We start from the raw sequence: 57671 nt of genomic DNA, 5'->3' as shown, positions 1-57671 counted from the left end.
ATCCTCTTTAAGGTCAAGGGCCATGCAGCATTTATTCATAAATGGAAAAAGATGGTCTAACAATCTTTTCGCAACAATACTAAACAAATATTTATGATCATTCCAGTCAAACGTTTGGCCATATCATCATTTATCTTTTATAAAAACAATTTTCATCCCAAAAAATAATACCATTAAAACCATAAAACGCTCCCCAATCAATATGTTCTCTCTATTTCACATGTATAATCCTATTTTATACTCCTTGTAGAATCCCTTATAACTAACTTGGTTTTCAAACAGGAAGTCATAATTTCATCGGAAGGCTGGTTGATTTTTTGTAACAAATACCCCGCGGAAATTCGCCCGATTTCAAAAGGGGACTGCTCCACAGTAGTCAGTTTAGGGGAAACATAAGTGGATAGGGGTTCATTGGCATATCCGATAATACCTATATCATCAGGGATTTTCTTCCCCGTTTTTCCAATAATATCGTAAGCCCCAAAAGCATCATAATCACTAAAGGCAAAAATTCCGTCTATGTCCTCCTTGAGGATCAAATGTTCGAGTTTTTGGGCAAAATCCTTTTCAGTTGGTGAAATTACCCAATCCCGTCTATATGGTATTCCATGCCTTTTAAGGCCTTCCTTGTATCCCATGTGTCTGTTAAAAGCCGTGAAAATATAATCAGGGCCTTTTAAATGGATGATACGTGAACAGCCTGTTTGAACTAGGTGATTTACCGCATTAAATGCTCCCTCATAATCGTCTGTAACCACATAGGTAGCTTGGATATCCTCACACAACCTGTCCATTAACACCAAAGGTATCCCGGCATCAATCACTTCCTGAATATGACCAAACTCATCTCCTTCATTTCCAATAATCGCCAAAACCCCATCAACTTGGGAATCGATAAAGGTCTGACAGGATTTTATTTCTTTGTCCTGCAGTTGATCAGATACACAGATCACCAAATGGTATCCCGCCTCATAGGTGACACTTTCAATTCCTGAAAGCACTTTGTTGAAAAAATGATGGGTGAACTCAGGAAGTAAGAGTCCCAAGTTGTAGGTCTTGTTTTCAATCAGACTTTTCGCAAATCGGTTGGGACGATACCCCCACTTATTGGCCAATTCAATGATTTCCTTCCTTTTTTGCTCTCCCACCTTCTTACCGCTATTTAATGCCCTGGATACTGTGGACGGGGTCACATCCAATTCTTCGGCAATATCCCTAATGTTTATCCTCTTCTTTTTCACCCTATTTTTTTGATCATTATCTTGATTTCACCAGCTGCCTTATCCATTTCAGGAAGTCTCTTACTTAAGCTTGTGAAACAGAGATGCCAGCAAAAGTGAAGAGTAAAAATCAAATTCAAAACCTACATTTTAAATACTTTTCGTTTTGAATAAAAATTTTCCTTTTTCATTTGATTCTTGTTAATCTATAAGTTTTGTTCTTGGAAGTCATAATTTTCACTGATTCATCACCCATTTGAGCATTTTTGGCTAGGATCTCCCCTGATTCATAAATCAACTTCGTATTTGCCGGAAGGCTTAATGACAGCTCCCTTCTTATTGGGAAAGTTATATTGGCTTCCCTCAATGACGCTTTCTGTCTATTAAAATCCACCACAAAACCACCTCTAGCGCGCATCCCCTTTATCTCTCCGGCTTTCCAAGTGGGGGCTTTTGGTAGCGCAGGTAATAAACGTATCGATTCATAAAATTATTGGTGCTTTAAACGTATTGCCAAAAAGCTCTCTGCCAATCTGCATATCTATCGTGGGCCCCATCCAGGTATGACCAATATTTCCATTGGGTTTCACGTAGGAATTTTCCGGGAAACTGGATGGAGCGATAACTAAAAAGCCATGCTCAGGCTCTTCAATCAGCACAGAAGAAAGAAATTCCGCTGCTTCTTTTAACACAGGATAATATTTCTTCAAATACCATTCTCCCTAATTGTCCATTACCAACAGGAAGAGCCTCAATATGATTTTCGGCAGGCTTTAAAAAAAATAAATCCAAACCCGATTTCACTTTTTGTCCAGCTGATTGACAATCTTATAAAGTAATTTAACCAAATCCATTTACCTCTAAAATTTTGTCCTCTTTTTTTACAAGTTCCTCTTGTAACTCTTCCAATGATTTACCCTTAGTTTCAGGCAGCATTTTAATGGCAAAAACCAAATGAAGCCCCATGGCGAGGGCAAAAAAGCCAAAAGCCAAAGTCCCACCAATTTCCAGTTCAGCCACCATCGGAAAGGTCCAGGTCATCACTGCCGCCCAAAACCAATGGACAAAAGTCCCAAAAGCCTGTCCACTTGCTCGAACTGCATTGGGGAAAATCTCTGAAATAAACACCCAAATCACTGCACCTTGTGAGAAGGCAAAGCTGGCGATAAAACCAATCAGATAAACCAGCACGCCATATCCGGAAAAGTTCTGCACATGAAAGGACCATGCTGTAAGGCTTAAGAAAATAATCATCCCCACAGAACCCACAATAAGAAGTTTCTTCCTGCCAAATTTATCGATAATGCTCATTGCAATAACGGTAAATACCATATTGGTAAGACCAATAGCAATAGCTTGCAGAAACGCAGTATCTTCTGCTAATCCCGTCATTCCAAAAATCCTTGGGGCATAATACATGATCGCATTAATCCCGGAAAATTGATTAAAAGTGGCAAGCAAAAAGGCAAGTAATAATGGGTAGCTATATTTTTTGGAGAACAATTTCACATGGCCCAATTGCCTATCCTCCCTAAGGGAATCCTTTATGGATTGCAGTGTTTTTTGAGGAAGTTTGTTTCCAAGTTTTTCCAATACAAAAAAAGCTTCTGCATTCCTGTCCATTTTCACCAACCACCTTGGACTTTTTGGAATTAGAAAGAGTAGACCCAAGAACAACACAGCGGGAACAGCTTCTACTCCCAGCATCCACCGCCAGGCATCAACTTCAATATTTAGGTTAATCACAAAGTTGGACAAAAATGCCAGCAGGATGCCGAAAACTATATTGAATTGGAAAAGGCCCACCAACCTGCCCCGGAAAGCTGCTGGGGCAATTTCTGAAATATACATAGGCCCAAGCACGGAAGAAGCTCCAACCCCGAGACCACCCAAGAAACGGTAAAATATAAAGGCTTCCCAAGAAACAGTCAAAGCACAACCTATGGCTGAAACAGCATAAAATATGGCCAGGACGATCAGTGAATTTCTCCTTCCAAAACGGTCACCAGGTTTTCCGGCAAACATTGCCCCGATAATGGTTCCAATCAAGGCAATGGCATTGGTAAAGCCATGTTGAAAACTGTCCAGGCCAAATACCTCCTTAATGGATTGTTCAGCACCTGAAATCACCGCGGTATCAAATCCAAATAGCAATCCGCCCAAGGCCGCCACAATGGCCCCCAGAAATAATTTTTTCGACATAATATTAATAGGTATTATTGGTCAATTAAATAGATTTTAGATATTAGACTCGTGCACTTTGTACTTCTCTAAATTGCGTTGAAGGATTTCTTAAACATCCTTTTTCCTATTGGAGGAGGGAGAGTCTGATGGTCAATTTTTATTTTCCCAAAGTCCTACTGACTGAATTAATAAAGGGTATTCAGACCACAAGGAATTTAATCTTTGTACTTGATACTTAATACTTCTAGTGACCTAACAAATGGCTCAATACATTTTCCCCTTCCATTAACTTTTTAAGGCGGATCAATCCCTCTACATAATAATAATCTGCATAATTAATGGAGGCATCAATCTCAGAACCTGCAGGATGATGGCCAGTGGAATGCAAAAGGAAGGCTGGGTTTTCTTCCCCACTTTGATACTTGTCAGTGGAAAGTTCTTCCAACATTTTTTTGGCCAATTCCCTGTACTTTTCTCCTTTTTCACCTTCTACATATCCTCCCAACTCCAATAATGCGGAGGAAGTCACTGCTGCTGCAGAAGCATCTTTGGGAACATCAGGAATTCCAGGGGCATCAAAATCCCAATAAGGAATCAAATCTTCTGGCAGTCTTTCCAGATAAATATCTGTCACTTGCTGTGCGAAATCCAAAAATTCGGGATCCTTGGTCTCACGGTAAACCATGGTATAACCATAAATCGCCCAGGATTGCCCCCTAGCCCACATAGTGGAGTCTGCATATCCTTGGTGAGTGACACCTTTGATTTTCTCACCTGTTTCGCGATCATACACTACCACATGGTAGGAAGAATGATCTTCCCTAAAGTGGTTTTTCATGGTCGTTTCTGCATGCTCTATAGCAATCTCCCTATAGGTACTGTCACCACCATGGTTTGCACTCCACAGTAAAAGTTCCAGGTTCATCATATTGTCCATGATGGTATTGTGCTGAGGCCATTCCATATTAGGTACATCCCTTGGCCAGGAAAGAATGGTACCCACCTTAGGGTTGTAAAGGGTAGTCAATTGTTGGGCAGCATCATTGATGATGGCTTTATATTCTGGATTTTGGGTCAAACGGTAACCATTTCCAAAACTGCAGAAAATCTGAAATCCAATATCATGGTCCAAAGGTGGCTGCTGGGATAATGGGGTCAAAAAACGGGTATATTTGTCCGCTGCATTTTTCCATTTATCGGTCTGAGCATACTCATAGAGATACCAAAGTGTCCCGGGCCAAAAGCCACTGGTCCAATCCTCTACAGGAACATACCGCCATTCTTTTTTACCCTGATTAATGGTCCTTGGGAAAATAGAACACTCAGGTAACATCCTCATCGTTTTTTCCGCCTGTCCCAAACAATAATCCAGCTGGGCATTGACATCAAAGTGATTAGTTTCTTCGGTTACTTCTTTTTGGGTTTTGCCTTCACAGGAACATAGCAAGATTGTTGCTCCCAGGATAAGCCCACCTAGGTTTATCTTTTTCATTCTGCTTGATTATTCTTTTTAAATTTGAAGAAATGGCCTCCCAGTGCTTTATCTTGGGTGACATCAACTTTCTGTTGGTTTACCTTTATTTGATTGGATGGGGTTCGAATAAAAACTTTGGTTCCCTCCTGCCCATCAAAGCTGAGGGATGTTACTTTTCCAAAATCCACCCCTGCAAAGAATTTCGATAAAGAATGCATCAATACTTGGCCATCCCTTCTCAAATAACTTCCATGGCCTATAAAGAGGTTTTGAATATTTTCCAGTTTGGATCGGTCGGCACCTTCCTCGAAAGTTAAGGCGGTTAAATAGGCATCGGTTTTCCAACCGTTCATATCATTTACGCTATTTCGGTGCTTTAATCTGCCATCAGCCAACAAATTAAAATACACCTCCGTTATTTTTCCATTTTGGATAATCCTTAATCCTAAAAAGTCCTTCCCCTCAAATCTTTCTACTATAGGTATATCTTTACCATCCTCTTTTAACAAAATAGCATTGACAAATTTGGTCCGTGATGTTTCTTCAAAATGGCTGATGGACCAGTAAGGCTCTTGTTTTTCGTGGTGATGATCATTATAGCCCATTTTTTTTTCCAAGTTCATCTGTTCAGGAAAATCATGAGGCAAGCCACCATCAGGGAATTCTTCCGGGAATAGTGGGTGAACCAAAACCTCTGCACTGCCATCTTTTATAGAAAGATCTTTTCCATTCCTTCCGGACTCTCCATTATAATGGAGCAACCATTCAAAATTACCTGGCTCATGGGCAAGGAGATCATCGATTACCAAAATCACATCTCCAATCCAAAGGAAATTTCGATAGTTCCTTCTCAACAAATGGGCATAGGGTCCGGATGCATCTGCCAATAGATACTTAAAATCTTCTCCTTCTATCAGGTGATGTAAATTGCCATGATTGACGGTACCAAAATAAGGATCCTTTCTGTCCTGGCCTTTTCCATCAAAAAGAATCACATTATGGGCTTCACTTTGACAGTAATATTGAGTATATAAGGGATTTGCATAAGATGAATTACCAGAATCAATAATCAGGTTTTTTCCCTTATGAAACAGGATATAAGACCCTGCATCGGCATGGGAATGGTTCCAGCTAAACCCGGATTTTACAGCCAGCATGGTAGCATCTTTTTTCCATGAATTTCTCATGGTAGCCCAATCCATATCTGCATATAACTTTGAAAGCGGAAGGTCTGGAGAGTAATCATTTTTCAATTCCGGCAACTCAGGATACAGCATCAGCCCATTTGGTGAGTATAACTGAAATCCTTCCCTATCAGCACCTTGACTGGATTGCTTTAGGTACCAGGAATAGCGTTCCTTTTGATATCCCATATTGTATAAAAGCACTACGCAGGCATTTCCTGTTTTGTCAATCCTACTATCCCCAAAGTTGACCGAAAGTGGCTTTCCATCCTTGACATAATAGGTGGTGTAAATAAAAAAGTCAGCCATTTTTTCCAACACTGATAGTTCAGGCTGTGGTATTTCTGGCATGACATGTTCTATACTATAGCGAAAAAGTAAGTATTGGGATACGCCAAAAGCGGCATAATTGATGCTTTCATAAAAGCCACCATCCTTATCAAAATTTGGTATTTTGTTTTGAAGCACACTACCGGAATAATTGACCCATTCAGGGCCAGTGGCTGAGATTTGCTCCACCCATTCCTTAGCTTCGGGGATTTCATTGCGGATGGCCATGGCCGCATATCCAGCCATATACACACAGGCGCTCCACCAGTTATGGCCCATGGTATCAAATGTATGAAAGTTTGTTTCAGGGTTTATCCAATCCCCCATTTGAGGTTGGATGCCCAATCGCACCATTCCTTCTGCAATGATTTTTCTATCTCCTTTTGACAGGTAATTATAGGCTGCATCATAACCCAAGGAAAGGAAAAAACAGGTATGGGCCGTTCCCAAACCGCCTTTCCAGGAAGGGGCTCGATTTAGGAGTTCCCGACCTTCCCAGGTTTCCTTACCAACATAATACAAAAGGGTTTGGCGAATGGCCTCGGCGAAGCGTCCGTCTCCGGTCATGCGATAAACAGTGGCCAAAACCTGGCAATCTGCTGCCGACCACCTATCTCGTTCCATCAATTTTTCCGCTTGTTCCAGCTTCTCTTTCCAAGCATTGGCCACTTCATCGTTTTGCTCAATATTTCTTTTAAGGCGGGCAATATTCTGGTCGGTATGCAGTAAATATTCCCGCTTTTGAGCCCAAACAGTATTTAAACAGAAAATTGTAATTAGAATTAAAACAACAAATGTTTTCAAGTAGTTAATCATGGGTTATTGATTGATATAAAAACTTCTTTTTTTCCGCAAATGAGAATAGGAAGAACGCCGGGCTAGTTAGTTTTTTCATTGCGTACATTGCAAAACCAATGTGCACCTTGCGGTTAACCTTAGTCATCAGTTTTAATAAAAGAAACACCTTCCACATGCTCGCCAACATAAATATTAGCCAAGTCGGAAGTCTTATACCAGGAAGGCTTTCCTTCCATATGGTCATGGATGATTTCTCCATTAACACTCAGATTTTCAAACCGAATATTCTTTATTCCCCTTTCCTCGTTATAGCCTGAAATAATAGACAATTCAGCATTATTACCGATATAGGAAATGTTTTTAAACAATACATTTTCAATTCCCTTTCCAGGAGCTTTACAATATTTTTTGTTGTAGAAGATCCTCAAGTTAATCAATTGGCCTTGCCTAAAATCCTCTATTCGAATATCTTCAAACCGCACATTTCGAATAAGGTTGTTATCCCCACCATTGATAGCCAAACAGCCCTGATAATCAATTTGGGTCTCCTTATGATCAAGGATATCAATATTCTTAAAAGTAAGATCTTCAATCACATCGGGATTTTCTGCATTTCCATGTATCCCAATAAAAATAGGATGGGCCACATCTGCCCAAAGGGTTGAATTCTGCATGGTGATGTTTTTCGCTCCTCCTATAAAGTCCTTTCTTGTGGCATAAACGGTGGTGCAATCATCTGAATTTCTACAAAACACCCCATCATAAAGCACATTGTTACTGGCAAATACATTCATGCCATCCCCCCATCCATAATAACTGATGCTTTTTACATTTCGGATGGTCATATCTTTGGATCCTCCTGTAGCGCATTGGGTTGTAAAAATTCCTTCCACTAATACATTATTGGAATTCGAGATATGCACTCCCATTTTAACCGTATGCTCCACCATTCCTCTGCCAATAACTTTGACATTTTCGGCATCATGGATCAATAGCTGTCCCCGTAATATTGCATCTCCAGAGATGTAAACCGTTTTATTAGAGGGAACCAAAAATTTATTATCCTCAAATTCATGAATACCAGCTCCAAAATAAATCACATTTGGATCATCTTTATCAGGAATTGAATCCAAAACCGGATTGGCAAACAAATGCAGGTTATGGAAAATATCCCCATTTACCTCAACAGAAAGATTCCTTGGTTCACTAAGTTTAAAAGTCATGACATCCCCTTTGACATAAGGCATGATTTCATAGGACAAAGGCCGAACCTTTGCCGTTTCAATCCTGCCTTTTTTGGACTTTACCATCACTTCAACTTCTCCCGAAAAGTCAAAATAGGACATTGAAGATTCCTTTACGGTGTGCTTTCCTCCAACTACCTCATCGACTTTAATCAGGTATTCCGGCAGATTTTTCCACTCCTTACCGGGTATCCTAACTTTTACAGTAAAATCTTCATTTAACAAGGCTCCTTCTGGAGCTTGATAGGTTACCAATTCCTGGGCTTTTAGGGACAAAGGGAAAACAGTTACCAAAAAGGCAACCATTTTCACCAGTCCCTTAACACAGGTCAAATAGGTAGGTTTGTATTGAGTAATACTTAACATTATCTTGAGTTTTTCTTTTTTCAGTTTAAAGACCAGATGAAGGTAATTTTTTATACCCACTAATGCTTTCCACTGCTTCCAAGTGGAGGGCAGCTCCTCCACTTGCTTTAAGAACCAACTTAAGATTATCTCCCTTTTTCACTGCATATTTATGGATGGCCACTTGGGTACGTGTATCCACTGTTTCATCATCCAGATATAAATGGGCAATATAGTTTTGGCCATCTTCTAAAAAGTCCAAAGGAACTGATAAGTCCCTGGCATCCGTATTGGTAATTGAACCTATAAACCAATCCTTATTGTCCCTTCGGGCAACAGTAATGTATTTTCCAATTTCACCATTAATCACCTTTGTATCATCCCAAACCGTTTTCACTTTATCAAAAAATTCAATTTCTGGTTCCCCTTGGTAAAAATTAGGTTTGTCATACCAGAACATATATTGCAAAGGACTATAATAAACCACAGAAAGTGCCAGTTGATGGGCATGAGTGGTTTTTATACGGTTATTGTAATAACAAATGGTGTAGTCCCCAGCCCCAGCCAAATACCGGGTGAATGGCAATATAGTATTATGGTCTGCATCGGGCATTTCCTCATTGCCCCGGATGCCTTCTTGGGTCATCAAATTGGGATAGGTTCGGCTAAATCCTGTTGGTCTATATTCATCATGAACATTGACCATCAAGTGATGATAGGCAGCTTTCGTTATGGCTTCATGCATCCAACTGGTCCATTTGTCAGAACCAATTTGAACAAATCCAAACTTAAGGCCCCTTAGCCCCCAACTTTGGTACAAAGGTAATAGCTCGTCCAACTGCCACGAAAGCGGTCTTTGATTGACATAGACGAAAATTCCAATATCCTTGGTAGCCCCATAATTGATCACTTCCTGCAAATCCAGATCGCGATCAGGATCAATAGTACTTGCATCCGTGGAAAATTTCACTTCTGGACCGTACCAACCCGCATCCAAATGAACATACTGAATGTTTCTCTCTGAAGCAAAATCCACAGCTTCCTTGGCCGCTTCCGTGGTCAAATCTGAACGGAAAACTTTCCCGGGTTTTATCCAGGAAGTATTGGCAATTTGATTTTTGGGATTCAGGTTGAGGATCAAATCATTATTTTCCAAAAGCTGTCCTGGTTGCTCTGCTGCCATGATCACTCTCCAGGGAGTACTGTAAGGGCTGATCACATCGACCTCATTATAAAGAGAGGTTTCCAGGGTATTGGGCTTATCTTCACTTAACCTGAACTTTGTTCGGGCAAAATTTACCAATCGGGCTTCTGTCAATGCCAAGGTCAGGCCGTTTTCCAAAGTCAAAGTCAAAGGCCTCTCACTTTCCTCAGGCCAATTTTTCAAAGGCTTCAATTCATACGGCCCCTGCGCCCAACCTTCATAATAGGCCATGGTTCCTTCCGGGAGTGTAAATGAAGTTTGTTCACCTGTAATATGGAGAAAAAGGCCATTGCTGGTTTCTGGAAAATGATAACTGAAAGCAATACCTTCATCATAGGCCCTGATCACCAAATCCATATTATATTGCTGACGCTTGTCGTAAAATTTCCCGGAATGGCCTTTTACCAACCCCTCTTCCGGGTTTCCATATTTCTGAAAATGTAAAGTAAGCTCATTATAATGGTTACGGATTTCATTTCGTTCACCATACAATGGCTTCCATGTTTCATCTTGAACATCTTTGGTAGTAGCGATCAAATCCAGATTTTCACCCCAAACAGTAGTCGTATCATTGGGTACAGCTAAGGCAGATTCGAAAAGTTGGTTTTCAATCAATACTCCAAGCTCAGATTCTAAAATAATAGATTGCCCATTAAAATCTACGGTATAGTAAAGTTGCTTTTTCCCTTTTTCCAATTCTTTCTGATAAACCTCAAATTTGAAATTCCCATCAGGGGAATGGAGGGTATTTTTGGTGTCTTCAAGGATCCTTTGGGCAAATCCTATAGTAAAGGAAAAAACAGCACAAACAAGAAGAGTAGCTCTTTTAAAGTTCATTTAATTTTATTTTGGGTTAAAGGTTAATTACTGGATAGGGTTTACCCTAAACCAATCGAAATCTGCATAGCTGCCCATTCTAACATCGGATTCACTTACACAGAACAATCCCATTTTGGCCGATATCCAAAGGTCCTTTTTAGCTTCAAATGCTTCACCTATGGGTTTATAATTTTCTCCATCCTCACTGTAACTGTAATAGCAAGTGGCCAATGGAGCACTCACTTCCATTTTGAGGAAAACCTCATTGGAGTTCAACTTAAATTCTTCCACCACCTTTTCCGGACTCCCATCAATAGCATCCGCACAAGTAACTTGCCGCACATAATAATCCCCGTCTTCATAAATAATCCCTACATAGCCATAGGATTGTCCCATCATAATCAAACCTGCAATCTTCCCAGGGGTATCCCACTCAATGCCTAACTTTACTTTTGTGATTGCAGAAAAATCAGGAGCAGGGAGCTTCTGCATTAATAGGTTGGGCTGATCCCAAAGGTTAGGGAGGTCTTTTTTACTCATGGCAAAAAGACGGAGGTAATCTGTTCCCGGAATTTGGGCACTCCACTTCACTGAAGGGTTTGCATACCATTGCCATTGTAATCCAGGGCTTCCGTTCTCAAAGTCATCCGATTCCTGAGGGGTAGCCATAGGATAGCTTCCTCCCACATTAGGCTTGGTATACTTTTTCAAAGGTTCCCCTATGCCGTTGCCATCCAAATCTTTGCCCATTAATGGCCAACCTTCAGCCCAATTAATTTGATTGAGGTGCAATACACGTCCGTATACCCCTTGATCCTGGAAATGGACAAACCAGGATTCCCCTTTTTGAGTATCCACCCAGGCCCCTTGGTGAGGACCGTTGATATCGGTGCTTCCCTGCTCCATCACGATCTTCTCCTCATAGGGGCCATATATATTTTTTGACCTTAGGACCAGTTGCCAGCCCTGTTCTACACCGCCAGCAGGAGCACACATATAATAATAGCCATCCTTTTTGTACAATTTTGGCCCTTCCACTGTATGGTGTTTTTCGTGCCCGTCAAAAACATGCTTGCCTTCGTCCAAAACCATAGTCCCTTCCCAATTCATTTTTCTGATAGTCAAAAGGCTATTGACGCCAGCCCGGCTTCCCGCCCAAGCATGCACCAAATAAGCCTGATCACCATCCCATAGCGGACTTGGATCTATGATTCCTTTTCCTTCCAATACCAGTAATGGTTCCGACCACTTCCCATAGGGATCATCTGTTTTGACCATATATACTCCAAAATCAGGATCCCCCCAATAGATATAGTACATGTCCTCATGGTATCTAATGGTTGGTGCCCATACTCCTTTACTATGTTGTGGAACTGCAAAAACTTCCTCCGGAATTTGTTTATCCAAAGCATAATTGACAATCTGCCAATTAACCAGGTCATTGGAATGCAAGATGGGCAAGCCTGGGGTACAGTTAAAACTGGAAACGGTCATAAAATAATCGTCCCCAATCCGAATCACATCTGGATCGGAATAATCAGCATATAACACGGGATTGGTAAAAGTGCCATCGCCTTGATCGCTCACCCAAACATTAGAAACATAGGGCTGATCATTGAATTCAAATCCGGCAATATTTTCTTTTGACATTTCCTGTTGGGACACACCTTCAAAGGACCATAAAAGCCCACAGAAACCCATCAACAATAATGAATTAACTTTGTTCATAATAAGACTTTTCCTTGGCGCAAAGCAAGGCAGCTCCATAAACACCAGCACTGTCCCCTAGTTTGGCTTTGATAATTGGGGCTTCAAACCCATGGTTGAACATCATCTCATTTAAGGTGTCAAAACTATCTGTATATACATTTTCAATATTGCTTACCCCTCCTCCAATAACAATAACATCAGGATCAACAATATTGACCACCACACTAAGTGCTTTACCAAAGCCTTCTGTCAACCTTTTCATGGTCTTTTCTGCTGCTTTGTCTGCTCCTGCATCAAACAATGATTTTATTTCCCTGAGACTTTTTTGTTCACCAGTTAAAGAAGTGTAATACCTTTCCAAGGCGGGGCCTGAAATAATCTGTTCATTGCATCCAGTCTTTCCACAATAGCAAGTTGGGCCCTCCCCGGGATAAAGTATATTATGCCCCCATTCTCCTCCTATTCCATGATGACCATTGAGTAATTCTCCCCGAACGACCAATCCCCCGCCAACACCGGTTCCTAAAATCACCCCAAAAACTACTTTTGCTTTAGGATAAAGCGATTTAACAACCCCCAATTTTGTTTCAGCCAAGGCAAAACAGTTGGCATCATTGGCCAATTTCACCTCCATACCCAATAGTTCTTCCAGATCTTCCTTTAACGGATTTCCATTTACCACCGTGGCATTGCAATTTTTCATGATTTTTTGGTGGGGAACATATGTCCCTGGACTTCCCACCCCAATAATTGATGGTTTATAACCAGCCACTCCAATCATTGCATCAACCAACTCCTTAAATTGCTGAAGAATAAACTGGTATCCATTGGAAGATCCTGTGGGAACCCTATGCCTAAATATCACTTCTGGCTCCACTACGGATTTAAGAATCACTCCTTCGATCTTGGTTCCTCCAAAATCAACCCCCCACAAATTGCCCTGATTATAATCCACTTTCATTTATTTCTATTGTTTTTTTTATATAAAACGAAACCTAAAAATAAAAGGTTTTACTTATTCAAAAAAACAATTTAGCAAGAGTTTTTCCTTATTTTTTATTCCCTGCCATTTTATTCTTTTCCAATAATCATCAAAGTTGGATTACCTCTTTATGCACCTTATCAATGATAACCTAAAACAGTGAAATTAAACTCACTTAGCCCTTCCATATTGTTCATATGCCCAGCATCTTTCAGGTAGCCCTTTTCATTCCATCGAATTAATTCTGCCAATTTCTGAGAAGACTTGTGACTTCCAGCAGAATCTTCCTCTCCTATTAAAACCAATAGCGGGACTTTTACTTCCAACTCTTTAATTTTGCCCTAATTGAACTGCCCAACAAATGCCTTGGCTCAATATGCAGTACTTCCCACTCCTTCCAATCTCTGAGAATCCTTCTTAAATCCAGTTCTGTTTCCGGAGCCTTAGACCCCAAAGAATTCATTATGGCCCTTATCCACTGTTACTTGTATGCATCAAGTCCTCTTTCCCTGATCTTTCCTATTTCTGCTCGTTTACTTAATTCCTCTTTGTTGGAAACAGGTTCATCTGGTCCAGGAACCTCTTGAATGGCTCCACCCATAACCGTTACGCTTAATCCCTTTCTGGATAAAGCGCCATAAAATCAGTGGCAACAATTGCTCCAAGGGAAAGTCCAACAATATGGGGCTTTTCAATTCTTAATGAATCCAACAATTTATTAAGGTCCGTAGCGTGAAGAAAGTGGCTTCCTTCTTCTGCCATTTCGGATTTTCCATATCCCCGCATATCATTGCGAATAACCCTATGGTTTTGGGGTAACTCTTCAATATTTTTATCCCATTGTTGGGTATCAAAGGTATGACCATGGAATAATACAATTGGGGCTCCATTACCCCAATCTTCAAAGTAAAGTTAAGCACTACCATTTTCAATGGAGACAACCCCTTTTCGAATCTCAGCTTTATCCCCGCTTTGATCCTTTCCATGGCATGATAATAGAAACAGGCATAACACCAATTTCCCAATAATTGCCTTCAGATTTTGTTGAATATTCCATTTGTTCATTAAAACATTAATTATTTACCCCATAAACAACAATCAATATTTATTTAGTACCAAGACCACATATCCTTCTTTTATACAATTGATTATTTTTTTTATTTCACTAAACAGCATTCTCCCTGTGTAATAGGGCAATGGTGCCTCCCTATTATATCCCTCAGGGCAGTATTCCTCCAAAATCACTTCATCTCCAATATTGAGCACCACATCGGCCCTTACAACTTCGTACCAATTCTTTTTCATTTTCGCCTTCTCGAAATCTCCAGGGTGTTTTCTAAATTTATGTGTCATTACTATAAAGGTTTACTTTTGGGTGATCATTGCTTAATTTCAAATTATCTATTTTTTACTTTTTTTAATGCCGGAAAGCTGACTTTGTGGTTATTACCCTCTTAAGGCTTTCTCAGGGATTCCCTTTTCCTCCCTAATAATCATTAAGACCTTGATTTTTATACTATAAATAAAAAATTAAATCCTTTTATTTATAAGTTTTAATAATCCTAGAGGGGGAAATCATGGCTTCCAAACCTTCGGAAACCATGATTGACATTAATAAACCCCAAATAAATCCTACAAACAAGGATTTATAACTATTAGGTGGTGATTTTATTCTATAGTATACAGTAAAGTTCCAAAACCCAGATTGTCAAATCCTCCGCTGTTGGGTCCGTAGTCTCCACCACCACCTTCAACTCGGTGGAATCGGGCAGCCATCGTTACATAGCGAGCCTTAATCCCTTTCTTCACTACATAATGATTGTATAGTCTTTCCCAAATGGGCCTTTTTCCTCCTTTACCATGGGCACTCACTTGAGTGTGGGTTTCCACCCCGCCACATTTGCTCCATGGATCCTTATATCTTCTGGTATATTCCGAAAAGGGAACGTCCAGATTTGCAAAATTATATTTTGCCGCATATTCTGCTGCTTTCAGCACCCGGTTGTCATCATAGGCATACAGGTCCTCGCCCTGATTATAGGCGGATTGACATACCACCCCCAACAAGCCGACAACTAAGAGCGTGTGTCCTTGATCCCTACCCATTTCCTGTAACTGTCCCAAGTCCATGTCGTCGTTACTTGATTTGGGATGAATGAAATTGATTGCATTTTGCAGGTTACCGTTTCCGACACCCTCCATCAAATAATCTATCGCATATTTATAAATGTCCACTCGGTCACATAATACGCCTATTGACATCACGTTAGCAATGTTGGCCAGGTCCCAATTGGCCCAGTAGTGCGAATCGCATGTTCCCCAATGGGTTTCGAGGAATGCATGGCTCACCGGATAAAACACATCCAACAACCATTGCTTAAAAGCGTCAAAGTCAACCTCTTCCCAGCCCTCATAATCACGCATGATTTCGGCTGCATTGGCAAACTGGTATCCATAAATACCCGCCGCAAGGGCTGTATTGGAGTTGCCGCTAATCCTTTTGCACGTAGCTGCCCAGGCATTAAGGATTTCCACTGCCTTATCGGCATAAGCATTATCTCCCGTAACCTTCCAACGTACAGCACATTGGTAGGCAGCAGCGACATCATTCATCGCCCGGCTATAATTATCCGGATCCGGCTCTTCTCTGGAATTCCCGCCCCTGACTAGTTTTTCGACAGGGTTTGGTGTATAAGAAAGACTGGCATGTGAGTTTGAAATAAGGACTTCCCAGCCTTCTTTCCATGGAGACTTACCCGCATCCACCTTTGATTTAATCCGGTCAAAGTCAGCCTGAGTATGAAGCAAGCCCGGGTGAACAAAAGTTTTGTTCTCATTTACGGTGATTTTTTCAGGTTCAACTTCCTCTTTCGGATCTTCTACCTTCGGATCTGTCTCTTCCCTCCCATCCACTTGACAACTAAAGCTGATAGTTGTCAAAGCAAAAAACAGGAAAAGGTATAATATCTTTTTATACATAATAAATTGAATTAAAGTAGGGATAAGGGATTTCCTTATCCCCTAGGAATTAATTATTTATAAATGATTCCAATTCCTCCTTGCTTTTAAAGGTCCTGATCCAGTCAATTTCATAACCGGTTTCATCAGAAGTAATGTCCGCTATTTTTACCTGAACGAGATCAAGTTCCTTCCTGTCCTCGGTATATTTCTCTGAAAGGTCCCAATAGATTACGTCTTGACTTTCAAAGTCCTTTTTATAGTCATTATTGCCAAAAGAGGCATCTCTAATATCAGGTCTGATATTGCCTTCTGCAGGTCTATTATGCATTTTGAAAGCCAATATTGGATAATCCTTTGTATAAACCCAAGGATCTTTCGCTTCTCCATTCAAAGCCCCATTGATGATATACTGGATATCGGCTCTTCTCTTAGAGCCATCAAACTGAGAAGGATCAAAGGTAACTCTCAGCATACCATCTTTAACTTCATAAGAGGCATTCTGGGAAGGAAGCCATGATTTATCATCAGGACTGATAAATTCAAAGGTATACTTTCCTTCAGGTACTTCTTCAATTTCAAGATTTCCATAAAATTCTATTTCAGAAATATTGCAGTAGCCATCTGGAGAATAATAATAGATATACCTAAAAGTTTCTTCTTCACCTATTTGCACCTCACTGAATTCACCAACAGTTGGCGTTTCAGAAATAGTATGCAATACAACAAAATCAGAAAAACTAGGATCATTAGCACCTCGTATTTCCCCTCCTACCATTCGTTGAGGATGAGAAGCCCTTGGGGCATATCTAACGGAGGTCACCTTGGCCACTTTTCCTTCTCCTAAATCATAGCCAACATATCCTGTCGCAGATGGTGCATCAACAAATGTTTCGAAATCACCATCTACTGCTGCAGGTACCATGGTAGCTGTATTGTTTCCCCATGAACCAGTATGTCCTATCAATGTCCCTGTAAGTTTTTCCCCTCCTACCAAAAAGAATGGGCCGGTCAATGTCTGAGGGCCAATCATTATAGATAACTGGCCTGAGCCAGTATCAGGAATCACAAATACGATTTGATCGTTAGATACTGACACAACTTCTGCCTCTACATCTCCTATTGTCACTGAAACAATTCCGGGGTCATCCCCAAAATTGGTTCCGGTAACTGTTACCATTTCACCAGGTTGGCCTTTTCCTGCAGAAAGGGAGCCTAATTTTGCCCCTGGAATAAATTCAAAATTTTCGGAGGTGGTTTTTACATGCATCCAAACTTTTAATTCAATAGGTCCTTCCCCTGCATCATCAGGGACTGCGACCACGATCGCATTATTACTATAGCTAATAATATTATCTGCTATAACACCATTGAACTTTATTTCTGAAGCAGGCTGCAATTCACCGAAATTACTTCCAGAAATGGTGACCTCAGTTCCAGGCCTGCCACTTTTGGGACTAAAATCTTCCACAACAGGAGCTGGATATTCAAACTCCCTGAAATTCGGTCCTTCTTCACATGCCGATACGATGGCAACAATTACCATCAGGCCAAAGAAAGCTATTCTATTTATTTTATATAATTTCATAATCGTCGATAACATTAAAACATATTATTCATTAATAGACACTTTGTAATTTGATTATTGCCGTTCCCCTTATCTATTAGAATCCCACTAATAACCGGGATTCTGAAGTAAGTTTTCGTTCAAAATAATCTGGCTTAAAGGAATAGGGAATAGATAATGTTTATTCTCCACGGTATGATTTAGATGGCTGTCGACCACCACGCAGTTAAGTACCCCCTCTGGAGTTTCCACTGCTTCTTCACCCCACACATAAGAGTTGTCCACATAGGCTGCGGTAGGATTACCAGATGCATCTTTAAAATCTGTTGGATAGGAAGCACCTCCCACTACTTTTCCAAGTCGGGAAGGATTAAGTGATTCTTCCAAAATTCCCCAGCGCTTTAAATCGTCAAACCTCTTTCCTTCTCTGTACAGTTCAACGGCCCTTTCCCTTCTGATCTCTTCCAGCATATCCAAGCCATTAGCAGCTACCAATGAATTGGTGAGGTGCGCCACATCAGCCCGGTCTCTCAATTTATTGATCGATACATCCAATTGCCCATCGGTAATGCTTCCGTTTAATTCGTATAATGCTTCAGCGTAGGTTAAGTAAACCTCTGCCAAACGGATGATAGGCCAGTTAGCCGATTCGGTATTGTCTTTTCTCCGACTGCCAAAACCATAAACAGCATACTTACTGTTGCCGTATCCACTAAAACCCAAACCTCCATAATCCAAAGTAACTGACTCAGGTGCCGAGGTAGAAGCATAAAGGTAGTTCAACAATCGTAGATCCCTGTCTTCGAATTCAGCGTCGGCTGTATGGTAACCTTGAAACAATGGAGATTTAGATGGTGGCAATCCATCCTTGCAAACCGCCATATCTACAAATTTACGGCTCGGATAGAGCTGCCAGGATGTCCAGGAAATATTCTTACGGGACTGCTTAAGGGTATAGTCATATACATTATATAAGATAAATTCTTTGTTCGTAGATTTGTCATAACCACCTGGATTTGAACCTGGATCCTCCAGGTTGAATAAATACCAATGGCTCAATTTTTCCATGCTGGGATCGGAATTCTGGTTCCATAATTCATAGCCACCATTATTCATTACTTCCTCACACATGGCCACCGCATCCGATAAATACTTGTTTACATTGGCAGGATCATATCCAGCCGTACCGGCTCCTACCGAAGTACCATCCCCATCAGGTCCTTGCCCTACATATTTTTCCCAGGTGGCTTCATATAACTCCACTTGTGCTTTAAAAGCCATGGCAGCCCACTTACTGATCCGGCCCTTATCACTTCCAGTTAAATTTTGTTCTTTCGGTAATTTGGAAATGGCTTCATCGAGATCCGCTAAAATCTGGGCAACAACCTCGTACCGACTATTCCGGGGGCCAAACAGCTCTGGGGAATCTGTATCCAATACCGTTGTCACCAAAGGTACTCCCCCAAAGGTTTTCAATAAGTCAAAATAGGTATAGGCACGGAAGAAATGGGCTTCTCCCACGTATTGGTCAATACTTCCTTCACCAGAATATTCAGCTGCTTTTTCCAATAGAATATTACAACTGCGGATACCTGAATAATCCCAACCGGTACTCCCCACTGCAATGGTTCCATGTCCTAGGGACATACCATTACCGTTAGCATTAGCGGACAAATCGGAGCCATTGTCCATATTGCCAAAATCCCAACCTTGTAACTGATCATAAAAACTGGTAGCATAATTTTTAAAATCACTTGGCTGTTTGAAATAAACTGCATCTGTAAATTGCGCAGGTGGGTTTAAATCTATAAAATCACTTTGGCATCCAGGCGCGCTTAATAAAAAGCCACCTAACACTATATAATTGAGTATCTTTTTCATTATTTTAATCATTTCAGGTTATTAGAATCCAATATTTACGCCGAAAGACCAGGTACGGGCAAAAGGATATCCCGCATTATCTCCATCTGTAGCATTTTCTCCTGTTTCCGGATCAAATCCATCTTTGATGGCAGTTGCTTCCCATAGGTCATTCCCGGAAAAATACACCCTTACCTTGCTCAAGCTCAGCTTCTCAATCATTGTTTGTGGCAGTGTATAGCCCACGATTAATGATTTCAACCGGATATATCGGCTGTTCTGCAACATAAAATCGTTATTGGCATAATTCCAGCCTGCCCGGTTGTGGTTAACGGTCAAACGAGGGTATTTGGCATCAGGATTCTCTTCCGTCCAGGTCTTTCCCAAAAAAGTAGGGTTTTGGTTCGTCCAAACTCTGCTGAAAGGGTAAGCCATATATCCTGTACGCAGGATATTTTGCTCTAGGTGCCCTTGCAAAAAGGCATTAAAATCCAAGCCTTTCCATGCGCCTCCCAGGTTGAATCCGAAGGTATAGTGTGGTGCACCATCACCGGCATAAACCAGTGAACTTTCTTCATTTCCGATGTCGGTAATATTTCCAGTTCCTGCTACATCCACTTTCTTGGTATCCCCTGGACGTAGCGCCACAGCTTGATTATTTTGAGGGAAAGCTGACAGATCCTCACTATCTCCATAGGCTTGATAATAGGCATCTACCTCTTCTTGGTTTCTAAAATAACCATCAGTCTTATACACGAACCATGGTCTCCAGGGGTAACCATTTACGATTCCATTACGACCAGCCTTATAGTTATCAGCTCCTTCCACATTGCTCACCAAAGTCTTGGCATCGCCTATATTGAAGGAGACATTGTACCTAAAATCCTTTTTATTGTCTTTCCAGCCAATTACAAATTCCCAACCCTTGGTATTGAAGTTACCGTTATTGGTCTTAGGCGCTCTGCCACCCAAAACAGACGGATAAGTCACATCAATTAGCATCCCGATATTGTCTTTCTCGTAAAGGTCAAAAGAAGTGGTCAATCGGTTATTGAAGAATCCCAGGTCGATACCGATATTTTTTTGGGTTACCCTCTCCCAAGTACGGGTATAACTTATCAGACCATTGTTCTTCAGACTCGTCGCAGTCTGTTGTGCAGTTGGTTGTCCCAGGACACCTGTACCAATGTTGACAAGGGAAAGATAGTCGAACGTCCCCAAGCCGTTAGCCTCATTACCTGTAGTTGCGTAACTTCCCCTGACCTTACCGAAATTAAGAATGTGGTCGATTGGGCTAAGGAAATCCTCACTGCTAAACACCCACCCCAACTGAGCCGAACCGAAGTTTTTGAATTTGTATCCCCTTGCAAAGCGCGAGTTGCCATCCCTTCTTCCGGTAAATTCGACGATGTATTTTTCATCGTAGTTATAGTTCAATCTCGTTAGATAAGAATAGCGACCATTTTGGTTTTTGAAGCCGTCATTTGTTTGTGTATCTGTAGAGGCTGCGCTAATATCATAAACGCCTAAATCTTCGAATCCTAGACGTCCAACAGAAATCCATTGAGAACTTGTTTTCTCCGCATTGATACCGGCCATAACGGAAATATTGTGCATCTCCTTTAAGGTTTTATCGTAGCGTAATAATGCCTGGTAGTAATTATAATAGCTCGAATAGGCTTTGGCACCATAGCCATTATGTGTTCCATCGGTTTTATAGGCATTGTTTGTAGGATTGCCATACCAATCATAAAGTTGTACTGGTACCACATAGGATTCATCAGTGTAGCGCTCGTTTTGAACTGAAGCCAATCCCTCCAAGGAAAACCCATTGCCTATCTCATAGGTAGCTTTCAGATCCAATCTTCCAGTGAGGGATTTTTTATCGTACCTCCCTGCATCCGAAGTGGTAGCTGCCGAATTTTTGATTGCTCCCCCATCAATGCCGTTAAAAGGTGCAAACCATTGGCCATAAGGATTCTTTGCCGGGAAGAAAGGCATATCATAAGAATAAAGTATATTTCCTAATCCCCTTGAAGGCTGACTGGTATTGGCATTGATAACACTGATGCTTGATTCCATTTTCAACCGATCCGAAAGGTGATAATCATAATTAAAACGGGCATTAAACTGTTTCTGACCATCGTAAGCCGTTGCCAGGTTGCCTTGGTTATCTGCAAACCCTAAGGATAAACGGTAACTGGATTTCTCCCCCCCGTTGGAAATACTAAAATTGTGCTGATGGGAATAACGGGTAGCAAACATCTCTTCAATACGGTTGGCATTGAAAATAAAGAAGTCCCTGTTAAAAAGATCAAATTTCCCTTCCACACCTTGCTGCATTTGTTTCAGGTTCTCTTCCCCCCAAATCCACCAATTGGGTGTTGTTTCTTCATTGTTGGCCTCTATCCACATTGTAGCATATTCCTGCATGTTGGGAGCATAACCTACCAAGCCATTGGTATTGAAACGGAAATTGCCGTTGTAATCCACTTTAACTTTCCCCTTTCCTCTTTTGGTGGTTACCAGGATAACCCCATTAGATGCTCGGGATCCATAAATAGCAGCAGCACCATCTTTCAGCACCGAAATGCTTTCAATATCGTTGGAATTTAAATTCTGGAAAGAATAGTGATTAAGTACAGGTACTCCATCAACAATAATCAATGGATCGGACCCATTGACGGAAGACGCTCCACGAATGTTGAAATTTAAATCTTCATTACCGGGTCGCGAGGATTTCCTTGTCACCACCAATCCTGGGGTTTGCCCTTGAAGGGCCAGCCCCACATTGGTCACTGCGCGATCTTCAAACACCTTGGCGTCAACCGTTTCCACAGCCCCGGTAAGTGTTGCTTTTTTCTGTTCACCATAGCCCACAACCACTACTTCACCTAATTCGGCCAAGTCTTCCTCCATTACAAGGTCAACTACTGACCGTCCATTAACCGGAACTTCCTGGGTTTTAAATCCAATAAAAGAAAAAACCAAAATAGCATCTTCCCCTTCTACATTAATAGAAAATTTCCCATCTATATCTGTAGCAGTACCTTTGGTGGTACCCTTCACATAAATGGTTACACCTGGAAGAGGCTGATTATCTCCACCTGAAACAACGGTTCCGGTCACTTCGACAAACATTTCTTGATGTTCTGGCCCTGTTGAGGAATTTGAATACCCAGCAGCCAAAACGGACTGACACATTAAACTGCTTAAAAGGAACAAGGCTAAAATCCCCCTCCAATGAAGCCGTTTCCTTTCTGTAAAATTTACTGTTTTCATAAAAATTGGGTTTAATTGTATTAACTATTACCTGATGATTAAATTAATTTTAGCAAAACATAAAAGGTTTTACTAAAAGGTTTTACTTACTTTTCAAATAAAATTAGCGTAATTTTATTTGAAAAAAGGGATGGTTTTAAACATTATTCTATTTTTATGGTGATTTTTACTAAATAATTTATTTCAGTCTAATACCCTTTAACAACTTTTACTATTGTTTTTGTGATTATTTAAAAACTTAACACACAGTATTTTACCTTTTCAAGAATTTTATTTCAACTCCTAATGTAGTTGGTCCTTATTTCAAATACAAATAATCTTATAGAAAAAAACCCAATACTACATATTAATTCAGTTCAAATTATTTAATAAATATTTATATAAAATTTATTTTTAATAAACAAACCCCACTTATAATTAAATTAAATCAACAAAAATACTTATTCTTTGAATTATTTTTAATTTTTTTTACCCAAAACTTTGGGTAAAACACACTATTAAATGGTTTTATTAAACTTATTAATACAATAAAATTATTTTTAAGGAGGACATAAAAATGGTTTCAATCAAGAAAAAAAAGTAAAAATCATCAAAATCCACCCACATTTCCACCCTTTAATTTCAATTTCTCAGTCAACCATAATTAATTGGTTAAAAAAACAATCTGAATATTGCGAACACTTTAATAGGTAAAAAAAGCAACTTCCCAAATAAGAACGTCAACAACTTTTCCCAAAAAATTTTGTATGACCATACCTTAACTCTCGATCTAATCCCCTTTTATTTAATTTATAAAAAGGTAGTTTTTAAAATAATTCCAATTTCAACAGGTATAGGTTGTGGCTATTTATTGGAGGAATAATTGTTTCAATTTAAGGGATCCGTATTCAACAAATATACTTTCTTCAAGCTTTAAAATATCAAACCGGCTTCAATACCTCCTCCACATTGGTATTGACCCTTGGATTGGTTACTCCATCCATAACACGGTAACCTTCCAATCTTTCATCATGGGCATAAGGGGCCATTAAACCAGACATTTCTTCTTTTTTGAGGTCGGAAAGCAACCAGGCCTCTGCTTCGTCCCCATCCAATATCAATGGCATCCTTTTTTGTTGATTATGGATTTCTTCCAATAAGGGGGAGGCAGCTACGGTGATGATGCTGAAGGTTGGAATATTATCCCACCAGGAAAAAATTCCTCCCAAGGTTAAAAAATCCCCTTCCCGGGGTTTGATAAAATAGGATTGAGCCTGCTTTTGCCCTTTAATATGATGGGGCTCAAAAAACCCGGTGCATATCACCAAACACCTGTTTTTCCAATAGGCTTTATAGGTGTTCTTTTCAAAAAGCTCCTCCCCTTTGGCATTTAAGGTATTGGCTTTCCAATCGGCTTCCTTCTTTACCCAGTGGGGAATTAATTTCCATCGATACATCCCTATTTCCTCCTTATTGTCCGTACTGATCACCGGCATATAGGGTTTAGCAAATCCATTAAGGTGATATCCTTTTTCAAAAAGCTCAAGATCTGTTACAGGTTTTTTAAATTTATCCCGGATGGTCTCCAGGCCTTTATGTTGGGATACATGATAGCACATCGTCGTATTATTTGTTTTAATTTAAATAACCAGTGTTCTCCAATAATGAACTAAATCATCTTTTTAACCTCTTTACAACCCTTTGCTCCCCAAGGAAAGAAAAAGAGCGAGTCAGGCCTTTTCCCATGCTAAAAAGGAAAACCTCCCCTCTCTTAAATTAGAACACCACACATTTTATCCCTGACAATCAAACTCCAAGATTAGGTTTTTGGACTTTTTTCCAAATTAAGGTTAAGATATAATTTTCAATTAAAAACCTTCAATATTATCGAATAGTATTGCTCCTTAAATCCAAAACAAACTGATATATTTTACTGATTCAAAGTATTTTATCCCAGAAATATCATGCCTTTTAATGACATTCATCATAACAATCTTTTATCATTTCACTTATCTTAAAACAAAAAGCCATGGATTACACATATGTTCATTTACTCGCCAACACCGTTCCTGTACTGGGCAGCGTAATTGGTATGATAGTATTGGGTATCGGAATCTATAATGAGTCAAAAGCCACCATCAATGCCTCGTATATCATTTTTATTTTCGGAGCCCTTGGTGCTGGCATAACATATTACACAGGAAAATGGGCAGAAGAAAGCATCAAAAATTATAGCGATATTTCTCTTGCTACTATTGAGCAACATAAATTCATTGCAGAGGGGGCCCTGGTCACCCTGATCATATTAGCGCTTGTTTCGGCCTATGCTTTATGGTACTCCGTAAAAAAATACCCGCTTTCACGGAATTTCAATTATGTGGTCTTAGCTGTTGCCTTTGTTTCTTTTGCTATCAGTGCAGCTACAGCTGGACTAGGATTCAGTATCAGACACCCAGAGGTCTCCCCCCAACAAGAATCCAATGAATCTCCTATGGAAGAGGTTCAATATGAAGAAATGAAAGAATAACCAAATAGTATTGAGTTCCAAATTCCAGATACCACCTACTTCAAATACAAAATACATATTCGGTACATGAAAAAAGCCAGGGAAAATAGATTTCCCTGGCTTTTTTACTTTCTTAAAAAACCATACCTATGAAATAGAAATGGTTTTTACTGGTTTTTTCTTGGCTTCGGCTTTTTTAGGAATAACCAAGCTTAACAACCCATCTTTATAATGGGCTTTAATTTTGTCCGCTTCTACGGTATTTGGCAAGTAGAAGGAACGTTGAAATGCCTGATAACTGAACTCTTTTCTCAGATACCTTTCATCATCTTTGTCTTCTCCTTCGTTGTATACTTCGGAGTGAATGGTCAAGGTATCATTGTCAAGCTCCACATGGAAATCATCTTTTTTCATTCCTGGAGCCGCCATTACAACTTTAAAATCATCACCGGTTTCCACAATGTTTACACTGGGAACCGTACCTCCTTGATTTGAAAGGCTTGACCAATCAAATAAATCTCTGGTAAAGTCTTCCAAGAAATTTGATGGAATTAATCCGTTTCGTTTCATTAAGGTATTCATAGCTCTAATAATTTTAAGGTTCAACATTTTAACTTCTTTGTTAAAATCCATTCACTTTCTGAATGGGAACTAAATCATAAGCCATAAATTTCAATTAACTACCTAACCTACAACAATTTACATACCAATCCTATTTAAGGACAAAAACCCCATATTATCAGGAAAAAATGTCATTTGATCCTGTCAAAATTTCATTTTTATTAACAAAATTAAGGGTCAAAACTCTTTCTTAATTTTTCCAATAAATCCTTCTGGTGTGTGGTTAACTTTTCAGGCAATTTAACCTGTAATTTCACAAACAAATCACCATGACCTCCCCCTCCATATACAGGCATACCCTTGCCTTTGAGACGAAATTGTTTACCATTTTGGGTTCCTTCAGGAATTTTGATATTTACTTTGCCTGAAAGGGTTACAATTTCCAACTTCCCCCCCAAAAGAGCAGTAAATAAGTCTACATCAATATTCATATAAAGGTCATTGCCTTTTCTTTCATATACGGAATGGGGTTCTACCTTGATAGTCAAATACAGGTTTCCCGGTTCACCATGGGGGATATGCTGACCTTTTCCTTTTATCCGGAGTTTTAATCCATCATAGGCACCGGGACGGATTTTGACTTTAATTTTTTCATGCCCCAGGTCAACGATTCTTTCTGTTCCATTATAAGCTTCCTGCAATTTGATTAATACTTCTCCGGAAATGTCCTGTCCTTTTTGTCCGGAGCCAAAATCAGAAAACCCTTCCCTGAAACTGCTTTTTCGCTTGCTTTGTCCAGCTCTTCCAAATCCACCACCAAAAAAGGATTCGAAGAATTCCGAAAATCCGCTTCCTCCAAAAAAATCGGATGGACCGCCCCTGAATTCATAATGGAAACTTCCACCAGGCCTGCCACCACCCCTGGCATGAGAATCAAAACCGGCATGCTCATATTGCTTCCAATTGGCTCCCAACTGGTCGTATTTTTTTCGCTTTTCGGGATCTTTTAAAACTTCATATGCCTCGCTGATTTCTTTAAATCTCTCTTCAGCATCCTGGTTTTCAGGGTTCTTGTCAGGGTGGTATTTTAAGGCCAACTTCCTATATGCCTTTTTCACCTCATCCTGAGAGGCATTTTTTCCCACTCCCAATACCTTGTAATAATCCTTAAAATCCATATCAAGCAATAGATAATTTTAAAAGAATTACAGGGTGAATGAAATGCAGACATTTACCCTGATATAAATGTTTTTTCCCTTTGGAATTTACTAAAAATATGATCAAAATGTTGCTTCCAAAAATGGTTATTTCTTGAATGGGCTGGATTTTTCAGGTTAGTTTCAGTGGTTGGTAGGATCACCAACTACGGTTTTAAAGTCAATTTTCTCACCTAATAATATCCTCACTAACCACCGTCACGATTGAACGCGATGGTATTTCAATCAATCCCTTATCATTTGATTTCATTGGAGTCAAATCATAATCTTTAGAAGTAATGTACACTTTTTTGTTTTGAATTTCCTTTCCGTTTAATTCCAATGAAACTTCTTTTGATTTTATCCCAGAATTGACCAAAACATAAATAATCTTATGGCTCCCGGGGCCCAAATAGGCCGACACCAAAAGACCTGGAGTTTCCCTTGTCTCCTCCATGATGTTTACAGCTATCCTTTGAAATCCTGGACGGATAAAGCGACTATAATTTCCCAATGCCCATAGCATTTTACTTTCATAAAAGTTGCCGTCCTCTTTTTGATAATCGATATACACCAAACCATCTTTATAGTCATAAGGGGATACACCTAACCACCAATGCCAGGCTGATGCATTGGCCACGGTAAGATCATTATGAATGACCCTGGCCATATATAAAGCAGGGTCGATACCCAAGTCTCTACCATTGCCATTGATTTCACCAGCATTATCCCCCAAGATGCAATATTCACTCATCCAGAACTTTAACCCAGAATAGGGCATAATGCTCTCGGCAACCTTTTCCCGGGTTTTAACGGCTTCATTAAAGGGAGATGTGGTAAAATAACTATGCCCGGATATTGCATTCCCCATATGTTTCAGGTCACCCAGATAATTGGGAGACCCTTTGGAAAAGAAACCTTCCACCTGATTTCCTCTTCCCTGCTTATTTCCCTGTTCATATAGATAATTGAGCTGACCCGCTTCTGCTATATCAATCTTGGCCTCCAGGCCTTTTTCTTCTAATGCTTTGTCCAATTCCCGGACTATACCAACAATTTCATCATTCCAAAATGGCGTACCTTCCTGGCCACCATCCGACCAATCCCACTGGGGTTCATTAACCGGGCTGATATAATCCACATCCAGACCTTTGGCTTCCAGTCCTTCAATCACATTGGCCAAGTAATTTCCGAAATCATCATAGTTAGCTTGGTCCAGGTTGGAATTCCCACTTTGACCAAAAGCCTTTCCTGTTTTGGTCATATGAACTGGTGGACTATTGGGAAAAACCAATAAATTTTCAACCCCCATTTCTTTAGCTTTTTGTGCAAACCAAACTTGTCCCGCCTGCTTGGACCAATCATAGCTTCCATCTGCATTCATAAAAGATTCTGCCCTACGCCACTCATCTCCTATGCCACTTTGGGTCCCTTGCTCAGCACTCCCCGCTCCAATATTAAACCTCCAAAGTGACAAGCCAATGCCTTTGGGATTGCCTTTTCCATCCATTTCCTGGCTAAATAGCAATTCTGCAATGGCAAATTTCTTTTGCTCCGGCCAAAGCCCTACAAACTGACAGGACCAGGCATCCGAAGCTCCAAAGTGTTCAATGGTTTGATAGGTTCTCTGTTGGATTGCATTGATATGAACAATGGGATTTCCTCTATTGCTTGAAGTCGCCCCAATTTTATTTTTTGGTTGGCAAGCGTTAATAATTAAACACCCTAAAATCAAATAAGATAAAATGCCAATAAATTTTCTTATATAATTCATAGAATTAAATTTCTTTTATTGCTTCTTTAGAAGGATACAAAGCATCGAATTTAAATTAAATCCTTAAAATCAGGTCAAATTCCAAAAGAACAAAACAAATTTATTGGCAAGAGGTGTTTTTCTTATTTCTATGGCATTAAAATAGCCCCAAAAAACACAAGGGCTGCAAAAAAAAACAGGATTTCAAGAAAATAAAACTTCAAGACTTAGAGATTCGCAACAGAGAGACCTGTTGTAATATTGGACATTTTTTATTCCAAAATTTCCTTCATCCTAATTTGAAATTTATCACTTTGGGAAATATTATTATGTTCAAATCCTTTCAAAACATAGAGGTTTATTTTGGGAAATTTTTCTTTTAGATATAAAGAATGATTAACTGGTACCACCCTATCATTATCCCCATGAAAAATAATGATGGGGCAATCTATCTTTTCAAGATATTTTTCTGTTTCCAATTTATATTTAATAATTCTCCTTGGAACAAAAATTACTTTTTCTTGGATTAGCTTCACCAAACTTGAAAAAGGTGAATTCAGTATTAATTTTTTTGGATTGTTATTAGACGCTAATTTTGAGGCAATTCCACTTCCTAGGGAGGTTCCGGAAATTATGATGTCATATTCATCGTAATGATTTTTCAAATAATCATAAGCAATTTGGGCATCGTTTATTAATTGCTTTTCACTATTGATTTCACCTTCGCTTTTGCCATATCCCCTATAATCTAAATACAAGACATCATACCCATTTTTTGTATATAGTTCTGCTCCTTTTCCCCATCCATTAATTGCTCCTCCATTACCATGCAGGAATAATACAACCCCTATACTTATTTCAGATTTAAAAAGAACTGCATTTAACTTATATCCATCATTGGTTACTAAGAAAATTTCTTCAAATGCCTCGTCAAAATTATAAACATAGCTTTTAGATAATTTGGTTGGAAAAAACAATAATTTCTCTTGAAACATAATGATCACAAGATATAAAAACAGGTAAAACCCTAATAGAACTAACAATCCATATGTAATTACTTTCAGCAAATTACTCCAATTTTCATATTATAATTCAATGACCCGTATCAAATTAGGTTTATTCGAAAGGGCGCAGGTACCCTTAAAAATCAGAAAATTTACATGAATAACAATAATCTACTGGTTCGGAACAATTTTCATGAAATTTTAAGGATTTATTTCCTACAAGGACTTCCGCCTAATGAAGCGAAAATCATTTTTGATCCTTATTGTCTTTTTTTCTGCCACACATTTGGCAGCATAGGTGCCCATCTGTTTAAAATTGGTAGACAATACAGTAACGTTAAAAAGTTTTTTGAGGGGAGTATCATTATAGCTGATCAAGCCAATATCATTTCCTAACTGCAACTTGTGTGACTTTATTTTTTTCATCAATTCCAAAAAATCATCTTCACTAATAACAATATAAGCTTGATTCCTATTGAACGTTTTATCGAGCTGACTGATATTAATGACCTCATAGGGAAAACCGAAATCAGCGCAAAATTTCTTAAACCCCTGTTTGATCTCAGGAGGGTAGAAAGAATACCTGCTATCAGGATAGATCAAATTGACTTTTTCATACTTTTTGATCAGGTCAAAAGCAGAACTAAGGGCTGTAAAAACATCCTTTTTGAAATCCTGGTATATACAGGTATACTTACCCGATATTTTGGGGAAATTTTTCTCCAGAACTATCAATTTTTCTTTAGGAATCCTTTCGATGTACTGGAGAACTGCTTGATTAAGGCTTATATTCCTTTCGATGTCATGGTTAAAAATTGGGACAATGACAACATAATCATAATCATCAAAAGATTGGCCCAACTTATTCATAAAAAGCTGAGGCTCAAAAAAGAAAGGTTTTAATTCAATTTCATAATCCAAGCTCAAAGCTTCTTGGAAGGTTCTAAACACCTCAAGTTTATAAGGACTGAGCTTATTGACCATATAAAGAATTTTCCCACCCTGCTTTTGAAACTTTTTTTCATTGACAAAAAAACCTCGGGCAGGAATGGCAATTATCCATCCCTCTTTTTTCATCAAATTATAGGCCTTTTCCACCGTGTCCCGGGAAAGGATAAGTTGTTCACTTATTTCGTTGATCGAGGGTAATTTTGCACCTTTTGAAATGGTTCCGGTCTGAATCAATGAGGAAATTCTATTGACCAATTGTTGGTATTTTGGCACCCTTGATGCCTCATCAATTTCAATATCAAATTTCCTCACGAAATCCATCATTAGTTTTCCCTTTATTCCTGAGGGGTTTCTCCTTTAACCTACAAGTTTTAATTAAACTCAAATATATAGATTTTAGGGTATTTTATTATCCTAAAATGAACTTCATTGATTAATAATAATTGAGGATAACAACTAGAATAGTTGGATCTTCATCGAAAAAAGTATTCAAGCTTTTAGTTCTCCCTACCTATTTGTCATTCGCAAGCTGAAGGTAAAAAAGAAAAAAATATTGAACCACAATTGATGATCAATTGAAAAAATAAAAATTTCCGAGCTATTAATTCTTGAAAAATCCTTTCCGTTCAGTTCAGGCTGAAAAAACAACAAACATTAATGGGCATTTTGAACCCCATCTTTTTTGGGCTTCTCTGCTAAGACCTTTCCCTGAAGTATAATCAGTTGAGGAAATTTACATTAAAATGATAATCAATGATACTGGCCAAACATTAAAAAATCTCAAGTGGAATGCCTGCCAATAGAGAAAACGACGATTCAACAGAGGGAAAAATAAAAACTGCGGCCAGAAAAGTATTCCAACAAAAAGGGTTTGCTGCCGCCCGAACCAGGGACATTGCAGAGGAACCAGGAATTAATTTAGCCTTATTGAACTACTATTTCCGGAGTAAAGGAAAGCTTTTTGATCTGATAATGATGGAGGAAAATAAGGCTGATCTGATCCTGGAGATCCCCTCCAACTTTGAACGAGACTTGGTCAGAGAAAAAAAAGAAGATCTATTTCTGGCCATCAATGCCATCAACGGTACAAAAGCCAGTGTGGGCAGCGTCTACCTCAGCCTAATAATCAACACCTTTAATCAGGATATCCGGCAAGAATGGATTCCCGCTAATCAGGCCTCTACACCTCAAATCGAGGTCGCCAGCATTAACTGGTTCAATCCCTATTTAGACTATCAACTCTTCATGGTTCCCTGAATTCTCGCCTTTCTGGTGACCATGATCCGGGCTTATATGTGCTCTTTAAACCTGGTTAAGGAGAAAGAAATTGGCAACATCGAACAGTTCAACGTTACCCCCATCAAAAAAAATAGTATTTTATTTTGGGTAAGCTGATTCCATTTTGGTTAATTGCCATGTTTGTTTTCAGCTTAGGTTTGTTGGTGGTTGCCCGTTTGGTATACGGTATTTTCCCTGCGGGCAGCATTTTGGCACTTTATGCTTTTTGGCGTTTTACCTTATTGCGGTTTTGTGGGTAGGGCTTATGATTTCCACTTATTCCCACAACCAGCAACAAGCCATGTCCCTGGCATTTTTCTTTATCATGATCTTTTTGCTGATGAGTGGGCTTTTCAACCCAATTGAGAGCATGCCCAGTTGGGCAAAATGGATTGCAGAGGTTAATCCGGTAACCTATTTCATTGAGGTCATGCGGATGGTAGTAAAGAAAGGAAGCGGTTTAGCAGACCTAGAAAATCACTTTTTGATCATGTTTGGATTTGCCATTTTCTTTTACCCCTGGGCCATTTGGAACTACAGAAAAACCAGTTAATATTTCACTAATTTCACTGCCAAGAAGGGAATTTATAATCAAATGTATTCACTCCAGCATTCTAAAAAACTTTATTGCTTTTTAACTTGAAAAACAAACACCTTAACTAAAAAAGTCATATAGAACATGTTTTATAATTTTTCATAATTTATCTGCCAGTTAATTTTCTCCCTTCATTAAACTATTAAAGCACATTTAATAATTTAAATTACTAAAAAACTCTTATTAACAATATAATTTTCTGTACTAATAGATATTAACTTATTTTTATCAGATTAATCATTCACCCCTTATCAAAACTCCCCTATCAGAATATTATCCATCAAAACCCAACTAATGTCCAGTAAGATTGGACTTTAGTTTACTAAATTTGCTTTTACGATAACCTGAAATACCTATGGATCAAGATAAATTTAACACCTCCTATGTAATCCGCATATCCATGGTTTCTGCATTGGGTGGTTTATTATTTGGCTACGATTGGGTGGTCATTGGTGGCGCCAAGCCATTTTATGAGCTATTTTTTGGTATTGCCGACTCAGCAGCATTAAAAGGCTGGGCGATGAGTTCTGCCCTTGTGGGCTGTCTATTGGGAGCAATAACTTCAGGATTCCTGAGTGATAGGTGGGGAAGAAAAAAATTATTGATCATGGCGGCCCTATTATTTATTGTTTCAGCAGTAGGAACAGGAGCTGCCAACTCTTTTAATGGATTTATTTTTTACAGAATTTTAGGAGGCATAAGTATTGGTTTGGCTTCCAACCTATCTCCAATGTATATCGCAGAGGTCACCCCGGCCAGGTTTCGGGGAGGTTTTGTATCCATCAACCAATTGACCATAGTAATCGGAATCTTGATGGCCCAAATTGCCAATTACCTTATTGCCAACCCTGTTGGGGAAACAGATACAAGTGCCCAAATTTTGGATTCCTGGAATGGCCAATGGGGCTGGCGATGGATGTTTTGGGCGGAAAATGTACCTGCATTGATCTTTTTCATTTTGATGTGGACGGTTCCCAGAAGCCCAAGGTGGCTGGTCACCAAAGGTAAAATTGAAGAGGCAAAAAACATATTGAAAAAAATCGGGGGATCAGGATATGCATCAGGTTCATTGTCTGACATCCAATATTCAATTAAAATGGATGCGGAACATACCCCCGCCGGCTCCAAGGATATCTTCCAAAAGAAATACATAAAAATAGTAGTAATCGGCATTGTCCTAGCCGCTTTCCAACAATGGTCTGGCATCAACATCATCTTCAACTATGCTGAAGAAATTTTCACGGCAGCAGGTTATGGGGTAAATGACATCTTATTCAATATTGTTATCACAGGATTGATCAATTTGATATTTACGGTAATTGCAATGTTTACCGTGGATAAATGGGGCAGGAAACCGCTATTAACCTTCGGAGCCCTCTCCTTAGCCATAACTTATATCATTATGGGCAGCCTTTATTTCCTTGAATTCCAAGGCCTACCCTTGTTGATTTTGGTACTCGTGGGCATTGCATGCTATGCCATGTCATTGGCACCTGTCACATGGGTTGTACTTTCTGAAATATTCCCGACCAGGATCAGGGGTAAAGCCATGTCATTTGCTACCGTCTCCTTATGGAGTGCGAGCTTTTTACTTACCTACTCCTTCCCCATCCTCAATGATTTCATTGGGGCTTCAGGAACATTTTGGCTATATGCCCTGATATGCATTTCCGGTTGGTTTTATATCAAAAGGAATTTGGTGGAAACCAAAGGCAAATCCCTCGAGGCCATTGAATTGGAGCTATTAGGAGAAGTGGTCGAAGAAGACGATAAAAACAAGGAGTTGATTAAAGATAAACTAGAAGTCTAACTGATTAAAATTTAGTAAAATGATGGACAGGGTAAAAGTGTGGGCGGAAGATGTAATCATCCCTACTTACGAAATAGGCGAGGCAGAAAAGAATCCCATTTTTCTGGAAAAAAGAGTTTACCAGGGAAGTAGCGGCGTGGTTTACCCTCACCCGGTGGTGGAAAAGATTTCTGATGTCAAAGTGGACAAAATTTGGCAGGCGGTTTATCTTGAAAACCAATACCTCAAAATCATGATCCTTCCTGAGCTTGGAGGAAGGGTCCAAATGGCCTATGACAAGGTTAAGGAACGCCATTTTGTGTACTACAACCAGGTCATCAAGCCTGCCTTGGTGGGATTGACAGGTCCCTGGATTTCCGGTGGTATTGAATTTAACTGGCCACAACACCACCGGCCAAGCACCTATCAAAAGGTGGAATATGACATTGAAGAAAATGAAGATGGGAGCAAAACAATTTGGTGCAATGAGGTGGAAAGGATGTTTAGAACCAAGGGCATGGCTGGCTTCACCCTACATCCCGATAAAGCCTATTTGGAAATCAAGGGAAAACTATACAATCGCACCCCATTTCCCCAAACCTTTTTATGGTGGGCCAACCCGGCGGTAGCGGTTAATGACCATTACCAATCTGTATTTCCACCAGATGTCCATGCCGTATTTGACCATGGAAAAAGGGATGTATCCGAATTCCCCATTGCCAAAGGGACCTATTATAAAGTGGACTACTCCAAAGGAGTAGATATTTCCAAATACAAAAATATTCCTGTTCCAACCTCTTATATGGCTATCGTTTCGGAATACGACTTCGTAGGAGGTTATGAAAATGATTCCAAAGGAGGTTTGCTCCATGTAGCCGACCACCATATTTCCCCTGGTAAAAAGCAATGGACCTGGGGAAATGGAGAATTTGGCCAAGCCTGGGACCGGAACCTTACCGATGAAGATGGTCCCTACATTGAATTGATGTGCGGGGTTTTTACTGATAACCAACCTGATTTCAGTTGGTTGATGCCTAACGAGGAAAAATCCTTTACCCAATATTTCATGCCTTACCAGGAATTAGGCATGGTCAAAAAAGCCACAAAAAATGCATTGCTAAATTTTGAAGTGGCCGAAGGAAAGGCCCAATTAAAGGTTTATGCTACCTCAAAATATAAAAATGCAAAGATTAGGGTTATAAAAGGTCAGGAAGTCATTTTTGAAAAGACCTTTTCACTTTCTCCTCAAAATGTGTTCAATGAAAACCTAAACTTAGGAGATTTACCAGCCCATGCGTTTAAAGTGGAAGTAAAAGATGCTATGGGAAAAATCCTGGTAGCTTGGCAGGCACCAAAATCGGACGGTAAAAAAATTCCAAACCCTGCAAAAGCAGCATTGCCTCCACAAGAAGTGGAAAGCAATGAACAATTATTTCTTACGGGCCAGCATATCGAACAGTACAGGCACGCAACTTTCGACCCTGCAGATTATTATTTGGAGGCATTGAAAAGGGATCCCAAAGATTATCGCTGCAATAATGCCTTGGGCCTTCTGATGATGAAAAAGGGAAGGTTCGAAAAAGCCCTTTCCTATCTAAAAGCCGCAGTGGACACCCAACTGGAAAGAAACCCCAACCCTTATGATGGTGAACCATTGTTTAATTTAGGGCTGGTTTATAGGTTCATTGGCCAGGAAAAAGGGGCATTTGATGCTTTTTATAAATCCATCTGGAATGCGGCCTGGAAAGATGCAGGCTATTTGCAGATCACCCAATTACACCTGGCGAATGGCGAATATGAAGAAGCCCTGGAAACTATTAATCAATCCTTGATCAGGAATTCCAACAGCCCCAAAGCACAGCACCTCAAAGTGCTTATTCTTAGAAAAATGGGTAAACAAAATGCTGCTCAAGTACTTGCTCAAGAGGGGTTGGAATTTGACCGATTTAATTATGGTCTTCATTTTGAAAAGTACCTTTTGACGCAAGATGAATCTTCCCTTGATAAAATCCATGAAATAATAGGCGGGGATATTCACCCTTACCTGGAATATGCACTGGATTATTTTTGGGCCGGACAATTTCAGGAAGCCATTTTAATGATTGATTCAGCCAAAAAAGGGGTGGGTCAGGATTACCCTATTTCTTATTATTTGACGGGCTGGTTCAAAGAAAAAATTGGGAAATCTGGTAAACAGGATTTCCAAAAAGCCCAGGAAGCCCCAACCGACTATTGCTTTCCTAACAGGATTGAAGAGCTTTTGGCTTTGCAAGCTGCCAAAAACATTTGCCCTCAATACAGCAACACCCATTATTACCTTGGTAATTTCTGGTATCATAACAGGCAATACGATTTGGCCAGGGAAGCTTGGGAAACTTCAGTTAAATTAAATCCGAATTTCTCCATAGCCTTAAGGAACCTTGCGTTGGCCAAATACAATAAATTCAAGGAAGCCAATACAGCTCTTGATTTGATGGAAAAGGCTTTCAATGCCGCCCCTGAGGATTCAAGAATATTGATGGAGCTGGATCAATTGTATAAGAAAGAAAATTATTCACTGGAATTTAGGCTTGAATTGCTTGAAAAATATTCAGGACTGGTTGAGCAAAGGGATGACCTTTACCTTGAAAGGGCAACACTTCTTAACCTTACAGGTAACTATGAACAGGCTTATGAATCCTTAATGAATAGAAAATTCCATCCCTGGGAAGGTGGTGAAGGGAAAGTAACCGAGCAATATAAAGTCTCCCTGATGGAAATGGCAAAAAAAGCCCTCTTGGAAAGTCAATTTGATGCTGCCATTGATTGTCTTGAAAGATCATTCCATTACCCCCATAACCTGGGTGAAGGGAAACTATATGGGACTTTAGAGCCGGAAATTTATTTTTGGTTAGGATATGCTCATGCTCAAAATGGCCTTAAGGAATTGGCCAATGAAAATTGGTTAAAAGCTACAGAAGGAGATATCGTTCCCTCCATAGCCTGGTATTATAATGATCAAAAATCGGATCGCATTTTTTATCAGGGGATGGCCTTAAGAATGCTTGGCAAGGACAAAGAAGCGGCTAATAAATTTGAAATGCTGGTCAACTATGGTAAACAACATATCCATGATAAAATCACTTTCGATTATTTTGCCGTATCTATGCCTGATTTATTGATTTGGGAAGAAAACTTAAATGATAAAAACATCCTCCATTGCCAATTTTTAATGGGCTTAGGTTTTCTGGGATTGGGAGAAAAAGCTAAAGCTGAACAAGCCTTTACCGCCGTTCTTGACAAGCAATGCAGTCATATAGAAGCCAATATTCACCGGCAGTTAATACAAAATTTTCAATTGATGGGTTTATCATTAATCAAATAGTAACAACCAGTGCTGAAGAAAAAGGAAGGTTTTCAGGGACAAAAAGCGATTGTATTACCGCCCTCAGTAATTGAGGTGTGTAAGGCCCATCCACTATTGGCAGGGTTTTACTTCACTGATATAGGCTTTTACCCTGAAGCAGAATTTCATTACCGGGTGAGACCAGAAGGTATTCCTCAGCATATTTTGATTTATTGTATCAAAGGAAAAGGTTGGGTAGAGGTGGATGGCAAAAAATGGGAAGTCAAGCCCAATGAATATGTTATCCTTCCCTCCAATGAACCCCACAAATACGGGGCATTACAGGAAAATCCCTGGTCTATTTTTTGGGTGCATTTTAACGGAAATGAAGCAAAGGAAATAAGCAATGTTCTTAAAAGAAACGGACAACTATTTGTGCACCATGCTCCATTTACTTTAAAATTGGAAAAATCATGGCAGGAAATTTACCAAACTCTGGAATCCGGATACATGACAGAAAACTTGCTAATTTCCAATTCCAGCCTTCGGTCTTTCTTTTTAATCCTCGCCTTTGGAGCCAGCATGGGCCAAAATGCACCTGTCAAAGACCTGAAAGCCATAGACCAATCCATTGCATTCATGAGAGCAAACCTTGACCATTGTTGGCCACTGAAAGATCTTGCCAAGAAGGTCAACCTTTCCAAGTCCCATTATGCCAATGAATTCAAAAACCACACAGGCTATTCACCGATTGTCTATTTCAACCACTTAAAAATCCAAAAAGCCTGCCAGTACCTTCAATTCACCAATTTAAACATCAATGAAGTGGCAAATGCTTTGGGATTTGGAGACCCTTATTATTTTTCCAGGTTGTTCAGCAAGTCCATGGGAATTTCCCCAAGTGGATATAGAAAAAGAAAATTATAATAAAATTAGACCCGAAAGTAAAATAAAAAACACCTCAAATAACCCAAAATTATGTTTTTAAACCGGCCTTTTCTATCCAGAAAGAAAATTTGCTATTCCTCTTTTTGGGGAAGCATTTTTTCATTGATCATACCTTTCCTACTCCTTTCTTGTGGGCAGGAAACTTCCCGCACAGTCTCATTAAATGGCACCTGGTCCATGCAGCTGGACAGTGCCGATGTGGGACTTCAAGAACAATGGTTTAACAAAGACTTGAATGAACAAGTAAAACTTCCTGGTTCCCTAAAAGAAAATGACAAAGGATATGAAGTTACTGCTGATGTGAAATGGACCGGATCCATTTATGACAGCTCCTGGTACTTTAACCCCAAAATGGAAAAATACCGCCAACCAGGCAATGTCAAATTTCCTTTTTGGCTAACCCCCAACAAGTACTACGTTGGGCCAGCATGGTACAGCAAGGAAATCGAAGTACCCAATTCCTGGGAAAACAAGCGAATGGTTCTTTTTCTGGAAAGGGCACATTATGAAACCATTGTTTGGGTAGATGGAGAGGAAATAGGAAAGCAAAATTCCCTGGTTGCTCCCCATGAATATGAACTTCCATCCCTAAAACCTGGGCAACACCAATTGACCATCCGGGTGGATAACAGAATAAAAGATATCAATGTGGGCCCTGACTCCCACAGCATAAGTGACCATACCCAGGGCAACTGGAATGGAATTACCGGTAAAATGGAGCTTAGGGCTACTGATCAGGTTTGGATGCAAGAGGTCCAGGTATTTCCTGACCTTGCCGGAAACAATGTCAGGGTGGAGCTAAAGGTCAAAAATCAACAAGCAAATAATCGACAAGCCAAAATCCAGATTAAGGCCGATGCTTTTAATACCGCAAGCACTCATGAGGTAGCTCAAAAAGAGGAAACTCTGACCATTGAACCTGGAGAAAACACCTTTTCTATTGAATATCCTATGGGAGAAAATTTTCTTACCTGGGGTGAGTTTGATCCAGCATTATACCGTATGGAAATCTTATTGGAAACCCAGAAAGGGGAATCTGATCAAAAAGAGGTTGAGTTTGGAATGCGGGATTTTGGGATAGAAGGCACCCGGTTTACCATTAATGACAGGGAGACCTTTTTGAGGGGAAATGTAGATTGTGCCGCCTTCCCTTTAACGGGCTACGCACCAATGGATTTGGATTTTTGGATGGATAATATGAAAACCCTCCAAAAATACCGGATCAACCATGTTCGGTTCCATTCCTGGTGTCCCCCGGAAGCCGCCTTTAAAGCAGCAGACCGGGTGGGAATTTACTTACAACCAGAAGGCCCAAGCTGGGCAAACCATGGAACCTCACTTGGTGATGGCCGTCCCATTGACCAATATATTTATGATGAAACTGAGCGCATGAGGGAGTATTATGGAAACTATGCTTCTTTTGTAATGATGGCCTATGGAAATGAACCTGCCGGTAGAAACCAAGCCCGTTATTTAGGAGACTTTGTAGAATACTGGCAAAAGCGCGATGAGCGAAGGGTTTATACCGGGGCTTCTGTGGGAATGAGCTGGCCATGGGTTCCTGAGAGTGAATTTGTTGTTAAATCAGGCCCAAGGAATATCCCCTGGAACAGAAAACCACAAACCGATTGGGACCATTATGCAAAAATCAAAGATGTAGAAGCCCCCTATTTGGCCCATGAAAATGGCCAATACTGTGTTTACCCAAATTTTGATGAAATCGATAAATATACCGGGGTTTATCAAGCCAAGAATTTTGAGATATTCCAGGAGACCCTGGAGGAAAACCATATGGGAGACCAGGCTAAGGATTTTCTGATGGCCTCTGGAAAACTTCAGGCTTTAGCTTATAAACATGAAATAGAGGGAGCCCTAAGAACTCCAGGTTTTGCTGGATATCAATTGCTTTCCATCAATGATTTTCCCGGACAGGGAACTGCCCTGGTGGGATTCCTGGATGCCTTTTATGATGAAAAAGGATATCTAACTGCCGAAGAATTCAGGCGTTTCCATAATACCACAGTACCTTTGGCTAGATTTCCAAAATTCGTTTTCAAACAGGATGAAACTCCGGAAATCTCCCTTGAAATGTTCCATTTTGGACAAGCTCCACTTGATAATGCCATTATTTCCTGGAACATAAAAGATCAGGAAGGTGAAACCATTAAGTCTGGTGAATTTACCGGGTTGGATATACCTATAGGAAATAACACTCCTATTGGTGACCTAACATTGAATTTTAACGAATTCCCTAATGAAGCTGCAAAATACACTTTGGAGGCAGGTATCGAAGGAACTGAATTTTTCAACGATTGGGACTTTTGGTTGTATCCAAGTTCCTTGCCCCAAGTGAAAACAAAAAATATTTATATCACAGATCAATTAGACAGCAAAGCAAAAGCCATTTTGGATGAAGGGGGCAAAGTATTGATGAAAGCTGCCGGAAAGGTGGAATATGGCAAGGATGTGGCCATGTATTTCAAACCCGTATTTTGGAATACCAGCTGGTTCCAGATGCGTCCGCCACATACCCTGGGTATTTTGTGTCAATCTGAACACCCTGTTTTTGATGATTTCCCAACTGATTATTACAGCGATTTACAATGGTGGGAATTGTTGCATCGTCAACAAGTAATGATCATGGACAATTTCCCACCACAGGTAAAACCACTGATCCAGCCCATTGACACCTGGTTCCTCAACAGGAGACTTGGAGTCCTCTATGAAGCGAAAGTGGGCAATGGAAACCTGATGGTTTGCAGCTTGGATATTGACAGTGATTTGGAAGAAAGACCAGTGGCAAGACAATTAAAACACAGTATTGAAAAATACTTATCAGCAGATGACTTCCAACCAAATCAAAAGGTAGAATGGGATATTGTGAAAGATGTATTTGAGGACAAGGAAAGAAATGAGTTTGGCCTTGTCAACAAGTCCGGCCCGGATGAGTTGATGCCTACTAATCAAAATAAGGACTAGCCCATTCATGGATGTTCTATCATTTGCATAATTGATAGAGCATCCTTTTTTAATATTACTTTGGTTATAATTCCCTTAACTCTCTATAAATCAAACAGAAATTTCAAGCACCTGTGAAAAAATGAGTGGTTCAAAATATCTTTTCCTTCTGGCCTTTCTGATAAGCTATAAAATTACCATGGGCCAACAAAATTATGAATTGCAATTACCAAAAGACCAGGAAGACCTAATCACAGGCCACTTGGATTTGGGAGACAAAAATCCCAATGGAGACAGCATTTCAGTAAACAGCCAATATATCAAATTTAATGACCAGCCCTTTTTCCCGGTCATCGGAGAATTTCATTATTCAAGGTATCCTGAAAAATACTGGGAAGAATCCATCCTAAAAATGAAATCAGGAGGCATTAATGTGATTGGTTCCTATGTTTTTTGGAACAATCATGAAAGAAAGGAAGGCGTTTTTGATTGGAGTGAAAACTTAAACCTAAAAAAGTTTATTCAGCTTTGTAAGGAGCATGATATGTATGTCATAGTCCGGTTGGGGCCATTTTGCCATGGGGAAATGAGAAATGGCGGCCTTCCTGATTGGTTGTACGGAAAACCATTCGAGGTAAGATCCAATAATATTCAATACCTGGATCATGTCAATAGGCTTTATGGAGAAATTTCCGATCAATTGAGTGGTATGCTTTATAAGGATGGCGGCCCGGTTATCGGGGTTCAACTTGAAAATGAATTTCAACATTCCGCAGCCCCTTGGGAAATCACTTATCCTGGTGCTAAAAAGGAAAGAACTGTGTCTGCAAGGGATGCCGGAGTAACCCATGAACAAATCGCCGTCACCGATGGCCATAACCCTTATGCAGAAGAGGGAGAACAACATATGGAAATTTTGAAAAATATTGCCAAAAAAAATGGGTTGGAGGTTCCCTTATATACTGCAACGGGCTGGGGAAATGCCGCCATTGTAGAAAAAGGAAGCATCCCTGTTACGGCTGGCTATGTTTACCCCTTTTGGTCTGATCCACATCCCTCCCCCTTTTATTTGTTTAAAGATATCCGCCAACACCCTGATTATATGCCAGTAAGCTATGATACTAAATTATACCCCTCCATTGCAGCGGAAATTGGGCCAGGCATCCAGGTAAAATTCAGTAGAAGGCCTTTTGTTCATTATGAAAGTGTAGAGCCCCTTATGGTCAGGACAGTGGGCAGTGGCTCCAATGGAATTGGTTATTATATGTACCATGGAGGTTCTACTCCGGTATTTGAGAGTAAATTTTATAATGAGGATGTCAGTGGTATGCCCAAAATCAACTATGATTTCCAGGCACCCATTGGGCAATATGGACAGTTAAGACCACAGTACCATACCCAAAAATTGTTACATATGTTTTTGGAAAGCTATGGAAATGAATTGGCACCAATGCAAACTGTTTTGCCCCTTTCCAATGAAAAAATTACTCCCCAGGACACCAAAACTTTACGTTTTGCTGCCAGGTCAAAAGGTGACCAGGGCTTTTTGTTTATGATCAATTTTCAGGATCATATGGATTTTTCAACTTTGCATGATTTGCAGGTAAAAATTAAAACTTCAAATGAAGAGATAAGCTTCCCTTCCTCTGGCACGTTTGATTTATTAAAAGCAAGCACTTGCATTTTACCTTTTAATGTCCAATTTGGGGATGCTAATTTCAAATCAGCCACGGTACAGCCATTGACAAAATTGGATGAGGCTGGTGGCCAAAAACATTTTGTATTCTACTCCATTGAAGGTTTAGCTCCTGAAATTGTTTTATCCGGAAAATCTAAAATCAAAAAATTGAACCGGGGTCAATCTAATTCTTTTAAGGGTGACACAAGAATTACTGGAAGACAAGGAGAAATATTTTCTTTTGAAATTGGGAAAAACACCTATACTATAATCCCTAAAGAGCTGGCCTTGCAGTCTTACAAAATCAAAGACAGATTATTTTTCACCAACGGTCTCCTTCTTGATGGCCAGGAAAATATCAGCATTGTCAGCCGAGAAGAAGACAATGACCTTCATATTTACCCATCTATAGATCAACCAGTATCCATTTCTGGTGCAAGCCTAAAAGGTCGAAAATCAATTTCCCAAGGATTTAGCACATATACTGTCCAATTTGAAAAGGTAAACCCAGAAATAGACATCAAAAAGCTAAATAACATGACTTGGATGGCAACTTTATCGGATAATTGGGAGGGATTAAATGATGTGTTCCTCCATATCAATTACACCGGAGACCGGGGGATGGCTTTTATTGATGGGCTTTTGGTGACAGATCATTTCTATAATGGAAGGCTTTGGGAAATCGGCTTGAAGTCATTCAAGGAAAAACTAAATAATGAGAATATGATCTTTAAATTTCATCCTATTTACAAGGATTATCCCTATTTAGGCGATTTGCCTGAACAGGATAAAGAAAAGGTCAATTCAGTGGGTACTTATTTTGAAATAGGTGAGATGAAAGTCATCCCCGAATACAAAGCCAATATCCAATTTTGAATAGTTGACAGGTAAGAGAAAAAAGGTAAGGGCATTATTCCAGAGGCCAGGTTATATATAAAATAAATCCAACACCAGGAAAATTAATTATTTCTATTCCCCTAGTGTTGGATAATAAATTTATTCATTACAAACTAAATGAGGATATTCATTAAAGTCAGGATAATCATCGAAAATTCACTGATGAACTATTGGAAATAATTTTCATAAAATTCAGGGTAAATCTCCAGGTTTTCATTAGCAGCACCGTCCCTATCAAATAAGTTGCCCCATCGTGAAGATGTAGCTTCCCAGATAAAGGTACCTAATCCCAAACCATTGGGTAGATTTTTTACGATCTCATTGACCTCCTTTTTATGTTCCTTATACTCGACAATAATAATTGGTTTATTGTATCGGTTGGCCAGTTCCTTCATATTGGCTTCCATATTGTCAAGCTCACCATGCCATTCAGGATAATAAGATTGGCCAATGATATCAAATTTCACATCCCTGCTGATGATCTTGTCGAAAAACCGGGTGGAATTCTTTAAATCATGGGCTTTTGCGATGTGAACCATTATATTGATATTAGGATCAACTGCTCTTACAGCTGCGCTGGCACACCTGAGCAAAACACAAAAAGATTCAGCGGAATCTCCTTCTATTTTTCCTTCAGGCCAAAGCATTCCATTATGGATTTCATTGCCTATTTGCACCATATCTGGAGCCACGCCTTCAGCTATAAAGCGTTTAACCACTTCGTTCGTATAACTGTATATCTTTCCTTCAAGTGCTGAACCTTTTAAATCTGACCAAGATTCAGGCATGAATTGTTTACCAGGATCTGCCCAGGTATCGCTGTAATGAAAATCCAGAAGAAATTTCATCCCTGCGGCTTTAACCCTTTTTGCCATTTCCAGCGTCTTTTCCAATCCACAATAGCCCTCTTTGGAATAACCGTTTTCTGTAGTGGGATCAACAAACAACCGAAGTCTGATCCAGTTGAACCGGTGATCTTTTAATATTTCCACAACATCTTTTTCATTACCATTGTCAGAAAAGGTAGCTCCACGGGCTTCCATTTGGGGAACAAATGAAATATCTGCTCCAATTACCGGTCTCTCTACAGTCTGGGTTCTGGTATAAGGTTCATCAATTTCCGGTTTTGATTTTGGATCAGCATATTGATCATGGATTTGATCATAAATCACCAATATTTCTTCTGAGGGTTTTCCTTCTTTGTCGAAAAGAACACGAATAGGTTCCCAAGCCATTGTCCCATAGCCCAAATTATCAGGTATGGACCGGACAATATCATTGATGCGTTTAATGTTTCCCTGATTTGCTGCATATTCACAAATAGCGATTGGTTTTTTATAAGTAGCTGCAAGATCATATACATTGGTTTTTAGGTCATTATAGGTTCCGTGCCATTTCTCATAATAGGATAAACCCACAATATCATATTCAGCACCATATTCATTCATTTTATCCAAGAACTCACGGCACAACCGGTTTTGTCCACCCAGGGCCAGGTGAACCATAATTTTTGAATTAGGAAGTACTTCACGTACAGCTTTCTGACCTGATTTATACAATCCCATCAATTCTTTCCAATCTTCCTCTGAGGCATTGTCCATTACCTTACCGTCCGGCCATATCATACCGTGGTTGATTTCATTACCAATTTGAACTACTTCTGGTGCCACTCCTTCCTTATCAAGTGTTGCCAATACTTTTTTCGTATAATGGTAAACACTGTCCTCAAGCTTATTTCCTGAAACACCTTCCCATGCAGACGGTTTATATTGTTTGTCGGGGTCCGCCCAAGTATCGCTATAGTGAAAATCAAGGGTAAACTCCATTCCCTCCTTTTTTATTCGCTTGGCCATGGCCAAAGAATGCTCAAGGTCGCAAAATCCTTCTTTGGAATACCCCCTTTCTGCTTTGGGATCGACAAAAATCCGTAAGCGGATATTGTTAAAATGGTGATCCGACATTATTTCAACAATATCACTTTCTACATTGTTTTCATTAAAAAAGGACATTCCTCTCTCTTCAAGTTGGGGAACAAATGAAATATCTGCTCCAATTCGATAATCTTTTTCTTCTTTGCAGCTAAGGCAGAATATGGTTAAAGCCATAAAAAAGAAGATTTTAAGTAATGTTGGGTTATTTTGGTTCATATTATATATACTATTGGGTTATTTTATACAAAATATGTGGTTTATTCGGTTAAAATCATCCATGCTGTTTTATAGGCAATTCCTGTTTAGCCCCCTAATAAATACAATGTAGGAGAATCCAATTTCTTAAGCTGGTCTTTACTAAGGGATAGCATGCCGGGCATTCCATCACATGGCTTTGCCAGAATACCGCTATTACAAACCACCACAGTAGTAACTCTTGGGTCTGGAGCAATCTCCAGGGATTGTAAACCTCCACACGACCTGCTAAAGACAGCAATATTTAGGTTATCCACTTTTCCAAAGTATTGGTTGTCCTTATCCTTATTACTGGCAATGGTCCAATTGATGGCATCTATCAACTGAGAATATAAAAACTTCCTTTCCTGTGCCCGAGTCGGATTGAAAAGAGCATATCCGGACAACATGAGGATCAGCAAAACCTAGTTTGGTATTTTTCTAAAGCCATTCGACCAATATAAAAATCCGGGATTGTTACTTTCCATGTTTTCTAAATTGTAATTTTAATCAAAAACCAATAATATGAAGAAAGATAAGTATATTTTTTTCTGGAAACTCCACCATCTTCCAGCTTTTGCCCATGAAACCCAACCTCCTCATTTCAGTCCAAAATAAACCGATAAATGAGGGTGAGGACTTTTCCACCTTGGTCATGGTGGCTTAAAACCAGTATTCGTATATCAGCCTGAAAAAATTCCTTCAGTATTCGGAAATCTATTGGAACAAAAAATTTCTAAATGAAAACAGTATTATGCAATACCTATTGGAATTCTCCGGTTATTCAGCACTTTTTAAAAAGTTTAAAAATAAGCCCCATCTGTTTAATGAGAGCTTTTTATTGGAATTTTTATTTTAACCGGACGACAGTAAAAGTATTCTTAAAATTTAATCATTTTTTTATACTACATATTAAAAGTCTTTTGCAGTATAAAATGAACAAATAATTTCACAGACTATTCAACAATTGATGTCTCCGAGCCAATACCATACGACTCTTTCATCAATAGATAACCGCTCCACCGTCAGGCAGTATTGTCAGTTTTACTTTTCCTTTTTTATCTACTTTTAATTTTTTAAAACCTGCAGTTCGGTCTTCCTTGTCAAAAATTAAGTTAACTTCCCGATTGGCTAGCATTGGTAGGTCTACCAACAATTCCTTTGTCTTCTTTTCCCCATTCACAGCCACTACATACCACTGTTCACCCTTTCTTCTCGCCATCACGACATGCTTGCCGGGGTAACCCTCGACTAATACGGTTTCGTCCCATGTAGTAGGTACCTTTCGGATAAAATCAAGAACATTTTCCGGTTGCTCCTCAAGGTTGTTGGGGGTGATACCAAAATGCTGCACTGGTGAGAGGTACAATACGGAAGTGGCTACCTCAAAAGCATCGGTCGTTCGTCGAACGGACCCCCGGATTTGGTCCCGGGACAGTTTTTTATTGAAGAAGACAGGTCCAAAATCCATAGCGGCAACCGAATTCCTGGTAAAGGGAAGGATGGTGGCGGTATAAGCATATGCATCAGAATTTCCCTGACTAAAAACCAGGTTTTCAGAAGCCAGTACAGCTTCAGAGGTTACAAAATTAGGGTACATTCTCTCCCAGCCTCGAGGAAGTGTGCACCCATGAAAGGTAACGACAATACCATACTCATTGGCATCCGAAAGGATATCTTCATATAGTTTCATGGTTGCCTGTTTATCACCGCCAAAGAAATCAACCTTTATTCCTTTTACCCCAATTCGCTGCATCCAGGCCATTTCTCTTTTGCGAGCTGGGGCAGTATCCATACCATTTTTTGGAGTCTGAGGAGCATTATTCCAGTAACCATTGGAATTGTACCAAAGTAGGACTCCTACTTTTTTTGATGCTGCATATTTCACCAGTTCTTCCATGCGTTCCCGACCGATATTCTTGTCCCACAATGCATCAATAAGAATGAATTCAAATTCTAATGCAGCCGCCAAATCAATGAACTTTACTTGGTCATCATAATTCATACTGGGATCCTGCCAGACTATCCAGCTCCAGGTGGCCTTACCCATCTCGTATTCCTGTGAGGGTTCGTAAAGGGGCTTTACTACATCAAAAGCCACAGTGGACTCTACAATCGGTTTGAGTGTTTCACCTACAGTGATGGTACGCCATGGCGTTTGTGCCGGAAGTGCCATTGCTGCGTAGGTTCCTCCGAGGGAATTGTTTTCTCCTTCCTGTGGAAATTCCAACGGGTAAAATCCTGCTTTAGTCCCTTCTCCAAGTCTGGCACCTACATACCGGCTATCCACACCCGTTTCTGATATCAATGCCCAACCTTTTTCTCCTATTTTAAAGAGTGCCGGAAATGTGTAACCTACTCCGTTGCTTGAAGGTGTGCCCACTGGTTCATCATAAGTGTATGGCTCTTCATAACTTGGCTTGGTTTTCATCCAGCCAGACATAGGAGGTGCCTGAGGGGTAATAAAGGTGGTAGCATAGTCCGGAAGGTCAAATCCGGTAGCTTCTCCATATACCAGCAGGTTAGTCTCGTCACCGGCTACAGTTACTTGATAAGAGAATGCAACATCGGAATTGCTCACCCTAAACACAATTTTCAACGTATCACCATTCGCATTCAAATACAGGGTTATGAGTTCGTTTGCCTCATAGTTTACCTGGCTTACTTTACTCTTCTTTAATTCATAAGACTCCTTAATAGCCCGGGTCTCATGAGAGATATAAGTCATGGATTCAGAAAAGTTCCCAATAGATGTATTAAGCCCTAATGGGGAAGGTTCCAGAAAAACTTCCCCCTCGTAACTGACAGTGTAAAACGGAGTACCTTCCTTCACCTCTACTTCGACTTCCAGTTTGCTATCTGGTCCTTTTACCATTACTGGCTCCTGAGCTAAAGAACAAAAAGAAAAGGCGCATAGAACAACATTAAATAAATATTTTTTCATTTTCATTAATTGTAATTAGATTATCCCCCAATTGGGATAAACTCCTTCTAAACGGGACTTATATTTTTTGAACTATTAAGACATTAAGTGAATGAAGGGTGGTTCTAAATGGAGCTTAAATTCTAATTGGTTATACTTTTCTTGTCTTGTTTTTTGAAACGTTGAATGAAATATATCTTAAACCATTAAGGAATTAAGATAATTAAGGGTTTTTCTTATTGGTTATTCTTTTCTCGTCCTGTTTTTTTAAATCTTTGAATCAAATAAATCTAACACAATTAAGGGATTAAGTTGATTAAGGGTTTTTCTTAATGCTCCTTAATTTCATAATGGTTATCCCCCCTTACAAAGCAAAATTTGCTGCTCCCCGGGGGATTACCTTTTTGATATTTCCTTCTATGTCGAAATTCAAACTGTCAATAACCAATTCACGAAGCAGTGGTCCGCTGTTGTCTCTTATCCTGTGATAAAGGATGTAATCCTGGCCATTTTCTGAAAACACGGTGTGATGACCAGGTCCCAATGTAGTAGAATCTTCAGTGGTGGTAAGTATGGGGCTTTCCGTACCTTCTGTCCAGGGACCATAAGGTGTATCCCCTACCGAATACCTGACCTGATAGGTGCCGTTGGTACATTTTCCATGAGAATACATCAAAAAATACTTACCATCTCTCTTTATCATATAGGGGGCTTCGAAATAATTGGGAGGAGTGACATCTTTTATATCCTCTTCATTGAAAGAAGCCATATCATCCTTCAGCTTTACCACGAAGCAATGCCCATTTACCCAATTCAGTCCTGAGCCCCAATACAGATAAACCTGGCCATCGTCATCAATAAATGCATCCCCATCAATCATGTGATATTCAGGAAACATGTCACCCTTGATCAATGGAGTGCCATCTGCCTTGGCGTTTTTCCACGGACCAAGCGGATGATCTGCCACACCGGCCCAAAGTTCATTGTGGACGGTTACATACATATAAAATTTCCCGTCTTTACCCTTGATCACACCAGGGGCCCAGACTTTGTCTTTTCCTGATGTGGGGCTAGTACAGTCTTCCAGGTTAGGCCATTGAATATGTTTTCGCTCCCAGTTTTTAAAATCTGAAGATTCAAGGACAACAAGCTCTTCGCCTCCCCAGGGATCGACCGTTGCAAAGATATAAAACCTGCCCTCGTGTTTTACGATTGAGGGATCCGCGCAGGATATTTCTGAAATAGGATTGCTAATCAGTTCAGCAGTTATCTCGGATTTCTCCGACTGTTCGCCTTTCACATTCCTTTTCTGGCAGCCCGTTACCCCTGCGAGAAGTGCGCAAGCGCTAATCATAACAAGGACTTTTGATTTATTCATACACTGTAACATTTTAATTTATTTTTTGAATTTCACATTTTTTACAAAATCCCCGATAATAAGATCGGCTTCCTGGGCATTGGTGACTTTCTCTCCATTGATCCTAACATTTTCTATTGTCACACCATTGACATTCCGCTCTTCATTGTATCCTTTGATTTGGGAAGGACGTAAGCCAGAGCCATTATAAGTGATGTTCTTGAAATAAATGTTCTCGATCGATCTTCCCGATTTGGTATTGTACTTGGGATCATTATGCACACGCAAATCAAATAAGCGCCCCTCCTGGATATCTTCTATCCGGATATTTTCATAAGTTACATTTCGCACCAGGTTGTTGTCAGCCGCTATTATGGCCATAGTGCCCACACAGCAGGGATCATCTTCATCATGCTCCAGAATATCAATATTGGAAAAGGTGATGTTTTCTATCGTATCCCCTTCATGCTCCGTGTTCCCATGGGCTCCTATATTGGTCGGATGGGCCACATCTGCCCAAAGCGTGGAATTGGTGATCTTATAGTTTTTTGCATTACCATAAAAATCCCAACGATGCGCATAGATTGCAATGCAATCATCAGAAGTCCGTAGGAAAACACCATCTATTTCTACATCCGAGCAGCTCATCAGGTCAATACCATCCGTCCAGGGTCCACAACTGAACGATGTGATATTCTTGATCTTAATTTCATTTGACTGTCCGCCGTAAACGGTATAATGTTTGGGGTTGACCACATGGATCCCATCAATTTCGATATTTTCCGAATGTCTTATCTCCACGCCTCGCTCAGGATGTAAAATCATCCCCCGACCAATAATACGTACGTCTTTGACTTTATCACAAAGCAATTTCCCCTTGATGGCAGCCGCTCCATGGATATACACCGTCTGTCCACTTTTGATCTGGAAGACCTTTCCTGGCTTATCCGGAGCTTCGTGTACTCCTGGACCGAAATAAACAACATTGGGATCATTAGGGTCTGGACGGCTTTCCTCAACAGTTTGGGCAAACAAGTGTAGGTTATGTAATTTGTCACCGTTTACCTCGAGGGAAATATTCCTGGGCTTGTCAAGGGTAAATTGGATAATATTCCCGTTCACCTCCGGAATGATCCCATAAGACAATGGCCTGATAGCTACCGTCCCTACATTACCATTGTTTTTCCGGATTTTCACTTCCACCCTTCCTGAAAAGTCAAAATAAACCATGGAGGCATCTGCATTATTATCCATATCCACCTTTACCTTGTATTCATAGATATCTATCCACTGACCTCCGGGATTTCTAACTTGCACAGTAAAATCATCATTGTGCATGGAATAAAAAAGGGCTTTGGGGACATCGTATGTGACAAGGCTGTCTTGCGCAGAAGCTTCTTTTATGACTATTGACATTAAGGCCATTAACATTGCTATGTAGCTCAACTTTTTCATCATGTTTATAGGTTATTTTTATTTGATGGTTGGACAAAAAGGGCTTTCACGTCCGGTAAAACAAGATCCTCAAATAACAATTCGCCCTCTAATTGTGATAATTTTTATTCTAAGACCAATTAATTATTGATAATTTCTTTCAAAGCATGAACTCGGCTTTAGTAAAACCGCACTCCATTTTTCAACAGGAAAAGTAAAAGGTTTTATCACAAATTCAAAACCTCTTTTTATATTTTTCCAACTCAGATCCGGCCATTAAACTAATTTTAACATTTCACAGAAACGTACATATGGAATTTTTAAATGCAATAAGGAAACGAAATATTAAAATGGCAATAATAGGTAATGTTGATAATTTATTCAGTTTAGATTTTTTTTTCTCGCATGGAAATACAAGTACCGTTTCCTTAGCCTTGTCTTTATTTCCAGGTAGCTCACAAATACAGAAAAAGCCGGTCAGTCTGCTATTCCTATCAGACCGACCTGGCTCTCTGCAATCAACCCCATTTGATTGAGATATTCCTATTTCTTAATAACCTTTTCTCTTATCAAATGAATTCCGTCAAAGACTTGAATGACATAGATTCCACTTTTTATAGAATACAAGTTCACACTCCCTTCATTGGAACTAATTTGCTTTTCAATCATTACCTTTCCTTTGTCATTGATCACGGACAATGTTGCCTCATTACCCTCTATAAAGTTTGCTTTATAATGAAGCATTCCTTCCGTAGGATTTGGGTAGAAAACGATCTCCAATGATTCTTTTGAAGAGGTTGATTCATCGTTATCAGAGGAAGTCACTCCTATATTTTCAGGTTCAAATCCGAAAATAAGTTGTCCCTGATAGTAAACCGTAATACGATCATTGATCCACAACTCATTATTTTCCAAGTAGGAATAATCATTACTTTGATCCAATAAGGACCATTTGGAATCATATAATCTCAGCTGTATTTCACCAGTTTTACTTAATGGATGAAATTTTCCTAATACGGCATCAAAACCCAGCTCATAATAGTGATCGGCTTGATTAGCAGTTGGATCCATTACTACAAACTGTCCACTTAGGTTTTCACTGCCCAACTTGGCATAGTCCACTACATCCATCATTTCCCCAGAACCTTCTTTGGTAAACCAGTACCGGACTTTTAGCTCCTCATAATTGATAGGAATGTTTCCTTCATTGGCAATTTCCATTGTCAGTCCTATCTGATTTTTGCTTTCTTTATTTCTAGCATAAACCTTAAGACCAGTTATTGGTACCACAGGCTCAGGTTCTGTCCCCCAAACCAGTAAACCATTCCTATAAAGGGTAATGTTTTCGTTGGCAGAATAAGATGGGCCTGACTGGTAAGAATAGTCATTTGTTTCATCCAAACCGGCCCAATCTTGATTATTTAACCTGGACTGAATTTCTCCAGAGTTCCCTCCTGCGAACAATGTATCCTCCAAAGCCTCGAAGCTGTATTCTACGTAACCAAAAGCACCATTATGTGGATTTTCCAAGACTACATAATTCATGGAAACCAAATCTTTCCCTAATTCAGCAAAATCTATCCAGGTATCGATTCCCGCATAATTTTCAGGAGTTATCCAATACCGTAAGGTCAGCTCATTATAAGCCACATCGACTTCACTTTGATTGGCAATTTGAAGATGGGGTTTGATAAGGTTATACGAGGTATTTCCATTGTCCCCGTCCTTATGCAGCACTTTGAGATCCAAAGATAGTACCTCAAAGGATTGGCTAACTTCCTCGGCAGGATAGTAAAGACTGTCACCGTCCTGTAAAGCTGTAATAACACATGTACCCACTGCATTGAAATGCAGTTTATTGCCATCAACAATAGTGGCTACTGTGGTATCGGAGCTACTATAGATAACTGGTAACCCTGAACTCGCAACTGCATTAAGCGCTAAATCAGCATCACCAATGTGTTTTGCGGGGATAGAGCTGAAACTAATGAATTGGTTTTTCTTAATTACCATCGTCACCGTATCTGTGGCGGAACCATAATAATTAGTGGCGGTAATAGCAACGGGGAAGGTTCCTGCAGCTTTAGGTGCACCGGAAATAACACCTGTACAGGTATCTATGCTTAAACCCTTTGGCAATCCGGTAGCCACGAATTCTTCCGGCAAATCAGAAGCCACAGTCGAATAGTGAAACGCAGAATCGTAAGTCCCTTCTACAATTCTGTCACTACTCAATTCCGGTAAACGGGCAGGCAGTCCATAAAATTCGAGTTCTGCAATGCTTCCGTAACCATTAGGCGATAAGTACCGGATATAACGATAGCCTCCGCTATTGGAAATGGTTTGCTCCGTCATCACCCATTCATCTGGCCTGGAAATATAAAACAATGTTTCGGCATCACTGAAATCGGGGGAATTGGCGCCCTGGATTTGTGATCCATTCATGCGGTGTGAATGGCCGGGACGTGGCGCATAACGCACTTTAGTTATCACAGCCTTGCCATCTTCACCCAAATCGTACCCTACCCAGGCGGTATTTGTCGGAGCATCGAAATAAGTCCTTATATCCCCATCTACTGCTGCTTCTTTGGTGGTAGCAGGGTTATCGCCCCCAGAGCGATCCGTACCTATTAATGTGCCTGACAGTTTGCTTCCCAACCAAGGGCTTGCAGGCGAGGAATCCTCACTTTCGCCCACGTTATTAATGGTCGATACGGTGTAGAAGTATCTTTCGCAGTTAACTGCATCTTTATCTATGTAGCTGGTGTCAACTACATTAGCAATTACCTCAAACGGACCTTCTAAATCAGTGGCCTTTTTGATATTATAACCGGTTCCTCCCAAGGCTGGGGTCCAACTTAAAGACACCTGGTTATTTTCTGCAACAGTAGAAAGGTTTTTCGGAGCTGCAGGTGGCAAATATGCGAAAGCCATTTCTGCTACCTCTGAAGCGTCCAATGCCTCGCTGTAGATTTTGAAATCATCAACCTGTCCTGCCAGCAAAGGGTCTGGCCACTGCGACTTGCCGATCCAGTTTTGGGGCGTATTGCCCAAACTGGATGGACTGAGCGTCATGCTGGTATTTCGGCCTACTTCTACTCCATCCAAATAAAGAATGGCCGTAGTACCGGATTGCGTCACGGCCACGTGATACCATCTGCCTGTGGTTAAAGTAGCACTTGTATTAATTTGCTGCTCTCCGCCACCATTTTTAATAGCGTACCGCAATCTGCCGTTGGATCCGTTTTTTGGTGTGATAAACATGTAGTTGCTTGTTCCCGAACCAAAGTCAAAGAGACGTGCCCAGTTGTTCACTTTATCAAGCTTTACCCAGGTGGTGATGCTAAAGTCCGTCAAAGAACTTACTATCCCTTCAGGGAGTGTGACATACCCATCGATTCCGTTCAAACTAACGGCATTATCTATAAGCCCTCCTGTAAATGTTGCTCCTGAACTCAAAGTTCCCATATTGTCGTCCCAAGAGTCCGCGGCATTTGTGCCTGTTGTTTCATCAAATTTCAGATAAGCAACACGACCTCCATTCGGAGTACCACTTATTTCTTCGCTATAAGCACTTTCTTCGAGAGGTGTGGTAGCAGTTACTACATAATAGTAGGTAGAGTCATTAAGCACTTCCGTGTCCAGATATTCATTGACTAAAGATGTGCCAACTTGTGCATAAGGCCCTCCGGAAATGTCTGATCTATAAACAGTGTAGCTGGTGGCTCCCTGAGAATCGTTCCACTTCAGGGTGATCTTGTTGTCGCCAGGTGCAGCCAGTAGGGAAACAGGCGCTACTGCAGGAAAATCCACCGCATTGAAAAGTGAGTCAACCTCTGAGGAATCCAACGCCCTGCTATAAATTTTAAAATCATCAACCAGACCTTCTAACAACGGATCAGGATATTGTGATTTGCCAATCCAGTTTTGGGGCGTATTGCCCAGACTGGATGGATTAAGGGTCATATTATCATTTCTACCTACTTCCACTCCATCCAGATAAAGAATAGCCGTAGTGCCGGATTGTGTCACGGCCAGGTGATACCATCTTCCAGAGGTTAAAGTAGAACCTGTATTGATTCGTTGCTGGCCTGTTCCATTATTTATACCATAGCGCAAAGTACCAGAGGCACCATTTCTTGGCGTAACGAACATAAAATTGTCTCTTCCTGAACCAAAGTCAAAAACACGTGCCCAAGTATCTACTTCATCAAGCTTAATCCATGTAGAAATACTGAAGTCTGTCAGGGAGCTTACTATCCCTTCAGGGAGTGTCACATACCCATCACTTCCATTCAAACGCACTGCATTATCTATCAGACCTTCGGAAAATATTGTGCCTGAACTCAATGCTCCCATATTGTCACCCCAGGAATCAGCGGCATCCGATCCTTCCGTCTCATCAAATTTCCAATAACCTACCTGCCCAGGTGTAGCACTCACTTCCAAAGAACTATCCGATTCTCCAAGAGCATTTACCGCTGTGATCGCATAGTAATAGATTATATCGGGCGTTACAGTTGTATCACTATATGAAGTGGTATCCGGGCTGGCAATGGTGGTATAAGGCCCACCGCTTACTGTCGCGCGCTTTACATTGTAGCTCGTCGCACTTAAACTTTCATTCCAGGAAAGGTTGATCTGTTGTCCAGATACCGACACAGCAGTTACTTCTTCAGGTGCCGGTGCAATAGCCAATTCTGGCGCAGCACTTACCTCCAAAGCGTTGAAACTCTCTCCGGAAAGGTTGGCAGCCGATACCACATAATAATAGGTGGTTCCATTCTCCAATCCATTATCCGTATACTCGGTGACATTCAGGTTGGTTGCCACCACTTCATAGGGACCGCCACTGGTTGTGGAGCGTTTTAGGGTATAACTGGAAGCTCCGCTTACCTCATCCCAATCCAGCATGTTTTGGGTATTGCCGGGTGATGCCGTAAAGTTTGCAGGTGCCTCAGGTGCATTGCCAATATGGCCTGTGACAGACACGTGATCAAATCTCGTTTCATTCAAAGAAGTGGTATTTCCCGAACTGTTGAAAAGTCCTACATAAACATCCTCAGCCATTTCTATGGTACGGCTTCCTACTTCAAACCACACATCCTTGTTGTTGGACTCATACACGGTAAAAGTGTTTCCTGTACGGGTAATCCTGAACCAGATATTGGGACGCCAGGTGTAGCGGTTTCCATCTAACCATTCCATGTTTG

At 40.1% G+C, this 57671-nt stretch carries 37 protein-coding genes (1 of these 37 cut by a window edge); 8 read left to right on the top strand and 29 right to left on the bottom strand.

The genetic code is table 11. The features are described 5' to 3' along the window. Window positions 1-230 precede the first annotated feature (230 nt). From QWY93_RS14235 to QWY93_RS14155, 18 genes are all read right to left on the bottom strand, one after another. Window positions 231-1241, bottom strand: coding sequence for a LacI family DNA-binding transcriptional regulator (locus QWY93_RS14235; protein WP_290249032.1), 1011 nt, complete (start codon window positions 1239-1241; stop codon window positions 231-233). 166 nt (window positions 1242-1407) lie between these two features. Beyond that, entirely contained in the window at window positions 1408-1698 is a 291-nt protein-coding gene (locus tag QWY93_RS19755) for a glycoside hydrolase family 95-like protein (protein ID WP_379945477.1), read from the bottom strand. Window positions 1699-1702: 4 nt separating this feature from the next. Then, the gene (locus QWY93_RS14230; RefSeq protein WP_290249031.1) at window positions 1703-1930 is read right to left on the bottom strand and encodes a glycosyl hydrolase family 95 catalytic domain-containing protein; all 228 of its coding nucleotides are present in this window, start codon (window positions 1928-1930) and stop codon (window positions 1703-1705) included. Window positions 1931-2060: 130 nt separating this feature from the next. Beyond that, window positions 2061-3422 carry a sugar porter family MFS transporter gene (locus QWY93_RS14225; RefSeq protein WP_290249030.1) on the bottom strand — a complete coding sequence of 454 codons (1362 nt, stop codon included), beginning with the start codon at window positions 3420-3422 and terminating at the stop codon, window positions 2061-2063. Between the two features lie 226 nt (window positions 3423-3648). Next, window positions 3649-4896 (bottom strand): glycoside hydrolase family 88 protein, encoded by a 1248-nt coding sequence (locus QWY93_RS14220; RefSeq protein ID WP_290249029.1) that lies wholly within the window; start codon window positions 4894-4896, stop codon window positions 3649-3651. Further along, window positions 4893-7208 (bottom strand): heparinase II/III domain-containing protein, encoded by a 2316-nt coding sequence (locus QWY93_RS14215; protein ID WP_290249028.1) that lies wholly within the window; start codon window positions 7206-7208, stop codon window positions 4893-4895. Before QWY93_RS14215 ends, QWY93_RS14220 begins: the two co-directional genes overlap by 4 nt. Before the next feature lie 119 nt (window positions 7209-7327). Further along, window positions 7328-8800 carry a glycosyl hydrolase family 28 protein gene (locus tag QWY93_RS14210; protein ID WP_290249027.1) on the bottom strand — a complete coding sequence of 491 codons (1473 nt, stop codon included), beginning with the start codon at window positions 8798-8800 and terminating at the stop codon, window positions 7328-7330. A 25-nt stretch (window positions 8801-8825) separates the two neighbouring features. Next, window positions 8826-10820, bottom strand: coding sequence for a glycoside hydrolase family 97 protein (locus tag QWY93_RS14205; protein WP_290249026.1), 1995 nt, complete (start codon window positions 10818-10820; stop codon window positions 8826-8828). 27 nt (window positions 10821-10847) lie between these two features. Beyond that, window positions 10848-12530 carry a glycoside hydrolase family 43 protein gene (locus QWY93_RS14200; protein WP_290249025.1) on the bottom strand — a complete coding sequence of 561 codons (1683 nt, stop codon included), beginning with the start codon at window positions 12528-12530 and terminating at the stop codon, window positions 10848-10850. Next, window positions 12517-13473: an ROK family protein gene (locus QWY93_RS14195; RefSeq protein ID WP_290249024.1), complete on the bottom strand. Its 957-nt coding sequence runs from the start codon at window positions 13471-13473 to the stop codon at window positions 12517-12519. Before QWY93_RS14195 ends, QWY93_RS14200 begins: the two co-directional genes overlap by 14 nt. Before the next feature lie 161 nt (window positions 13474-13634). Next, on the bottom strand, window positions 13635-13820 hold the full coding sequence (locus tag QWY93_RS14190) for an alpha/beta fold hydrolase (RefSeq protein WP_290249023.1): 186 nt from the start codon (window positions 13818-13820) through the stop codon (window positions 13635-13637). A gap of 286 nt (window positions 13821-14106) precedes the next feature. Beyond that, window positions 14107-14373, bottom strand: coding sequence for an alpha/beta fold hydrolase (locus QWY93_RS14185; protein WP_290249792.1), 267 nt, complete (start codon window positions 14371-14373; stop codon window positions 14107-14109). Between the two features lie 219 nt (window positions 14374-14592). Next, complete coding sequence (locus QWY93_RS14180; RefSeq protein ID WP_290249022.1) at window positions 14593-14847, bottom strand: DUF3850 domain-containing protein; 255 nt, start codon at window positions 14845-14847, stop codon at window positions 14593-14595. 315 nt (window positions 14848-15162) lie between these two features. Continuing rightward, window positions 15163-16473 carry an alginate lyase family protein gene (locus tag QWY93_RS14175; protein ID WP_290249021.1) on the bottom strand — a complete coding sequence of 437 codons (1311 nt, stop codon included), beginning with the start codon at window positions 16471-16473 and terminating at the stop codon, window positions 15163-15165. A gap of 49 nt (window positions 16474-16522) precedes the next feature. Next, window positions 16523-18040 (bottom strand): DUF4979 domain-containing protein, encoded by a 1518-nt coding sequence (locus QWY93_RS14170; protein WP_290249020.1) that lies wholly within the window; start codon window positions 18038-18040, stop codon window positions 16523-16525. Between the two features lie 87 nt (window positions 18041-18127). Continuing rightward, window positions 18128-19900, bottom strand: coding sequence for a RagB/SusD family nutrient uptake outer membrane protein (locus tag QWY93_RS14165; protein ID WP_290249019.1), 1773 nt, complete (start codon window positions 19898-19900; stop codon window positions 18128-18130). Between the two features lie 21 nt (window positions 19901-19921). Next, window positions 19922-23161: a SusC/RagA family TonB-linked outer membrane protein gene (locus tag QWY93_RS14160; RefSeq protein ID WP_290249018.1), complete on the bottom strand. Its 3240-nt coding sequence runs from the start codon at window positions 23159-23161 to the stop codon at window positions 19922-19924. 920 nt (window positions 23162-24081) lie between these two features. Beyond that, entirely contained in the window at window positions 24082-24759 is a 678-nt protein-coding gene (locus tag QWY93_RS14155; protein WP_290249017.1) for an SOS response-associated peptidase, read from the bottom strand. 410 nt (window positions 24760-25169) lie between these two features. Here QWY93_RS14155 and QWY93_RS14150 point away from each other — a divergent pair, with 410 nt between their 5' ends. Beyond that, window positions 25170-25667, top strand: a complete 498-nt coding sequence (locus QWY93_RS14150) for a hypothetical protein (RefSeq protein WP_290249015.1) — start codon at window positions 25170-25172, stop codon at window positions 25665-25667. Between the two features lie 126 nt (window positions 25668-25793). Here the strand turns inward: QWY93_RS14150 and QWY93_RS14145 are convergent, their stop codons facing one another. The 5 genes from QWY93_RS14145 to QWY93_RS14125 form a co-directional block, all read right to left on the bottom strand. Further along, window positions 25794-26228, bottom strand: coding sequence for an Hsp20/alpha crystallin family protein (locus QWY93_RS14145; protein ID WP_290249014.1), 435 nt, complete (start codon window positions 26226-26228; stop codon window positions 25794-25796). Window positions 26229-26437: 209 nt separating this feature from the next. Continuing rightward, window positions 26438-27385 carry a DnaJ C-terminal domain-containing protein gene (locus tag QWY93_RS14140; protein ID WP_290249013.1) on the bottom strand — a complete coding sequence of 316 codons (948 nt, stop codon included), beginning with the start codon at window positions 27383-27385 and terminating at the stop codon, window positions 26438-26440. Between the two features lie 208 nt (window positions 27386-27593). After that, window positions 27594-29177 (bottom strand): glycoside hydrolase, encoded by a 1584-nt coding sequence (locus QWY93_RS14135; RefSeq protein ID WP_290249012.1) that lies wholly within the window; start codon window positions 29175-29177, stop codon window positions 27594-27596. 251 nt (window positions 29178-29428) lie between these two features. After that, window positions 29429-30151: an alpha/beta hydrolase gene (locus QWY93_RS14130; protein ID WP_290249011.1), complete on the bottom strand. Its 723-nt coding sequence runs from the start codon at window positions 30149-30151 to the stop codon at window positions 29429-29431. 225 nt (window positions 30152-30376) lie between these two features. Continuing rightward, a complete protein-coding gene (locus QWY93_RS14125; protein WP_290249010.1) occupies window positions 30377-31435 on the bottom strand; it encodes a GntR family transcriptional regulator in 1059 nt (352 codons plus the stop codon). A gap of 465 nt (window positions 31436-31900) precedes the next feature. Here QWY93_RS14125 and QWY93_RS14120 point away from each other — a divergent pair, with 465 nt between their 5' ends. The 7 genes from QWY93_RS14120 (at window position 31901) to QWY93_RS14090 (ending at window position 44558) form a co-directional block, all read left to right on the top strand. Next, window positions 31901-32368, top strand: coding sequence for a TetR/AcrR family transcriptional regulator (locus QWY93_RS14120; protein ID WP_290249009.1), 468 nt, complete (start codon window positions 31901-31903; stop codon window positions 32366-32368). Between the two features lie 145 nt (window positions 32369-32513). After that, window positions 32514-32942, top strand: coding sequence for an ABC transporter permease (locus QWY93_RS14115; protein WP_290249008.1), 429 nt, complete (start codon window positions 32514-32516; stop codon window positions 32940-32942). A gap of 397 nt (window positions 32943-33339) precedes the next feature. Next, window positions 33340-34794 carry a sugar porter family MFS transporter gene (locus QWY93_RS14110; RefSeq protein WP_290249007.1) on the top strand — a complete coding sequence of 485 codons (1455 nt, stop codon included), beginning with the start codon at window positions 33340-33342 and terminating at the stop codon, window positions 34792-34794. A 19-nt stretch (window positions 34795-34813) separates the two neighbouring features. Beyond that, a complete protein-coding gene (locus tag QWY93_RS14105) occupies window positions 34814-38137 on the top strand; it encodes a DUF5107 domain-containing protein (RefSeq protein WP_290249006.1) in 3324 nt (1107 codons plus the stop codon). A 9-nt stretch (window positions 38138-38146) separates the two neighbouring features. Next, window positions 38147-39025 carry an AraC family transcriptional regulator gene (locus tag QWY93_RS14100; RefSeq protein WP_290249005.1) on the top strand — a complete coding sequence of 293 codons (879 nt, stop codon included), beginning with the start codon at window positions 38147-38149 and terminating at the stop codon, window positions 39023-39025. Between the two features lie 51 nt (window positions 39026-39076). Then, entirely contained in the window at window positions 39077-42025 is a 2949-nt protein-coding gene (locus QWY93_RS14095) for an exo-beta-1,4-galactosidase (RefSeq protein WP_290249004.1), read from the top strand. Window positions 42026-42146: 121 nt separating this feature from the next. Then, window positions 42147-44558, top strand: coding sequence for a beta-galactosidase (locus QWY93_RS14090; protein WP_290249003.1), 2412 nt, complete (start codon window positions 42147-42149; stop codon window positions 44556-44558). A gap of 188 nt (window positions 44559-44746) precedes the next feature. Here the strand turns inward: QWY93_RS14090 and QWY93_RS14085 are convergent, their stop codons facing one another. The 6 genes from QWY93_RS14085 to QWY93_RS14060 form a co-directional block, all read right to left on the bottom strand. Next, complete coding sequence (locus tag QWY93_RS14085; protein WP_290249001.1) at window positions 44747-46684, bottom strand: glycoside hydrolase family 53 protein; 1938 nt, start codon at window positions 46682-46684, stop codon at window positions 44747-44749. Between the two features lie 128 nt (window positions 46685-46812). After that, window positions 46813-47166: a hypothetical protein gene (locus QWY93_RS14080; RefSeq protein WP_290248999.1), complete on the bottom strand. Its 354-nt coding sequence runs from the start codon at window positions 47164-47166 to the stop codon at window positions 46813-46815. 581 nt (window positions 47167-47747) lie between these two features. Then, window positions 47748-49688: a glycoside hydrolase family 97 protein gene (locus tag QWY93_RS14075; protein ID WP_290248997.1), complete on the bottom strand. Its 1941-nt coding sequence runs from the start codon at window positions 49686-49688 to the stop codon at window positions 47748-47750. Window positions 49689-50031: 343 nt separating this feature from the next. After that, window positions 50032-51045: a family 43 glycosylhydrolase gene (locus QWY93_RS14070; RefSeq protein ID WP_290248996.1), complete on the bottom strand. Its 1014-nt coding sequence runs from the start codon at window positions 51043-51045 to the stop codon at window positions 50032-50034. Between the two features lie 18 nt (window positions 51046-51063). Continuing rightward, complete coding sequence (locus tag QWY93_RS14065) at window positions 51064-52482, bottom strand: glycosyl hydrolase family 28 protein (protein ID WP_290248995.1); 1419 nt, start codon at window positions 52480-52482, stop codon at window positions 51064-51066. A 519-nt stretch (window positions 52483-53001) separates the two neighbouring features. Beyond that, on the bottom strand, window positions 53002-57671 hold the 3' portion of the coding sequence (locus tag QWY93_RS14060) for a cellulose binding domain-containing protein (protein WP_290248994.1). Its footprint extends 1774 nt past the window's final position; the window shows 4670 of its 6444 coding nt (coding positions 1775-6444); its start codon lies beyond the right edge, outside the window — the gene reads right to left on this strand; the stop codon is at window positions 53002-53004.

It is taken from the genome of Echinicola jeungdonensis (assembly GCF_030409905.1).
Lineage (GTDB): Bacteria > Bacteroidota > Bacteroidia > Cytophagales > Cyclobacteriaceae > Echinicola > Echinicola jeungdonensis.
Note: the sequence above shows the minus strand (reverse complement) of the source record. Positions and strands in the feature narration are given on the sequence as shown.

What these genes read in the sequence shown, in the direction of transcription:
- QWY93_RS14090 (WP_290249003.1), top strand. Translation starts at nt 42,147, where the DNA reads ATGAGTGGTTCAAAATATCTTTTCCTTCTGGCCTTTCTGATAAGCTAT.
- QWY93_RS14110 (WP_290249007.1), top strand. Translation starts at nt 33,340, where the DNA reads ATGGATCAAGATAAATTTAACACCTCCTATGTAATCCGCATATCCATG.
- QWY93_RS14140 (WP_290249013.1), bottom strand. Translation starts at nt 27,385, where the DNA reads ATGGATTTTAAGGATTATTACAAGGTATTGGGAGTGGGAAAAAATGCC.
- QWY93_RS14065 (WP_290248995.1), bottom strand. Translation starts at nt 52,482, where the DNA reads ATGATGAAAAAGTTGAGCTACATAGCAATGTTAATGGCCTTAATGTCA.
- QWY93_RS14175 (WP_290249021.1), bottom strand. Translation starts at nt 16,473, where the DNA reads ATGTATAAAAAGATATTATACCTTTTCCTGTTTTTTGCTTTGACAACT.
- QWY93_RS14180 (WP_290249022.1), bottom strand. Translation starts at nt 14,847, where the DNA reads ATGACACATAAATTTAGAAAACACCCTGGAGATTTCGAGAAGGCGAAA.
- QWY93_RS14135 (WP_290249012.1), bottom strand. Translation starts at nt 29,177, where the DNA reads ATGAATTATATAAGAAAATTTATTGGCATTTTATCTTATTTGATTTTA.
- QWY93_RS14155 (WP_290249017.1), bottom strand. Translation starts at nt 24,759, where the DNA reads ATGTGCTATCATGTATCCCAACATAAAGGCCTGGAGACCATCCGGGAT.
- QWY93_RS14215 (WP_290249028.1), bottom strand. Translation starts at nt 7,208, where the DNA reads ATGATTAACTACTTGAAAACATTTGTTGTTTTAATTCTAATTACAATT.
- QWY93_RS14210 (WP_290249027.1), bottom strand. Translation starts at nt 8,800, where the DNA reads ATGTTAAGTATTACTCAATACAAACCTACCTATTTGACCTGTGTTAAG.
- QWY93_RS14085 (WP_290249001.1), bottom strand. Translation starts at nt 46,684, where the DNA reads ATGGCTTTAACCATATTCTGCCTTAGCTGCAAAGAAGAAAAAGATTAT.
- QWY93_RS14165 (WP_290249019.1), bottom strand. Translation starts at nt 19,900, where the DNA reads ATGAAAAAGATACTCAATTATATAGTGTTAGGTGGCTTTTTATTAAGC.
- QWY93_RS14160 (WP_290249018.1), bottom strand. Translation starts at nt 23,161, where the DNA reads ATGAAAACAGTAAATTTTACAGAAAGGAAACGGCTTCATTGGAGGGGG.
- QWY93_RS14130 (WP_290249011.1), bottom strand. Translation starts at nt 30,151, where the DNA reads ATGTTTCAAGAGAAATTATTGTTTTTTCCAACCAAATTATCTAAAAGC.
- QWY93_RS14225 (WP_290249030.1), bottom strand. Translation starts at nt 3,422, where the DNA reads ATGTCGAAAAAATTATTTCTGGGGGCCATTGTGGCGGCCTTGGGCGGA.
- QWY93_RS14150 (WP_290249015.1), top strand. Translation starts at nt 25,170, where the DNA reads ATGGATTACACATATGTTCATTTACTCGCCAACACCGTTCCTGTACTG.
- QWY93_RS14205 (WP_290249026.1), bottom strand. Translation starts at nt 10,820, where the DNA reads ATGAACTTTAAAAGAGCTACTCTTCTTGTTTGTGCTGTTTTTTCCTTT.
- QWY93_RS14095 (WP_290249004.1), top strand. Translation starts at nt 39,077, where the DNA reads ATGTTTTTAAACCGGCCTTTTCTATCCAGAAAGAAAATTTGCTATTCC.
- QWY93_RS14220 (WP_290249029.1), bottom strand. Translation starts at nt 4,896, where the DNA reads ATGAAAAAGATAAACCTAGGTGGGCTTATCCTGGGAGCAACAATCTTG.
- QWY93_RS14200 (WP_290249025.1), bottom strand. Translation starts at nt 12,530, where the DNA reads ATGAACAAAGTTAATTCATTATTGTTGATGGGTTTCTGTGGGCTTTTA.
- QWY93_RS14145 (WP_290249014.1), bottom strand. Translation starts at nt 26,228, where the DNA reads ATGAATACCTTAATGAAACGAAACGGATTAATTCCATCAAATTTCTTG.
- QWY93_RS14105 (WP_290249006.1), top strand. Translation starts at nt 34,814, where the DNA reads ATGATGGACAGGGTAAAAGTGTGGGCGGAAGATGTAATCATCCCTACT.
- QWY93_RS14125 (WP_290249010.1), bottom strand. Translation starts at nt 31,435, where the DNA reads ATGATGGATTTCGTGAGGAAATTTGATATTGAAATTGATGAGGCATCA.
- QWY93_RS14070 (WP_290248996.1), bottom strand. Translation starts at nt 51,045, where the DNA reads ATGAATAAATCAAAAGTCCTTGTTATGATTAGCGCTTGCGCACTTCTC.
- QWY93_RS14075 (WP_290248997.1), bottom strand. Translation starts at nt 49,688, where the DNA reads ATGAAAAAATATTTATTTAATGTTGTTCTATGCGCCTTTTCTTTTTGT.
- QWY93_RS14120 (WP_290249009.1), top strand. Translation starts at nt 31,901, where the DNA reads ATGCCTGCCAATAGAGAAAACGACGATTCAACAGAGGGAAAAATAAAA.
- QWY93_RS14170 (WP_290249020.1), bottom strand. Translation starts at nt 18,040, where the DNA reads ATGAAATTATATAAAATAAATAGAATAGCTTTCTTTGGCCTGATGGTA.
- QWY93_RS14195 (WP_290249024.1), bottom strand. Translation starts at nt 13,473, where the DNA reads ATGAAAGTGGATTATAATCAGGGCAATTTGTGGGGGGTTGATTTTGGA.